Here is a 57,671-nt window from a genome sequence, read left to right on the forward strand (position 1 = left end):
CGAGGCCGCCTTCCTCGCCCTCACCGCGTCCACCGACGACCTGGCAGGAGCCATCCGATGACGACGACCACCACCGTGCCCCGGGCGGCCACCGGCGCGCGGACGGCACCGCGGCCGGACATGGTCACCTATGCCCGGCTCGACCTGCGCCGCCAGCTGCGCGACCGGATGGCCATGTTCTTCATCGTCGGCCTGCCGACCTTCATGTACCTGGTCTTCGGACTCGGCTCGGCCGACGCCGTCGGCAGCGGCAACGTCGCGATGTACATCATGATCTCGATGGCCTGCTACGGCGCGGTCACCGCCACGACCGGCATCGCGGGCAGCGCCGCGACCGAGCAGGTCATGGGGTGGGGCCGTCAGCTCGGGCTCACCCCGATGCGACCGCTGGCCTTCGTGGCCGCGAAGGCGGGGCTGGCGATGGTCGTCGCCGCCATGCCGGTCGCCCTCATCTTCGCCATCGGTGCCGCCACCGGCGCTCGAGGCACGTGGAGCGACTGGGTGCTCGGCGCCGTCATCGTGTGGCTGGGCTCGGCGCTGTTCGCGATCTACGGGCTCGCGGTCGCGCTGGTCTTCCGCGGCACCAACGCGCCCGGCATCGCATCGGGCTTCATCGTCATCATGGCGTTCCTCGGCGGGCTCTTCACGCCGATCAGCGGTGTCATGCTCGACATCGGCCGGCTCACGCCGCTCTACGGCTATGCCGCGCTGGCCCACTACCCCCTCACCGACGGGTGGCTCCCCGTCGACGGTCGGGACCCGCTGTGGCTGCCGGTCGCTAACGTGCTCGCGTGGACGGTCATCTTCTCCCTGCTGGCGATGTGGGGCGTACGCCGGAGCCGGGCGCGCACGTGACGGCGACGCCGCTCCCGCCGAACCCCTGGGAGAAGTGGGGGTGGTCGTTCGCGTCGATCTGGCTGGTCTTCCTGGTCTTCCCCATCTCCGCCGTCCTCGACTCCGACGTCCCCGTGGCCGCACAGGTGGGCGCGCTGGCCTGCATCGCCGGGTTCGCGGTGGCCAACGTGCTGGGCTACTCCCACCGCAGCAACACCTGGCTGTGCCTGGGCGTGATGGTGGCCCTGGCTCTCGCCACGCTGCCCGTGATCGGCATCGGCGTCATCTCGTACGCGCCCTACCTCGCGATCCTGTCGGCGCTCGAGCTCCCGAGCCCCGCCTGGAAGTGGGCGGTCGGCTTCTGGGCGGCCTTCCCGCTGCTGTCCCTGCTGCGCATCGACGGCTTCCCGACGTACTTCTTCCTGATGCTCTGGCCGATCATGGTCGGCGGCGTGATGCTGCGCATCTTCGGCGAGCGCGAGCAGCTCGCCTACGAGGCGCGGGGCGAGCACGCCATCGTCGCAGAGCGTGAGCGGGTGGCCCGTGACGTGCACGACGTGCTGGGCCACTCGCTCACGGCCCTGTCGGTCAAGGCGGAGCTCGCCGCCCGACTCATCGACATCGACCCCGCCCGCGCCAAGCAGGAGCTGGAGTCGATCCAGGCCACGGCGCGCCAGGCGCTGGCCGAGGTGCGCGCGACGGTCGGCGGGCTGCGCGCCGGCAACCTCGAGGCCGAGCTCGTCGCCGCACCCCTGGTGCTGGCCGACGCCGGCATCACCACGACCGTCGAGGGGACCGTGGCCGACACCGACCCGCGCCACCGGGCCCTGCTGGCCTGGGTGCTGCGCGAGGCGGTCACCAACGTCGTACGCCACGCGCAAGCGCGGTCGGTCGTCATCCAGCTCGGCTCCGGTGGCATCGCCGTGACCGACGACGGTGCCGGCTGCGACGGCGCCGAGGGCAACGGCCTGCGCGGGATGCGTGAGCGCGTCACCGGCGTCGGCGGCACCCTCAGCGTCGGCCCGGCCGCTCCCGGCACCCGGGTGGAGGTGGCGCTGCCGTGATCAGGCTGCTGCTCGCCGACGACCAGGCGCTCGTGCGGGGTGCACTGGCCGCCCTGCTCGACCTCGAGTCCGACCTCGAGGTCGTCGCCCAGGTAGGTCGCGGTGACGAGGTGGTCGAGGCCGCCCGCGCCTCGGGAGCCGAGGTGTGCCTGCTCGACATCGAGATGCCGGGTCTCAACGGCATCGACGCCGCCGCGGCCGTACGACGCGAGCTGCCCGGCGTGCGGTCCCTGGTCGTCACGACCTTCGGACGGCCGGGCTACGTCCGCCGGGCGATCGAGGCGGGGGCGTCCGGTTTCGTCGTCAAGGACACCCCGGCCCGCCAGCTCGCCGACGCCGTCCGTCGGGTCCACGCCGGCCTGCGGGTCATCGACCCGGACCTCGCCGCGGAGTCGTTGATCGACGGGCCGAGCCCCCTCACCGGACGCGAGCGCGAGCTGCTGACCCACGCCCTCGACGGGTCACCGGTGTCCACGATCGCCGCGCGCGTGCACCTCTCCGAGGGCACGGTCCGCAACCACCTGTCCGCGGCCATCGGCAAGACCGGCGCGACCACCCGCAGCGAGGCGGCGCGGATCGCGCAGGAGCGCGGCTGGCTCTGAGCCGCGCAGCCGGCGACGAGGAACGAGTCGCCGGCGTGGGCGCGGCCAGATCGAGTGAGCCCGCGTCCGAGGGACGGGGACGCGTCAGGCTCGTACCGAGATCAGAGGTCGCGACGCTCCTCGACGTGGGTCGTCCTCGAACGCTGCCTGTTCATCACGAGGCCGAGCACGAGCGCCAGGACGCCGGCGATCACCAGGATCCAGCCGACCGTGGTCGGGTCGACGACCTCCTGGATCGAGTCGGGGAACTCGTTGATCGCGAAGAGCAGGATCAGGCCGAGGACGAGCAGGAGGATGCCGAGTCCGATTCCCATGACGACTCCTTCGTGAGTGGTGCGCGGGCCGTCGGGGGCGGCTCCGCTCTCGCAGCGTAGGTCCGACACGGCTCGAACGCGGGGACCCCGCCGCGCCGTGGGACGTCGGACCGGTCGCCTACCCTCTCCCCATGACTGATCCCGCGGCCGGTGCCGCGACCAGCACGGAGGCCGGGACCGCGACGGACCGGGAGCGGCTCGCCGCCCTCATCGCGCTCTGGTGGGGCGCCGTCGACTCGTTCACCAAGGTGCTCGAGCACGTCGCCGACGACCAGTGGTCCACCCCGACCGACCTGCCCGGTTGGGACGTCCGGGCCGTGGCCGCCCACACCGCGCACCTCGAGGCGCTGCTGGCCGGGCGCCCGCACGAGGAGGTCGAGATAGGTGAGGTGCCGCACGTGCGCGGAACGATGGGCCGGTTCACCGAGCAGGGCGTGCTGGCCCGGCGCGACGAGACCCCCGACGACCTCATCACCGAGATCCGCGAGTCGACGACGGCCCGCCACACCCAGCTGCTGGCCGACCCGCCGACCGACGCCTCGGCGCCCGCACCCGGCGCCTTCGGCGCGATCGGCTGGACGACCGGGCTGCTGCTGCGCAACCGCCCGCTCGACGTGTGGATGCACGAGCAGGACGTGCGCCGCGCGCTCGCGATGCCGGGCAACCTCGACTCCGCGGCGGCCGTCCACACCGCCGACTACCTCATGGAGAGCCTCCCCTACGTCGTCGGCAAGCGGGCGCAGGCGCCGGTCGGGTCCGTCGTACGTCTGGAGGTGGCCGGCCACGCGCCGGTGACCGTTGCCGTCGGGGAGGACGGGCGCGGTCGCCGCGCCACGCCCGACGACGGCGAGCAGACCGTCACGCTGGCCATGGACCGCGGGACCTTCGTGGTGCTGGCCGGTGGTCGCCGCGCCGCTGCCGCCGACGACGTACGCATCACCGGCGACCCCGAGCTCGGCCGGCGTGTGGTCGCCTCGCTCGGCGTGACCCCGTGAGCGATGCCTGGACGACCGCAGACATCGGGGACCTGACCGGTCGCACCGCCGTCGTCACCGGGCCGACGCTCGGTGGGCTCGGCTTCCACACCGCGCTCGAGCTCGCCCGCCACGGCGCCCGGGTGGTGCTCGCGGGGCGTACGCCCGACAAGCTCGCCGCGGCAGCCGAGGCGATCGCGGCCGAGGTGCCCGCCGCCTCGACCGAGGCGCTGATCGTCGACCTCGCCGACCTGGGATCGGTGCGGGCGGCCGGGAAGGCGGCCGCCGGGATCGGCCCAGTGCACCTGCTGGTGAACAATGCCGGCGTGATGGCTCCGCCCCTCCGCCGCACGGGCGACGGGCTGGAGTCGCAGATGGCGACCAACCACTTCGGCCCGTTCCTGCTCACCGGGCTGCTGCTCGACCAGCTGGCCGCGTCCGGTGACGGCCGCGTCGTGACGCTGTCGTCGCAGATGCACCGCGTCGCCCGGTCCGCGCCGCTGGGCGACCCGCGGGGTCAGCACCGCTACAGCCGGTGGCACGTCTACGGCCAGACCAAGCTGGCCAACCTGCTCTTCACCTTCGAGCTCGAGCGGCGGCTGCGGCAGGCGGACGCGCCGGTCCGTGCGCTGGCCGCGCACCCGGGTCTCGCCGGCACACACCTCGCCGTCAACGGACAGCTCGGCACCACCCGCGGCCGGCGCGCGGCCGTCCTCGACGGCGCGGTCAAGCTGGTCTCGCAGTCCGCCGAGGCGGGCGCCCGGCCGACCCTGATGGCGGCCACCGCCGACCTCCCGGGGGCGACGTACGTCGGGCCGAGCGGCCCCGGCAAGCCGCCGGTCCGCCACGGATCGTCGGCACCGCACGGCTCGCCCGCGACGAGGTGGCGCAGCGGCGGCTGTGGGAGACCAGCGAGGAGACGGTCGAGCTCGCCTGGCCTCCTCGGCCGGCCGCCACCGCCTAGCGGCGGTCGCGCACCCGGACCAGCCCGGCCCTCGTGCCGAGGTAGGCCGAGCCGTCGCGGCCGAGCGTCACCGTCGAGCCGCCGCTGCCGGCGAGCAGCCCGGTGCCGGTGCGCACGCCCCATCGCCGGCGACCGGAGTCGGCGTCGATCGCCGTGAGGTACCACGCGCTGACGCCGGTCAGCGACGGACGCTTGGCCCACGCGTACAGCAGCCCGTTGGGGCGGCTGGCGACGACGCCCGAGGCGGGCGACACCGCCTCGGTCGTCCAGGTCACGGCGCACCCGTCGTCGACCAGGTCGACCCGAGCGACGCCCGCTCCCGCGGTGAAGCCGAGCAGCGCGCGGCGCGAGGACGCGTAGCCGGCGTCGTTGGCCACGACGACGCCCGCACCGAGGTCGGCGAGGGTGCTGCGCGTGGCGCCCTCGCCCTCGTCGAAGACGGACTGCCGGCAGACTGTGCGGCCGTCGTCGCGCGCGAGGAACCGCACGCCCAGACGGTCCTCGACCTCGTCGGTGATCGCGACCGTCCCGCGGTCGACCAGCACCGGCGCGGAGCCGCTCACGCCGTCGTACTCGCTGCGCCAGGTGGCCTGCGGGGTGCCGTCGCCGCCCACGACCAGTCGGTGCACGGCCTCGTCGGTGACGACGTACGCCGCCCCGGCGTCGACGGCGACGTCGTGCCGGACCTCCTCGCCGAGGTCGACGACGCCGACCTGGCCGGTCGTCGGGTCGAGCGTCCCCACGAGACCGGCGTGGGAGGCCCACCAGATGCGGCCCGACCAGTCGGGTGCGATGGAGACGAGGCAGTCGCCGTAGGCGATGTAGGGCTTGAGGTCCCAGGTGGCGTCGGTCTCGAGGTCGGGCTCGCCCTCGTGGGACGTCCGCACGGCGAGGACCTGGCGGTCACCGGTGCCGACCACCGCCCGGTCGGTGGCGTCGAGGTAGAACGACTCCCCGTCGCACGCCGAGTCCTCGGGCAGGTCGGGCAGCTCCTGGGACGCCACCGGCCGCAGGGTCTGGGGGTCGACGACGCGCAGGGTGCGGCCCTCGCCGGCGGCGCAGAGCGCGACCAGCAGATCGGTCGTCGTCACCTCGAGGCGGCCACACCGCTGGAGGCCGAACCACGCCGTGTCGACCTCGGGCTGGCGGCCGAGCGGTCCCGGACGGTCGGCCGGGTCGCCGGCGGAGCGGTGCGGGTTGGGGGGGACCTCCTCGGCCGGCACCTGGTGGGGCGACGCCGGGCGGCCGACGTACGACGGACCGGCCCAGGCGCCCGGGGCGGGCGGGATCGGCAGCCAGCCGTCCGGGACCACCACGGCCAGGAGGCCGACGGCCGCGGCGACCGCGGCGACCCAGGCCACGACCCGACGACTGACGTAGGCGTGGTCCTGGACCCACCAGCGGACCCGGGGGACCGCGAGCAGCGCGGCAGCGAGGACCAGGACCACGGGCCCCTGCGCGAGCCACAGCAGCAGGAGCGCGCCGACCAGCCAGACCACCGGGCGACTCTAGGTGAGTCCCACCCGTCACACCGGGAGGCGCATCGGGGAGCACCCCGACGCGTGCGTCACACGGTCAGTCGACGGCGGGGCGGGGCAGGGGCGCGGTCAGGGTGAGATCGGCGAACGCGCCGTGCCCGCCCCCGCTCCGCAGGAAGACGCGCGAGCTCCGTGGCGCCGGCACGCGGGAGCGCGGAGCCTCGTGGATCGGGATGACGTCCGCGTCGGGGCCGTCTGCCGTCTCGGGTCCGGGCCGGGCGACCAGCGCGCCGGTGAACTGCTCGAGCGACTTGATGCGGCCGGTGAGATCGATCCCCTGGGTGTCTCGGTCGTGCTTCATCACGGACTTCTCCTGTCCCCACCTGACGGCCCCCCACGGACCGTCTGCAGAGGACACTAGGAGCGGAGCCGCCGCGCTTCCTTTACTCGGGGAAGTCTGGGAGAAGCCTTCGGGAGACGGTCCAGACCGGACCCTCCCCGACCCGCGGAACCTTGACCGCCCCTCCGGCTCCGGGTGCGACGACGACGAACGTAGGCAGTTCGGCAGCCGGCGCGTGAAGCTCGCGCTCGTCCGACCCGCGGCGCGCGCGAACTGCCTACGTTGTGCGCGCCCACCCGCTCTCCGCCGGACGCACGAGAGCCGGAGACCGTGCGACTTCTCGTCGTACGACCTCCGGCTCTGACCGCCAGTCCCCTGTGCTGTCGGTCTTCCCCTGTCAGGCGACCTGCTGACGGACCGTGGACCCCCCGGCCACGGCCGTACGCGGCCGCGGAACCGACGGTCGCGCCTCAGCGCTGACGTCGGACCCGGGCGGCACGGAGCCGATGCGGATCATCGGGCCACGCCCGATGTGCCGATCACCTTGGTGGTGCTCGTGGTCATCTCGTTCTCCCCGTGTCGAGTGCTCACGACAAGAAGGATGCTCCTGCGGCCGTTCTGATACATCCGTGTTTCTACCGAGGTCCAGACCAGCTGGCCCCGGCACGTGACGCAGGGGTGGTCCCGCAACACCTTCGTCGCGGGACCACCCCTGTCTGCTGGTGTCAGCCGACCTTGCCGACCTTGAGCGTGACGACCTTCGTGGCACCGCTCGCCGAGAGGGTGACCTTCACCTTGAGGAGCTTGCCCTTCAGAGCCTTGGTGACCTTCAGCTTCGAGGTGGTCGCCTTCTTGATCTTCGCGCTGCCGGCGTACCACTGGAACCGGTAGGCGACCGTCGTCCGCATCTGGGCGATGAGGTTGGCGACCTTGATCGTCTTGCCGACCTTCGGCTTCCCCGTGACCTTGAGGTCCTCCGCCACCTGCGTCAGCTGCGCCGCCACGCTCGGTGTCGGGGCGGGTGTCGGGGCCGGCACCGGTGTGGGCGTCGGCGTCGGTGTGGGCGTCGGGGTCGGGGTGGGGGTGGGCGTCGGGGTGGGCGTCGGGGTGGGCGTCGGCGTCGGCGTCGGCGTCGGCGTCGGGGTCGGGGTCGCAGCGGCCGCCACCGGCGCGGTCGAGGCCGACACCTGGACTCCGTCAGCAGCGCCGGCACCGGATGCCGTCACCCGGACACTGATCCGCTTCCCGACCATCGCGTCAGTCAGCGTGAGCGTCTGCGACGTGGCACCCGCGATCACGGCACCGTCCGCCAACCACTGGTACGCGAACGACGCACCCGACGGAGACCACGTGCCCGCCTCCGCCCGCAGGTCCTTACCGACCTGCGGCGTCCCGGTGATGCTCGGCGCGATCGTGTTCTCGTAGACCGGCGCAGCCGCGACAGCGGCAGTCGAAGCCGATGTCGCCATGCCCGTCTTGGCTGCTGCACCAGATGCGGTCACCCGGACACTGATCCGCTTGCCCACCATCGCGTCGGTCAGCGTGAGCGTCTGCGACGTGGCACCCGCGATCACGGCACCGTCCGCCAACCACTGGTACGCGAACGACGCCCCGGAAGGGGTCCACGTGCCCGCCTCCGCGTGCAGGTCCTTACCGACCTGCGGCGTCCCAACGACGGTCGGCGCGACCGTGTGCTCGTAGACCGGCGCAGCAGCCACCGCAACCGTGGCAGCCGACGTGGCCACCCCGGGGACGCCCTCCGCACCGGACGCGGTCACCCGGACACTGATCCGCTTCCCGACCATCGCGTCGGTCAGCGTGAGCGTCTGCGACGTGGCACCCGCGATCACGGCACCGCCCGCCAACCACTGGTACGCGAACGACGCCCCGGAAGGGGTCCACGTGCCCGCCTCCGCGTGCAGCACCTCGCCGGCCTGCGGAGTCCCGGCGACGGTCGGCGCGACCGTGTGCTCGTACGCCGTCTCGGCTGGCTCTAGCGAGGCGCCCTTGCCGGACTCCGTCTCACCCTCGGACAGGACGATGTCGGTGGCACCTTCGAGGGACGCCGAGTCGTCCCAGAACTCGATCTCGTATCGCTCGTCCCAGGTCCGGAACTCGATGCGGTAGGTGCCAGCCGCCAGACCGGTCATGTCGTACGAACCGTCCTGCCCTGTGTACGCCCAGTCGACGGCCAACCACTGCTGCGCCGTCTCGGACCACGAGTACGCCTCTACCTGAGCGTCCGGAACAGGAGCCCCGTCGGGACCCGTGACGGTACCGGTGATCCGCCCTGCGACCGCCAGCTGGGCGTCCTTGCCCGCGATGGTCTCGGACTCACCGACCTCGATGTCCTGTGCTGTGTCGATCGACCGGGCGTCGTTCCAGTACTCGCCCACGTAGCGGCCCTCGTACTGCGAGAACCCGATGCGATAGGTGCCGGCTGGAAGGCCCCCGAGGTCGTAGGAGCCCGAGGAGTCCGCGTACGTGGAACGGATTGCCGACCACCAACCATCTTCGCCAGCGGTCTGCCGGTAGGCCGCCACGAGCACGTTGGCCACGCCGGCGCCGCTCGGTCCGGCGACCTTGCCCGTGATGCGCGATCCCGTTACCAGCTGGGCGTTCTTGCCCGTCACCGTCTCGGAGACCCCGACGGAGATGTCTGTCGCGGACTCCAGCGTCTCCGCGTCGTTCCAGTACTCGGTGACGAAGCCACCCTCGTACGTGTGGAACGACAGCCGGTAGATGCCTGGCTTCAGGCCGCCCAGGTCGTACGTGCCGTCCGGCCTGGTCTGGGCTCCCATCCACGTGGGGCTCCAATAGTCCTGCCCCGCGCTCTTCTGATAGGCCTGAACACTCACCCCGCCAAGTCCAGCGCCGGTCGAGTCGGTGACCTTTCCGGTGATGTGCGAGCCCGCCGAGAGCTGGGCGTCCTTGCCATCGACAGCCTGGCCGTCCGCAAGGACGATGTCCTGCGCTGCCTCGACGGTCGTCGCGTCGTTCCAGAACTCGTCGACGTGTCCGTTCTGCCAGTCGCGGAAGCCGATCCGGTAGGTCCCGGCCTTCAGCCCACCGAGGTCGTACGTGCCGTCGTACCGAGTCGAGACCGACGAGCCCGTCGTGGTCCAGGACTCCTGCCCCGCAGCCTTGGTGTAGGCGGAGACGCCGACGTTGGCCAGGGGAGCGCCGTTGGGACCAGTCACCGTGCCGCTGACCTTGGACGCGACGGCCAGCTGCGCGTTCTTTCCGGTCACGGCCGCGGACGTACGGACCTCGATGTCAGTCGCCAGCTCCACGGTCGCAGCGTCGTCCCAGAACTCAGCCAGGTGGTTGCCGCTCATGTAGCTGCTGAAGCCGATGCGGTAGGTCCCGGCCTTCAACCCACCGATGTCATACGAGCCGTCCGGCGTGGTGGATGACCCGGCTCCAGCCGGCATCCACTGGCCCGTCCCAGTCTTCGTGTAGGCCGACACCGAGATGCCGGAAAGCCCTGCGTCGTCGGGACCGGTGACTTTGCCGGTGATGTGCGAGGCCTCGGCGAGCTGCGCGTCCTTGCCGCCGACGACGTCCGACTCGGCCACCACGATGTCGGTAGCCCCGTCGACCGTGGGTGCGTCGTTCCAGTACTCGGCGATGTGACCGCCACCGAACATTGTGGAGAAGCCGACGCGGTAGGCGCCGGCCGTGAGGCCGCCGAGGGAGTACGTCCCATCTGGGTTGGTCTGCGTCATCGCAACCGAGCTCCACCACTGCTGGCCGGGCGCCCTGCGGTAGGCCTGGACGGAGACCCCGGCCAGACCCCCGTCAGCTCCCGTGACGGTGCCCGTGATGCGGGATGAGCGCGTCAGCTGCGCATCCGTCCCGGTGGCCAGCTCCGAGCCGGAGAGCACGATGTCCTGCGCTTGCTGGACGGACGACGCGTCGTCCCAATACTCACTGACGTACTCACCGGAGTAGTTGCCGAAACCCACTCGATACGTGCCGGCCGCCAGGCCCCGGAGCCGGTAGGTGCCATCAGCGTTGGTCGACGTCGACACGACCGGCGCCCAGTACGCCATGTCCGGCACAAACCGGTAGGCCTGGACGCTGACGTTGGCGAGCTCGGCGCCGCCGGGGCCGGTCACCGTGCCGGCGACACCTGCCCCCGTCGCCAGCTGCGCGTCCTTGCCGGCGACGGTCGCCGACTCACCCACGACGATGTCCTGTGCCGACTGCACGGTCGAGGCGTTGTCCCAGAACTCGGTGACGAACTCTCCCTGCATCGGGGCGAAGCCGATGCGGTAGGTGCCCGCACGAAGGCCCCGCGCGTCGTAGTGGCCGCTCGCGTCCGTCGAGGTCCACTGCACCGAGCTCCAGGCGCCGCCCATCGGGGAGAGCTGGTAGACCTGCACGCTCACGTTGGGCAGCCCTGCCCCGTCAGGACCGGTCACCAGGCCGGTGATGTGCGACTCGGCGGCGAGCACCGCGTCGCGGTCGGCGACGGTCGTCGACTCGCCGACCTCGATGTCGGTGGCCGTCTCGACCGTCCGGGCGTTGTCCCAGTACTCGTTGACGTAGCCGCCCTGGAGGGTGGAGAAGCCGACGCGGTAGATGCCTGCGCGCAGGCCACCGAGGTCGTACTGCCCGTCCTGATCTGTCTGGACGGACGCGGACGCCGTGCCCCAGTAGTTCTGGCCGGGGATCTTCTTGAAGACCTGGACGTTCACCTGTGGGATCGCGCTGCCGTCCGCGGCGGTGACCCGGCCGGAGATGTGCGAGGCACGGTCCAGTTGCGCGTCACGGTCCACAATCCTGCTCGAGGCACCGAGGACGATGTCAGAGGCCGCTCCCACCGTGGCCACGTCGTCGAAGAACTCTTCGGCGTGCTCGCCCGAGGGATCCCTGAAGCCCAGCCGGTAGGTGCCCGCGAGAATGCCATCGAGCTTGTAGGTCCCGTCCGCACGGGTGGTACCCCAGTAACGCTCGCTCCACGGACCGTTCGCGTAGTACTGCGACAAGGCGACGACCGACACACCCTCGACGCCGGTGCCGTCAGCGCCGGTCACGGTGCCCGCGACGCTCGCGCCCGTGTCGACGTCCTGGTCGACGTCGGGCGTGGTCTGGCCCTCCACCACTGCGACCGGCGTGGCCTCGGCCCGGGTTGCGGCATCACGGTAGAACACCGCATTGAGGTCGCCCGCTCGGAAGGTCGCGAACCCCACGTGGAAGCTGCCGGCGGGCATGCCGGTCAGCTCGTAGTTTCCGTAGGCGTCGGTGACGGCGGACGGGCCGTACCCGTTGCCCACGAGACTCGCCTGCACGGACACGCCGGCCACAGGGTCACCGTGACGGTCGGTGACGGTGCCGCTGATGCCTCCGGTGTTCGCCGCGTGGGCTGAAACTCCCAACACGACCGACACCCCGAGCGCCACTGTCGAAGCGACGAAGAACACGGTGAAGCGATGAATGCGACCCAAGGCGCGCAAGGACAACCCCCGTTTTGGCAGCCCCCCTGGCTGCGTCCGACGGAACGCTAGTGCGCCGGCCTCACCCGCCGGGACGGAATGGTTGAAACCCCTACCAAGGGGTGTGCTCGGGCTGGATCGCACGCCGCCGCCACATGCGGAAATGGCCGAGAACCCCTCCTGGGAGGGGTTCTCGGGTTTGTCCGGGTCGAGCGAACGCAGGCGTCAGGCGGCTGCCCGAGCCTCGCTCTCGAGCTTGCGGCCGAGGAGACGACGGGTGCGGCGGTCACCGGTGGCCATCTTGTAGAGGATGGCGAGCTGCTGCGGGGCGTTCTTCTTGTTGGTCATCGCGAGCCAGCCGTTGGGCAGCGAGAGACGGATGACCTTGTGCCAGGCCGACGCGACCTGCTGCGGCATGGGCCGGGCGCAGTAGGTGAGGTCGTACTTCTCGAACAGGGCCTGCACCTTGGGCGCGATCTCGCCGTAGCGGTTGGACGGCAGGTCGGGGAACAGGTGGTGCTCGATCTGGTGCGACAGGTTGCCGGTCATCAGGTGGAGGAACTTCGAGCCGGAGATGTTGGCGCTGCCGAGCATCTGCCGGACGTACCACTCGCCCTTGGTCTCGCCCTCGATCGAGCGCTTCTCGAAGGTCTCGACGCCCTCGGGGAAGTGGCCGCAGAGGATGACGGAGTTCGACCAGAGGTTGCGCACGACGTTGGCGGTGAAGTTGGCCGCGAGGGTCGGCAGGAAGGAACCGGTCGGGATCGACAGGGCCGGGTGGACGACGTAGTCCTTGGTCGCCTGCTTGCGGATCTTGCCGACGACGGCCTTCACGCGGCGGCGGAACTCGGGGTCCTTGGTCTGCTTCTTCTTGATCACCGCGCCGAGCTCGAGGTCGTAGGCGGCGATGCCGTACTCGAAGAAGACGGCGTTGATGAAGCAGAAGAGCGGCTGCGCGAGCGAGGCCGGCGTCCAGGTCTGGTCCTCGTCGACGCGCATGATGCCGTAGCCGAGGTCGTTGTCCTTGCCGATGACGTTGGTGTAGGTGTGGTGGAGCTCGTTGTGGCTGTGCTTCCACTGCTCGGCGGGCGAGGCCATGTCCCACTCCCAGGTCGAGGAGTGGATCTTGGGGTCGCGCATCCAGTCCCACTGGCCGTGGAGGATGTTGTGGCCGATCTCCATGTTGTCGAGGATCTTGGAGATGCTCAGGCCGGCGGTGCCGAGCACCCAGGCAGGCGGGAATGCGCTGAAGAGCAGCACCGCGCGGGAGCCGAGCTCGATCTTGCGCTGGGTGTCGATCACACGTCGGATGTACGCCGCGTCGCTGGCGCCGCGGCTGTCGAGGACGTCCTGCCGGATGGCGTCGAGCTCGAAGCCGATCTGCTCGATGTCGGCCTCGGTGAGGTGCGCGATCGGGTTGGTCTGGCCGAGGACGGCCTTCTTCTGGATCGTGGTCATGTCGATCTCCTCAGGGGTGTCTGGAGGTCAGGCGTCAGTGGTCGATGTGGCACGGGCCGGCGGCGGCGTTGATGCAGGTCTGCACCTTGATGTCGCCGGTCTCGCCGGGGACGGCGGTGGTGATGGCGCCGTTGCGCAGGTCGCGCACGCTGCCCTCGCGCAGCGGGATGACGCAGCCCATGCAGATGCCCATCCGGCAGCCGCTCGGCATCAGCATCCCGGCGTCCTCGGCGGCGTCGAGGATGGGTGTCGCCCCGTCGAGGTCGAGCGTCGTGCCTGAGCTGAAGGTGACGGTGCCGCCCTCACCGGGCTCGACGCGGGCGGTGCGGAACTGCTCGGTGGTCAGGCTCAGACCGGCTGCGTCGTGGTGCGCGGCGAGGGCGTCGAGGAGTCCCGCCGGCCCGCACGCGAGGGTCTGGCGCTCGGCGAGGTCGGGGACCAGGTCGGCGAGCCGGTCGACGTCGAGGACGCCGTGCTCGTCGTCGTACCGCGCCACGAGGCGGATCGCGCCTGCGGCGTCGAGCGCCTCGAGGTCGCGGATGAAGATCGAGTGGGGGTGGCTGGGCGCCACGTGGACGACCACGATGTCGTGGTCGGCGCTGCGGGCGGGGCGCAGGACCCCTTCGTCGGTGCTCGGGAAGAGGTTGCGCAGCATGCCGATCACCGGCGTGATGCCCGACCCGGCCGTGACCATGAGGAACTTGCCGCCCTCGGGCGGGAGCACGAACTCGCCGGCCGCCTGCTCGAGGTGGACCAGGGTGCCGGGTCGCGCCTCGTGGACGAGGTGGTTGCTGACCAGGCCGTCGGGGACGGCCTTGACCGTGATCGAGATCTTGCCGTCGCGGCGCGGACCGTGGGTCAGCGAGTAGGCCCGCCACTGGCGTACGCCGTCGACGTCGATGCCGATGCGGAGGTACTGGCCGGGCACGTGGCCGGCCCAGTCGGCACCCGGGCGGATCACGATGGTGGCGGCGTCCGCGGTCTCAGGGTGCACCGACTCGATGCGTCCGCGCAGGTCGGCGCCCGAACGCAGGGGCGCGAAGAGGTCCATGAAGTCGGCCGGGAGGTAGGGCGTGGTGGCAGCCTCGGCGACGCGGACGAGCTGGTCGGCCAGTCGACGGCTCCGGGCGCCACCGCGTGCGGGCGGCTCGAGAGTCGTGGTCATGACATCCAATGTCCCGGATCAGCGGCACATCTTCCTGCTCCTCGCACGTGAATCGCGGCTAGACTCTTGTTCGTCGCGAACAAAACCGACCTCAGGAGTCCCGATGGTCACTCGCCCTGTGCGCCCGGCCACACAAATACAGACCATCGTCGGGCTCGACCCCCAGGTGGCCGCCGCGCTGCGCTCGCACCTCGCCGAGGTCGCCGACAGTGCCGTGCTCACCATCATCGACGAGGTGCCCAGCTATGCCGGCGCCTGGAGCGGCCGGATGGGCGAGGTGATCCGCAACGCGGTGCAGCTCGCCCTGGGCGGGTTCCTCACCCTCGCCACCCGTCAGGACGTCGACGCCCCGAAGGCCCCGGCGATCGAGGGCGCCTACCAGCTCGGGCGCGGCGAGGCCCGCAGCGGACGTACGGTCGAGGCGCTCCTCGCGGCCTACCGGATCGGGGCCCGCGCCTCGTGGCGCGACATGTCGGGCGTGGCGGTGGAGGCGGGGGTCGACTCCGGTCAGCTTGCGAAGTTCGCCGAGCTGGTCTTCGCCTACATCGACGAGCTGTCGGCGGCCTCGGTCGCCGGGCACACCGACGAGCTCGAGAGCAGCGGGCGGGTCCGCCAGCGCAACCTCGAGCGGCTCGCCCGGGCGCTGCTCACCGGCGCGACCACCGACGCGGTGACCACCGCGGCGGAGCGCGCCGACTGGGAGCCGCCCGGTGTGCTGACCGCGCTCGTGCTGCCCGAGTCGCAGGTCTCGCACGCCCTCACCGCGCTCGACCCGGGCACGCTGCAGCCCAGCGACGACGTCCCGGGGCTGCCGGAGGGCCACGCTTCGCTCCTCGTGCCCGGCGCGGGCTCGGCCGGCTCACGTGCCACGTTGCTCCGCGCGCTGCGCGGCACCGACGCGGTCGTCGGCCCCGGTGTGCCGTGGCTCGAGGCGGCTGCGTCGTACCGCCGGGCCCTGCGGTGCGCGGCCCTCGACATCGACGGCCTCGTCGACTCCGACGAGCACCTCGCCTCGCTGGTGCTGGCCGCCGACGCGTCCGCCCGGGACGACCTGCGGGCGCGGGTGCTCGCCCCTCTCGCCGACCTGCGCCCCTCGACGGCCGAGAAGCTGACCGACACGCTCCGCAGCTGGTTGCTCAACCACGGCCGCCGGGACGCGGTGGCCGAGGAGCTGTTCGTCCACGCCCAGACCGTGCGCTACCGCGTCGGCCAGCTCCGGGAGATCTACGGCGACCGGCTCGAGGATCCGGCCTTCGTCCTCGACGCGACGCTCGCGCTGGCCTGAACGCGCGTCAGGCCCCGCCGCGCGACAGCTCGGCGAGCCAGTCGGCCAGCGTCTCCGCGAGCACCTCGCCGTCGGTGAGGGGCACCATGTGGGCTCCGCGCGGCAGCGTCACGGCGTGCGAACCGGGGGGTGCGACGGCGGCCAGGCCGCGGGACCACCGCTCGGGGCAGATGCGGTCGTGCCGGCCACGGACGACGAGGACCGGGCACTGCACCGCACGCAGGTCCACGCGGATGTCCTGGTGTCGCGCCGCCTCCATTGCGCGGCCCATCCCTGCCAGTCCGACGTGCGGGTAGCTGTGTGCCAGGAAGGGCACCTGCGCCGGGCGCTCGCGCGCGGCCGTACGCAGCCAGCGTGCCACCAGTCGCGGCCACGACCGGGCTCGCGGATCGGTCGTCGGACCGACCAGGACCAGCCCGGTGACCCGGCCCGGCGCGAGCGCGGCGGCTCGCCCCACGACCTGGCACGACGCCGAGTGGCCCACGAGGACCGTTGCTCCCGGAAGTCCCGCGGCCAACCGCGCACCCAGGGTCGACGGCCGGAGGTCGTCACTGCTGCTCGGGCGCTCGCCGTAGGCGGGCAGCGAGCGCACCACCACCTCGTCGACGACTCCGCTCCGCTGCAACGCGTCGGACGTCGTACGCCACTCCGCCGCCTCGAGGCCCAGCCCCGGGACGCAGACCAGGGTGGGCCGCGGCGTGCCCTCCGGCCGGGTGGTGTTCAAGGTGGGGCCGTACCCGATGGGCCCCGGCGTCATTCCCCGGCGTGTCGTGCGCGACATGCCGGTGGCGGAGCACCAGCGCGCGAGATTGCGGCCCTGGGTCCCGCCAAGCGGGGCGCCGGACCGGTGTCACACGGACCGGACGTACGCCGTCTCGCCGGCGACCCAGGTCTCGACCACGTGGTCGGCGAACGAGCGCAGCCGACGGGCGTGCTCGCGGTCCGACGCCCCGTCGAGGGGGTCGGCGTCGAGGAGCACCAGGTCGGCGGGGTGCCCGACCGCGACCGTGCCCCAGCCGTCGGTCGAGGCGGCGAGCGCCTCGCGGGCGGTGATCGACTGCTCGGGGTGCCACGGCTCGCGGTCGTCGCCGGAGCGGTGGACCGCGCTGGCGATCGCGAGCCACGGGTCGAGCGGGGAGACCGGTGCGTCGGAGCCGAGGACGACGTCGACGCCGTCGTCGAGCATCCACCGCAGCGGGAAGCAGCGCTCCGCACGACCCGGCCAGAGCCGCTCGGTGACGTCGCGGTCGTCGAGGAGGTGGGCGGGCTGCACGCTGGCGCGCACGCCGAGGCGCGCCATGCGGCGTACGTCGTCGCGCGTGGTGAGCTGCACGTGCTCGATGCCGCCGCGGGCGCCGGTCTCCTCGAAGGCGGCGAGCGCCTCGGTGACCGCGCGGTCGCCGATGGCGTGCACGGCGACCTCGAGCCCGCCGGCCACCGCGCGGGCGAGCAGCCCACGGAGCTCCTCGGCGCTCTGGTTGGGCTGCCCCTCCTCGAACCCGGGCACGGCCTTCTCGGCGTAGGGCTCGCAGCACCAGGCGGTGCGGGTGTTGAGCGAGCCGTCGCTGATGATCTTGAGCGGTCCCATCGTCAGGCGCGGGTCGTCGGCGAGCGGGTCACCGGAGCGCAGACCGCGGGCGAGCACGTCGTCGAGCCCGTCGGCGTAGCAGGCGTGGCGGATCCGCAGCAGGTCGGCGCCGCCGGCCCACCGCTCGGCCCAGTCGGCGACGCCGCCGCTGAACTCGAGGTCGACGAGCCCCACCACGCCCTGCGCCGCCGCGGCCTCCATGGAGCGCCGGTAGGCGTCGGGCCCGGTGCCGTCCTGGCCCAGGACGGACGCCAGCCGGCCGTAGGCCATGAACCACTCGGCCTCGCTGACCACGCTGTCGCGGATCGGCAGGGCGAGCGCGTGGAGCGCGATCGTGTTGAGCCAGCCGTGGTGGCCGTCGCCGGCGATCAGCACGATCGGCTGGTCGGTCCCGATGGCGTCGAGGTCGGTGACCGTGGGGTTGTCGGGCCACGCGGTCGGCCGGTGCCCCCACCCGATGACGGGCAGGTCGGGCCGCTCCTCCAGCCGCGCACGCACGAGCGCGACGGCCTCGGCGCTGGACCGGGCGGTACCGAGGTCGAGCCGCGCGGACGCGAGCGTCCACTGGCCAAGGTGCACGTGCTGGTCCCAGAGCCCGGGCATCAGCCAGCGCCCCGCCGCGTCGTACGACGTCTCGTCACCGGTCAGCGACGGTCCGAGCGCGACCACCCGACCCTGGTGGAGGCGTACGTCGACGGGTCCCGGGACGGCTTCGGTGACGGCGACGAGGCGGGCGTTGCGGATCAGCACGGGTCCACGCTAGGAGGTGCGGCTCACCGCTCGACCGCCACCCCGCCCACCCACACCGCGAGCGGGCGGGACAGCATCGTGACGTCGGCCGCGAGGTCGCCGTCGACGACGAGGAGGTCGGCGAGCCGGCCGGTCGCGAGACGTCCGGCGTCGATGCCGCAGTCGTCGGCGGCCACCGAGGTCGCGGTCGCGAGCGCCTCGTCGACCGGCCACCCGCCCCCCACCAGCTCGGCGACCGAGCGCCACAGGTGGCCGTGCGGCTTCGCGGGCATCGCGCCGGCGTCGAGGCCGGAGACGACGCGGATGCCGTGCTCGCGCAGGCGGACGGAGTTCGCGGCGACCCGCGCGAAGTGCTCGTCGCGGTCGGTGATCCCGACCCGCTGGAGCATCTCGAGGACGTGCGGCGGCATGGCCGACACCGGCGGGAACCGCGACGGGTCGTTGCCCAGCGTCGGGCACACGGTGAGACCCGCGTCCGCGACGCGGGCGAGCAGGGCGGGGGGCGGGTCGGCCCCGCCCTCGCTCATGCAGGTGAAGTGCTCGAGCCCGTCCACCCCGGCGTCGGTCGCGACCTCCGCCCCGGCGACCGAGTGGGCGTGGGCGACGACCCGGAGGCCGGCAGCGTGGGCGGCGCCGACCAGGCGACGCAGCGGCGCGACGTCGAACTGGGCGCCGAGCATGTCGCTGCCGGGCGTCAGGAACCCGCCGCTCGCCATCACCTTGACGACGTCGACGCCGCGCTCCACCCGCTCCGCCACTGCGCGGTCCATTGTGGCGGGGTCGTCCGGGTCGACGTCACCCCCGAGGAACCAGCAGTGCCCCAGCGGGATCGTGATTGGTGGACCGGCAGCCACCACCCGCGGCAGCCCCTCGCCCTCGCGTCCGCGGTGCTCCAGGACGCGGTAGCCAGCGTCGCCGAGGTCGCGGACGCTGGTCACACCGGCCGCCACCTGCGCCCGCAGGCCGGCCGTCACCACCTCGTCCGCCGCCGCCGCGGCGGCCGTGCCGGCCCACTCCAGGCTTCCGGGAGTGCCCGGGAACGCTCCCGACGCGACGAGGTGGACATGGCAGTCGACCAACCCGGGCAGGAGGGTGCCACCCCCGACGTCGGTGACGGGTACGTCGTCCGGCGTCCGGAAGGCGGCGGCCTCGACGCCGACGATCCGCTCACCCTCGACGAGGACCGTCGCGCCGTCCGGGAGGAACCGCGCCCCGTCGAAGGCACGGCCCGCTCGCAACGCCCACCGGGAGCCCATCTCCCGATGGTGCTCCCGGCAGCCGTCGACCGCACCGGCGCGGCTCGATGGACCAGACCACCCGGCCGGCCTGACATGATGGCGCCGTGGAGTGGCGGGGGCCTGTAGCACTGGTCGCGCTCCTGGCGATCGGTGCCGGGAGCGGCTACGCCCTGTCCGCACAGAGCCGCGACGGCTCGATCGGCTCCGGCGTGCCCACCCCCGTCCCCGCGGAGGCACCGGAGATGCCGGTCGAGGCGCCCCAGCCCCCCGTGCCCGATCCGACCGACCCTCCGCTCGACCCCGGCATCGCGCTGGCCCCGCAGAAGGTCGGCACCGGCAAGTTCGAGATCACCTTTCCCGCGCCCGTCGGCTGGAGCACCAACGCCAACGCCAGCAACGAGTGGAAGTGGAAGAAGCCCGGCACGTCCAACAACACCTACGTGATGCGGATCGAGCAGATCAACAGCCAGGACATCACGATCGAGGACGCCATCAACATCCGGATCGAGCGCCTGCGTGCCGAGCAGGACGACGTGGTCATCGTCGACCGCGGCGCCGAGACGCTCGAGTACACCTACCGCAGCAACGAGGGCAACGCCCGGCACAGCTTCATGCGGTGGCTCGACCTCGACGCCAGCGGCCAGGCCGACGTGGAGATCGTGGTCCACGGCCGGGAGGCCGACGTCCCAGGCACGCGTGACCTCATCCGGCGGGTGGCCGAGGGCATGGAGGGGGCGGGCGGCGGGCCTGTCGGCTGAGCACACCCCCACGGACTAGGTTGGCGGCCGTGAACTGGCGGGGGACGGCAGTGCTCGCGCTGCTGCTCGCCATCGGGGTCGCGGCGGGGTTTGGCGTGTCCTGGGCGCTGGGCGAGAACCCGTCGGGTGGCGGGACGGCCGCCCCGGTCCCCGCCTCACCCAGCCTGCCGATCGACCCGGTCCCCGAGCTGCTGCCCGATCCCGGCACCCCGCCGCTCGCGGAGGGGATCCCGCTGATGCCCCAGTCGGTCGGGGCAGGCGACTTCCGGATGACGCTGCCGGTCCCGAAGGGCTGGACGTTCTCCGAGAACTCGCTCAACGAGTGGCAGTGGCGACCGCCCGCCCAGCCGGACTTCGGCTACGTCCTGCGGGTCGAGCAGGTGCTGAGCAACCGCCGGTCGATCGGGTGGACGCTCGACCGACGGCTCGACGAGCTCCGCGAGGACGAGAGCAACGTCCAGGTGCTCGGACAGACCGAGGACAGCCTGCACTTCTCCTTCGTGACGTCCAACCACCTGCGCCACGGCTACCTGCGGTGGCTCGACCTGACCGGCTCCGACAACGCCCAGGTGGAGATCGCCGTCACCGGCCGCGAGGTCGACGACCCGGGCATGGCCGATCTGATCTCCCGGGTCGGGTCGGGCATCCGGCTCGGCTGAGCGGGCGATCAGAACCCGAGAGCCTCCACCGACTCCATGACTCGGGTGGCGACGCGGCGCTCGTGGCTGCGGATCTGCACCCAGAGCAGCTGGTTGTGGTTGACGCGGATGATGCGCTCGACCATCCAGTCGACGCCCGGGCACCCGCTGAAGAAGACCGTCATCATCTCGTCGCCCTCGCTGTTCTCGTCGAAGTAGGGCCCGCGCTGGACCGGGCACGCTGCGTGGCCGGGCACCCGGGAGGGCAGCTTGTCGCCGGGCAGGATGCCGACGAAGACACCCTCGTCCGGGTCGTCGTCGGAGTTCCAGCCCGACCTCGTGCCCGCGGCGAGCGACGGCTGCTCGGGCCGCCCCTCGACCGGCGACCAGTGCTCGGGGTCGACCTGGGCGGTCCAGGCATCGGGGACCGTCACCTCGATCAGGCCCTCGACGTCCTCGACCGTGGACTCGGAGGTCCCGGTCCGCTCCAGCGCCCAACCGGCACCCGTCCCCAAGAGCAGGGCCAGGACTGCGGCCGCCACCCACGACCACCGACGCAGACGCCGGCCACGCGAGGCGGTCGACGGCGGGTCGCTCGCCTGCCCGGTCGCCTCGGTGCCGGCAGCGGGGCGGGTCAGGTCGGGGTCGGCGGGGATCCAGGCCGCAGGCGCGGCGTCGACCTCGTCGCCGAGCGCCTCGGCGAGCGCTGCCGTGAACGAGGCGACGTCGGGGAACCGGTCCTCCCGGTCCTTGGCCAGGCCGCGGAGGACCACCTCCTCCGCGGCCGGGTTGTCGATCTCCATCGGCGCGGGCGGAGCGGGATTCTCGGCGGCCGCGAGGCTCGCGTGGGCGTAGGGCTGGCGACCGGTCAGCAGGTGGTAGCTCAGGGCGGCGAGCGAGAACTGGTCGGCCCGCGCGTCGAGCCCCTCGCCGAGCGCCTGCTCCGGGGCGACGTACGACGGGGTGCCACCCGCCATCGTGAGGCGCGAGGACATGTCCATCGCCTTGCCGAGGCCGAGGTCGCCGAGCATCGCCACGATGTGCGCGCCGCGGCCGTTCTCCACGGTGCGGAACAGCACGTTGGCGGGCTTCACGTCGCGGTGCAGCACGCCGCGGTCGTGGAGGGCGGTGAGCCCGCGACCGACCTGCAAGATCACCGACACCGCCTGCGACCGCGACAGGGGCGAGAGCTCGATCAGGTCGGCCAGCGTGCCCTGGTCGGCGTACGCCATCACGAGGTAGGGGCGCTCGTCCTCCAGCTCGCCGGCGTCGTAGACCGTCACGACGTGGGGCGACTCCACCTTGCGGAGGAAGCGGCCCTCCTCGAGGAAGCGCTGGCGGATGTGGTGGTCGCCGGCCCAGTTGTCCGCGAGGACCTTGATCGCGACCGCGCTGTCGAGGTGCTCGTCGTAGGCGAGCCAGACGGTCGCGAACGCTCCCGACCCGATGCGACGACGCACCGGGTAACGACCGAGACGAGAGGGAGCGGACACCCGGGCATTATCGTGCAGGGGTGGACTATTCGGGGGACCCGGGCGACGCGTTGGCGCCGGACGACATCGACGACCTCGCGCGACGCGCCCAGGACGGCGACCGTGACGCGCTCGAGCAGCTGCTCGGCGCGGTGCGTCCGCGGGTGCTGAACATCTGCCGCGGGGTGCTCCCCTACTCGGGCGACGCCGAGGACGCCTGCCAGGAGGCGATGCTCAACGTCGCCACCAAGATCGCCTCGTGGGGCGGCCGCGGCCGGTTCACCACCTGGCTGCACATCGTGTCGGTCAACAGCGCGCGCACGACGTACCGCCGGCTGAAGAACCTCGCCACGCCGACCGACTTCGAGGACGGCTCCCACGACCGTCCCGACCCGCGCACCACCAGCGTCATCGCGGGCACCCGCCTCGACCTGCTCGAGGCGATGGAGACCATCGAGAAGGAGCACCCGCAGTTCGTCGAGCCGCTCCTGCTGCGCGACGTCTACGGCCTGCCGTACGACGAGATCGCCACGCTCGTGAACGCCCCCCTCGGCACCGTCAAGGCGCAGATCCACCACGGTCGCAAGCTCGCCCGCCCGCTGCTGCGCGGTGAGCGGTGAGGTCCCACCGCCTGCGCGGTGTGGCGGCGGGGGTGTCCCTCGCCGTCCTGGCCGGATGCTCCGGCTCCGGCGGGTCCACCGCGCCCGACCGGCAGCGGGAGGACCCCGCCGCCGCAGCGCCGTCCGAGGAGGAGCCGCCCAGCGACGAGGCGTCGACCCGGTCCGCGTCCCGGCCGGTGGTGAGCGACCCTGAGGAGCAGGACCTCGAGCTGGCCGTGTCGACCCCGCGCGAGGACAGCGTCTACCCCGCCGTCGGAGACCCCAGGGTCGACGCGCTCCACTACGACCTCGACCTGAAGTGGCAACCGCGGGCCGAGCGACTCACCGGGCGGGCGGTCATCACCTTCCGCGCGGCCCGCACCGCCCCGCGCTTCCAGCTCGACCTCGGGGCGCCGCTCGCCGTCCGTGCCGCCACGCTCGACGGCGCGCCGGTCCGCGTCCTGCGTCGCGGCAAGGACCTCGTGCTCCGCGCGCCGATCGAGGAGGACCAGCGCTACGAGCTCAGCCTCGACTACGTCGGCACGCCCGAGCCCGCCCCTGCCCCGACCACGCGCGGCGACTTCAGCGAGACCGGTTTCACGGTGACCCGCGCCGGCGAGGTGTGGACGATGCAGGAGCCCTACGGCGCCTACACCTGGTATCCCGTCAACGACCACCCGTCCGACAAGGCGCTCTACGACATCACCGTCCACGCCCCGCCGAGGTGGACGGGCATCGCCAACGGCGAGCTCACCGAGCTCACCAGGGACGCGGAGGGCACGACCACGTCGTGGCAGCTCGATGAGCCGGCGTCCTCCTACCTCATCACCCTCGCGATCGGTCCCTACGCCCACAGCAGCAACACCTCGGACGGCGGTCTGCGGGTGGACTACTGGACGCCGCGCGGCATGAAGCGGCCGCTCCGCTCCGTGAAGACGGCGGCCGCGACGGTCGACTGGGTCGAGACCAGGCTCGGCGACTACCCCTTCGACTCGCTGGGCCTCGTGGTCACCGACTCGCAGAGCGCGATGGAGACCCAGACGATGGTCACCCTCGGCACCAACGACTACGTGCTGTCGTCCCCGGTGGTCGCGCACGAGATCGTCCACCAGTGGTACGGCGATCAGGTCTCGCCGTCGGACTGGCGCGACGTCTGGCTCAACGAGGGCATGACGATGCTCCTGCAGTGGGTCTACGAGGACGAGCACGGGATCCGGCCGCTGCGCGAGAGCCTGCGCGGCGCCCGCTCCGTCGACCAGCAGCTGCGCGACGAGTACGGCCCGCCGGGTGCCTACGACCGGCGCCAGTTCGGCAGCTCCAACATCTACTACCCACCCGCGCTCATGTGGAACGAGCTGCGCAGGGACCTCGGCGACGACGAGTTCTGGGCCGTCGCCCGGTCCTGGCTGGCCGACAACGACAACACGTCCGCGTCCCGCACGGAGGTCTACGACCACTGGGAGGCCGAGACCGGGCGGGAGCTCTCGGCCTTCTTCCGCCGCTGGATCTCCGGCGACCGGACACCGCGACCCGGGGTGCCCTCCGCCGGTTGAGGAGGGACGACGTCCCCGTCACGACACCTGCGAGGCATACCCTCCCCGCATGGCTCGACTCTCCGCCCACGACCTGATCGACCTGGTCCTCGACGAGGGCTCCTGGTCCTCCTGGGACACCGCTCCGTCGCGGGACGGCGTCGGCGAGGCGTACGCCGCCGAGCTGGCCGCCGCGGCCGAGAAGTCGGGCGTCGACGAGTCGGTGCTGACCGGCGAGGCGCGGATGCACGGACGGCGCATCGCCGTGCTGGTGGGCGAGTTCGGCTTCCTGGCCGGGTCGATCGGACGGGCCGCGGCCGACCGGATCGTCGCCGGCATCGAGCGGGCGACCCGCGAGGGCCTGCCGCTCGTGGCGGCACCCGTGAGCGGCGGCACCCGCATGCAGGAGGGCACCCCGGCCTTCGTGCAGATGGTCCGGATCTCGGCCGCTGTGGCCGCGCACCGCACGGCTGGCCTGCCCTACCTCGTCTATCTGCGCCACCCCACCACCGGCGGCGTGATGGCGTCGTGGGGCTCGCTCGGGCACGTCACCGTCGCCGAGCCGGGCGCGCTCGTCGGCTTCCTCGGCCCCCGGGTCTACGAGGCGCTCTACGACCGGCCCTTCCCCGAGGGCGTGCAGACCTCGGAGAACCTCTACGCCCGCGGCATCATCGACGCGGTCCTGCCGCCCGAGGAGATCAAGGAGATCCTCGACCGCGCGCTCAGCATCCTCATGGCCGCCCGGGAGGGCGTCGCCCCGGTCGCCGACCCCGGGCACGAGGACGTGCCGGACGTCGACGCGTGGGACTGTGTGACCCGGTCACGGCGCCCGGACCGGCCGGGCGTACGACGGCTGCTGCGCTACGCCGCCAGCGACGTCGTACCCCTCAACGGGACCGGGCAGGGCGAGCGCGACGCGGGGCTGCTGATCGCGCTCACGCGCTTCGGCGAGGCGCCGTGCGTCTTCCTCGGCCAGGACCGACGCGGCCAGACCACCGACCACCCGCTGGGACCCGAGGCGCTGCGCGAGGCCCGGCGCGGGATGCGGCTGGCGTCCGAGCTCGGGCTGCCGCTCGTGACGGTCATCGACACCCAGGGGGCCGCCCTCTCGGCCGACGCCGAGAACGGCGGCCTGGCCGGCGAGATCGCCCGCTCGTTGGCCGACCTCGTCACCCTCGACGCGCCCACGCTGTGCCTGATGCTCGGCGAGGGCAACGGTGGTGGCGCGCTCGCCCTGCTGCCCGCCGACCGGGTCGTCGCGGCGCAGCACGCGTGGCTGTCACCGCTGCCACCCGAGGGCGCCTCCGCGATCGTGCACCGCGACCTCGACCACGCGGCCGAGATGGCGCGGGCCCAGCAGGTGCGGGCCATCGACCTCCACCGCCGCGGCGTCGTCGACCGGATCGTCACCGAGAAGCCCGATGCGGCCGACGAGCCCGAGGAGTTCTGCCGCCGCGTCGGCGCGGTGCTGGAGCACGAGCTCAGCGCGCTCCTGGCCTCCGGGCCAGGGTCGGCCGACGAGCGGGCGCGGCGCTACCTCTGACGGCTCCTACCCGCCCGAGCGGTGCGTGAGGCGGGTTTTCGAGCGGCGATACCCGCCTGGCTCACCGCTCCTCGGAGTCGTCCGGCGTGTCGTCGCGTGTCGCCGCCCGAGCGGTGCGTGAGGCGGGTTTCCGAGCGGCATAACCCGCCTGGCTCACCGCTCCTCGGAGCCGTCCGGCGTGTCGAGGCGTGTCGCCACCCGAGCGGTGCGTGAGGCGGGTTTCCGAGCGGCGAAACCCGCCTGGCTCACCGCTCCTCGGAGCCGTCCGGCGTGTCGTCCGGCGTGTCGTCCGGCGTGTCGTCCGGCGTGTCGTCCTGCTCGTCGACGCCGTCCGCGGTCTCAGGCGCGTCCGACTCCTCGCGAGCCGCGTCGGCGACGGGGTCGCCGTGCGGGGAGGTGGTCGAGGGGGCAGGCGCGTCGGACAGGCCGACGACCCCGGGCACCGTGCCGGTGAGGGTGGCGAGCATCTGCCGGACGTTGGAGAGCTGCGCGTTGATGCTGTCGCGGCGCTGGGCCGCGGCGGCGAGCTCACGCTCGGACTCGGCGCGTACGCGGTCGGCGGAGGTGCGGGCCTCCGACACCATGGTCGTCGACCTCTCCTCGGCGTCGGCCAGCATGCGAGCGATGCGTTCCTCGGCCTCGACCCGGTTGCGCTCGAGGGTGGCCTCGGTGTCCTTGTTGCGCGCGGCCATCGCGTCGAGCTCGGCCTGGATCGCGGCCTGCTGGGCCTGGAACTCGGCCGTGGCCTTCTGGCGACGCTCGGCCAGCGTGGTCTCGAAGTCGGCGGCTGCCTGGGCGGCCTTGGCGCGCTGGTCCTCGTAGAGGGCCTCCGCCTCGGCACGGCGCGCGGAGGCGTCGCGCTCGGCAGCGTCCCGCTCCCCGTCGGCGGCCTTGCGCGCGTCGGCGAGGACGCGGGCGCCCTCGGCGTCGGCGTCGCGGCGCGTGTCCTCGGCGTACCGGTCGGCGTCGGCGCGCAGGGCACCGACCTCCTGCTCGGCCTCCTTGCGCATGGTCTCGACCTCACCGAGGACCCGGTCGCGGACCTCGGCGGCCTCGGCCTCGGCGAGCGAGAGGATCTGCCCGATGCGCTCACCGAGGTGCTCGTACGACGGCGCCTCGGGCTGCTGCGACTCCCGCGCGACGAGCGCCTCGCGGGATGCCGAGGCCTCGGACTTCGCCGTCTCGGCGGCCGCCTCGGCCGCCTCGAGCCGGCGGCGCAGGTCGGCGACCTCCGCCTGTGCCTGCCCCACGGCGCGCTCGACCTCGCCCGGGTCGTAGCCGCGGCGCACGGTCGTGAACATCTCTTCAGGCATCGGGGGTCTCCTGGCTTGACGGGGGTGTGGGAGGTAGCGGGTCGTGGGGGTCGCTGGGGGCAGCGTCGGTGGGTTCGGCGCCGCCCTGTGCGCGCTCGGGCACGGAGAGCGCGGCGATGACGCCGGAGAGCTGGCCGAGCTCGGCTGCGATGGTGTCGCGCTGCTCCTTGAGCTGCGCGATCTCGGCCCGGGCCCGCTCGAGTGCGCGGCGGGCGCTGTCGCGGAGCTGGTCGGCCTCGGCACGGCCCTCGGCGACGAGCGCGACGGACTCCTCGCGCGCACGGCGACGGTCCTCGGCTGCCTCGGCCCGGCTGCGGGTGACCTCCTCGGCGACGAGCGAGCGCAGGCTGGCCGCACCGGTCTCGGCCTCGGCCCGACGACGTTCGAGCCGCTCGACCGCCCGCTCGGACTCGTCGGTCGCGTCGGCGACGATCCGGGCGGCCTCGGTCTCGGCCTGCTCGAGGACGGCCTTGGCCTCGGCCTTCCGCTCGGCCGCCGTGTGGGAGGCGTCCTGGGTGATCTCCTCGGCCCGCTGCCTGGCCTCGGCGAGCTCGAGCGCCATCCGGCCGTTGACCGCCGCGATGACACCGTGGGCGCGCTGGCGGGCGAGCCGGGCGTGGTCACCGGCGTCGGCGTGGGCGGACCTGCGGATGGACTCGGCCTCGGTCGCCGCGCCTGCGAGCACCGACTCCACGGTCTGGGTGGCCCATGCGGTCTGCTCGGCTGCGTGGCGGAGCTTCTCGTCGCTCTCGGTGCGCGCGGCCGCCAGCATCTCCTCGGCGGCCCGGCGCATCCGATCGACCTCCGCCCCGGTCGTACGGCGCAGCTCCTCCACGTGGAGCGAGGCCTCGTCGCGCATCCGGGCGGACTCGGTGGAGGCGCTGGCCCGCAGCGACTCCGCCTCGGCGGTCGCGGAGTCGAGGAGCTGCTGCCCGGCGGTGCGCGCCTCCTCGACGAGGCGGGCCGCGGTCTCCTGGGCGCCGGCGAGCGTGGCCTCCGCCTCGGCCCGCGCGCCCTCGAGCAGCTCGGCCTTCTCGCCGGCCGCGGTGTCGCGGAGCTCCTGCGACTCGGCGCGGAGGGAAGCCGCGTCGTCCTGCGCCTGGGCACGGAGCTTGTCGCTCTCGGTCCTGGCGGCCTCGACCTGCTGGTCCCTGGCGCTCTCGGCGGACCTCATCAGGAGGCCGGCCTGCTCGTTGGCGTCCATGACGATCATGGCGGCCTCCTGGGAGGCGCCGGCCAGCACCTCCTCGGCCTGCCTGCGGGCCCGGCCGGCCTCGGCGCGGTCGCGCTCGGTCTCCACCGTGAGCAGGCGGGCCTGCTCACGGAGGGTGGCGAGGTCGCCCGTGAGGCGCTCGGCCTCCTCGCGTGCCTCCCTGACCAGCTGGTCGGCCACCTGCTGGGCACGTGCCAGCAGGGCCGCAGTGGTGGGCGGCTCGCCGGAAGCAGCCGTGGCGGCGTCCTGAGCCATCCGCACACTCCTCTACTCACCCTTACGGAGGGTCCAGTGTCGCAGTCCGACGCCCGTCGTGACAAAAGGAGCGGCCGGTTGCGCCCACAGCGAACCGCCCTTGCCGGGCGCTGGGCGAGGCGGTGGAGTGGCTCACATGTTGCTCCTCGTGCTCGGCGGCACCCGGTTCCTGTCCCGCGAGGTCGCGCTGCAGGCGGTGGCACGCGGCTGGGACGTCACCTGCGCCTGTCGCGGCGCGTCAGGACCCGTGCCGGAGGGCGCCACCCACCTGCCGTGGGACCGCGCCGACGCGCCGCGTCCCGCGGTGGCTGACGGCGCGTGGGACGCCGTCATCGACGTGACGCGGCTGCCGTCGCAGGCGCGCAGTGCCGTGGCGGCGACGTCGTACGCCCACTGGGTCTTCGTGTCCACCATCAGCGTCTACGCCGACAACTCGTCGCCCGCGATGGAGCCGCTGCTCGAGCCGATCACCACGGACGTGGACCTGGCGGTGGACCCGGAGGCCTACGGCGGGATGAAGGTGGCGTGCGAGCAGGCCGTGCAGTCAGGTGCGACGTCGTCGGTCGTCGCCCGTCCCGGCCTGATCGTCGGCCCCGGCGACCCGACCGGGCGCTTCTCCTACTGGCCGCAGCGGCTGGCTCGGGGCGGCGAGGTGCTGGCGCCGGGGCGGCCCGACGACGTCGTGCAGGTGATCGACGTGCGCGACCTCGCCGCGTGGCTGCTCGTGCTGGCCGAGGCGCGGACGACGGGGACGTACGACGCCGTGGGCGAGCCCGTGCCGTTCGGCGACCTGCTGGCGCAGGTCGCGGCCGGGGTAGGCGCCATCGACCCGCGGCTCACGTGGGTCGACAGCGCCTTCCTCGAGAGCCAGCAGGTCGCACCCTGGGCCGGCGAGGGCTCGCTCCCGCTGTGGCTGCCGCGGCCTGAGTACGACGGCATGCTGGCGCACGACCCGGGCCCGGCCGTCGCGGCCGGGCTGCGGCTCCGGTCGCTGGCCGACACCGCTCCGGGCTGCCTCGACTCCCCCGTCACCGCGCTCACCCCCGAGCGCGAGGCAGAGGTGCTGGCGGCCTGGCACGCCCGCTGAGCGGGCGCTTCGTGCCCGTCCGAGACGCCGAGCGGGCGCTTCGTGCCCGTGTTGCGGCACGAAGCGCCCGGTCGATGGGCCTGACGGGCACGAAGCGCCCGGTCGGTCAGAAGAGCAGGGCCGTGCCCGGGTCCTGCAGCATCCCGGCGACGTCGGCCAGGAAGCGCGAGCCCTTCTCGCCGTCGATGTGGCGGTGGTCGAACGACAGCGCCAGCGTGGTGACGTCGCGGACCACGATCTCGCCGGTCTCCTCGTCGACCCACGGACGCTTGTTGATCGCGCCGAAGCAGAGGATCGCGGACTCGCCCGGGTTGATGATCGGCGTACCGGCGTCGACCCCGAAGACGCCGACGTTGGTGATCGTGAAGGTGCCGCCTGCCATCTCGGCGGGCTGCGTCTTCCCGTCGCGGGCGGTGGCGGTGAGCTCGCCGAGCGCCTGGGCCAGCTCGGTCATCGAGAGGACGTCGGCGTCCTTGACGTTGGGCACCACCAGACCGCGCGGCGTGGCGGCCGCGATGCCGAGGTTGACGTAGTGCTTGTAGACGACCTCCTGTGCCGCCTCGTCCCAGAAGGAGTTGATCTCCGGGGTGCGCTTCATCGCGAGGATGACCGCGCGGGCGAGGAGGAGCAGCGGGCTGACCCGGGTGTCGCGGAACTCCGGGCGCTTCTTCAGCCGCGCGACGAGCTGCATCGCTGCGGTGACGTCGACGGTGATCCACTCGGTGACGTGCGGGCTGGTGAACGCCGACTGGCTCATCGCCGTCGCCATCATCTTGCGCACGCCCTTGATCGGCTCGCGGGTCTCGCGCTCGCCGGGCCGTGCGTCATGCGAAGGCGTACGGATGGGTGCGGGTCCGGATGACGCAGCGGCGGCAGACGCACCGCCGTGCGACGCAGCGGCCTGGACGTCGTCACGGGTGATCGAGCCCGACGGGCCCGAGCCGGTGAGGACGCCCAGGTCGACGCCCAGGTCCTTGGCGAGCTTGCGCACCGGCGGCTTCGCCAACGCGCGTACGGCGCCGGGCTCGGCCTGCGCGGCCGCCGGGACGAGCGCCTCGGCGGGGGCAGCGGCGGGCGCGGGACGCTGGTCGGTGGCCGGCACCGGGGACTCGTCGGCGGGCATGACCTCGTCGGACTGGGCGCCGCCGGGGGCGAACGCACCCTGCACCTGCATCTGCGTCTGGGCGCCGGCCTCGGTGCTCGGGGACGCCGAACCGCGACGGGCCCGGCGCATCGGGCCACGCTCGGCCTTGATCCGGCCGACCAGGGACGCGCCCTCCATGGAGCCGGACGCGGCCGGGTTGGACAGGTCGATGTCGGCAGGGTCGACCTGGGCCGCACCCGCCTTCTCGGCCATCCCGAGGTACGGGTCGGACTCGGTCTGCTCGGCCGGGGTCGAGGCGGGGGCCACCGGAGCGGCCTCACCCTCGGCGCCGATCGAGATGATCGGGGTGCCGACCGGCACGGTCTCGCCCTCGGCGACGAGCAGCGCCAGGACGGTGCCCTCGAACGGCGAGGGCAGCTCGACGAGCGACTTGGCGGTCTCGATCTCGACGATCACGTCGTTGATCTCGATCGTGTCGCCGACCTTGACCTTCCACGCGACGATCTCGGCCTCGGTCAGGCCCTCGCCGACGTCGGGGAGGAGGAACTCAGACATCACAGAACCTTTCGGGCAAGGACGCGACCTCGGGAGCCGTCCGCGTCGCGGCGGCGCCTGCAGGAGGAGGACTGCGCCCGGAGGAGCGAAGCGGGGGAGGGCGCGGCAACGACGACGAAGGCGCCGCCCTGCGGCGACGCGGACACGGCGAAGCGGAGCGAGCCCATCAGTACGAGAAGCTTCGGTCGACGGCGTCGAGCACGCGGTCGAGGTCGGGGAGGTACTCCTCCTCGATGCGCGAGGGCGGGTAGGGCGTGTCGAACGCGCCGACGCGCAGGACCGGGGCCTCGAGGGAGTAGAAGCACTCCTCGGTGACCCTGGCCGCGAGCTCCGCGCCCATGCCGAGGTTGACGTGCGCCTCGTGGGTGACCACGCAGCGGCCGGTGCGGCGTACGGACTCGTAGACCGGGGCCATGTCGAGCGGCGAGAGGGTGCGCAGGTCGATGACCTCGAGGCTGCGGCCCTCGGACTCGGCGGCCTCGGCGCACTTGAGCGCGGTCTTCACGGTCGGGCCGTAGGCCAGCACCGTCGCGTCGGAGCCCGGTCGGACCACGCGCGAGGTGAACAGCGGCTCGGGCGTCGCCGTCTCGTCGAGCTCGGCCTTGTCGGCGTGGTACTGCCGCTTGGGCTCGAGGAAGATGACCGGGTCGTCGTGGGCGATCGCCTGCTGGATCATCCAGTAGCCGTCGACCGGGTTGGAGCAGGCCACCACCTTGAGGCCGGGGGTGTGCGCGAACTGCGCCTCGGGGCTCTCCGAGTGGTGCTCGACCGCGCCGATGCCACCGCCGAACGGGATGCGGATGACGATCGGCATCTTCACCTTGCCCTGCGAGCGGTAGGTGTACTTCGCGACCTGGCAGACGATCTGGTCGTACGCCGGGTAGACGAAGCCGTCGAACTGGATCTCCACGACCGGGCGGTAGCCGCGGAGCGCCATGCCGACCGCGGTGCCGACGATGCCGGACTCCGCGAGCGGGCTGTCGATGACGCGGTCCTCGCCGAAGTCCTTCTGCAGGCCGTCGGTGATGCGGAAGACGCCGCCGAGCTTGCCGACGTCCTCACCCATGAGCAGGACCTTGTCGTCGTCCTCCATGGCCTTGCGCAGGCCCATGTTGAGGCCCTTGGCGAGGGTGATCTTCTGGGTGGCGCTCATCTCAGTGGGCTCCTTCGAACGACTCGAGGTAGGCGGCGAAGCCGTCGCGCTGGGCGGCGATCTCGTCGGTCATCTCGCTGAAGACGTAGCCGAACTGGTCGAGCGGCTTGGGGTCGGGCAGCGCCTTGCAGCCCTCGCGGAGGTGGTGGCCCAGCTCCTTGGCCTCGGCGTCGAGGTCGTCGAAGAACTGCTGGTCCACCAGGCCGTTGCGGCGCAGGTAGACCTTGAGCCGCTCGATCGGGTCCTTGAGCTTCCAGTGCTCGAGCTCGTCGTTGAGGCGGTAGCGCGTCGGGTCGTCGGTCGTGGTGTGCGCGCCCATCCGGTACGTGTAGGCCTCGACGAACGACGGGCCGTTGCCCTCGCGCGCCCGCTGGAGCGCGGCCTTCGTGACGGCGTACGTCGCCAGCACGTCGTTGCCGTCGACGCGGATGCCCGGGAAGCCGAAGCCCAGCGCGCGCTGGTAGAGCGGGATCCGGGTCTGGCGCTCGATCGGCTCCGAGATGGCCCACTGGTTGTTCTGGCAGAAGAACACGACCGGCGCGTTGTAGGAGGCGGCGAAGATGAACGCCTCGTTGACGTCGCCCTGGGACGACGCGCCGTCGCCGAAGTGGGCGATCACGGCGGCGTCGCGCTCCGGGTCGCCGGTGCCGACGACGCCGTCGCGCTGCATGCCCATGGCGTAGCCCGTGGCGTGCAGGGTCTGGGCGCCGATGACGATCGTGTAGAGCCCGAAGTTGTTCTCGTTGGGGTCCCAGCCACCCTGGTCGACGCCGCGGAACAGGCCGAGCAGCCGCAGCGGGTCGACGCCCTTGCAGTAGGCGACGCCGTGCTCGCGGTAGGTCGGGAAGACGTAGTCCTGGGGACGCAGCGCGCGGCCGGCGCCGATCTGCGCGGCCTCCTGGCCGAGCAGCTGCGCCCAGATGCCGAGCTCGCCGTGGCGCTGGAGGGCCGTGGCCTCGACGTCGATGCGCCGGGTGAGGACCATGTCGCGGTAGAGCCCGCGGAGCTCCTCGGCCGAGAAGTCGTGGTCGAACTCGGGGTGGTGGACGCGCTCGCCCTCGGGCGTGAGCAGCTGGACGAGGTCGGGTCCACCGTCGGACTGGGACGGTCCGAAGACGTCCGCAAGGTCGGGGCCGAAACTCACAGGATCGGACAACGCACTCTCCTCACAATCAGGCAGCGGCAGTCACGGGATCGCCGGACGCCGACGCTTGCACACGTGGTCGCCGGCGTGTGTGACCCCGACCACAGGATGAGGCTCAACGTATCGGCCGGAGCCTGCCAGCACCAATCTGGGTGGGCCTCCTCACCCCCCCGTCGTACGACGTGCGCCGCACGCAGATGGGCCGGCGCCGACGGGCCCGTGGGTGACCTGTCGACGCCGGCCCGCCTCCATGGGGGCTGGAGGCGCGGGCAGCAGCTGCTACCCGGTGATGAAGGCGGCCATCACCGGCTCGTGGCCCGCAGGCCGGTGTCGGGCAGGACCTCGGGGGCCGCGCACAACGCCGGGATGCGGAGCTTGTCGAGCCGGGTGGAGCCGACCTTCAACGTGACCTTCGCCCGAGGACGTCCGTGGGTGACGAACTTCCTCGCGGTCTGCGACGTCACGGAGATCCGGTGGACCTTCGTGCCCACGCGGAGCGTGTAGACGACCTTCTCGCCGGTGCGGTTGGCGAGCCTGGCGCGCACCGTGCCCTGGCAGCTGGCCCTCACCGAGCCGACGGCCTTCCCGAACGCCTGCTCGGGCAGGACCTCGGGCGGGACGACCGGCGGGACCACGGGCGGCGGGACCACGACGGGCGGCGGCGGGGTGGCGGGGGTGCAGACCAGGACGGCAGCGCTCGCCGTCGGGTCCGTCCCCACGGGCTGGTCGACCGTCGCCGTGTTGGTCCAGCTGCGACAGGCGCCGGGGGCGCCACCGGCCAGGGTGAGCGAGTAGGTGTAGCTCCTCACCAGTCCGGCCGCCCAGGTCAGCGCCGGGTCGAGGACGACCCGCTGTCCGGCGACCGTCTTGTCGTCGACGACCTGGACCGTCCTGTTGGTCTCCGAGCGGACGCCGAAGGTGAGGGGCTGCGTCGTGGCGGTCACCGACGTCGAGGTCGCCGCACCGGGCGGGTCCCACGTCGCGGTCACGCTGAGCGTGCCCGAGCCGGCAGGCTGGGTGGCGAAGGTGCAGGCCACCGGCAGGGTCGTCGAGCTGTCCTCGGCCACCGTGACGTCCGAGCCGCCCGTCACGGTGCACACCGCGCCGCCACCGAGGTCCGTCGAGGCCGTCACGTCGGCGACGACGTCACCCGCGGCGTACTGGTTGGGGTTGGTGATCGCCACCTCGCCCTGCAGCCGCCAACCGGACTCCGTCCTCGCGCCGGCCCGGGCCGTCACCGTGTAGGTGAAGGTCGCGTTGCCGTTGGCGTCGGCCGTGCGCTGGGTGGCGTCGGCCACCTTGGTGATCGACCAGGCGTGGTCGACGGCGAGGTCGGCCTTGGCCGTGGCCGCCAGCCGCAGCGGCTGCTGCACGCAGACCTCGACCGTCGCGTCGTCGGTGTCGGACTCCTTCGAGTCCGTCGCCACGACCTTGGCGGTGTTGTCGTACGTCGTGCACGTGCCCGGGACCCCGTCGAACGCCTTCGTGTAGGTGAAGGTCCGCGGCCCGTCGGACGCCTTGACGACCGCCCCGCCGGGCACGTCGCCCAGCTGGACCTGCGTGTCGGTCACGGTCGCCGTGGCATCGGTGACGACCACCGTCGCCTGCGCGAAGTCGACGCCTGCCGTGCCGGAGGCCGAGCCGCTCGTGCCGTGGTAGGCGGCCTTGTCCCACGACGCCGTCGCGGTGTTCGTGCCGGTCGTGGTCGGCGTCGCGCCGGGCAGCACGCACGAGTAGTCGAACGTCGACGTGCCCTTCTGGATCGACAGCGGCCCGGCGGGCTTGTCGATCGTGCACTGGCCGCCTGGCAGCGAGTCGGTCAGCTGCACCCCGGAGATCGTCGTCTGGTTGGGGTTGTGGACCGAGATCGCACCGGCGACCACGAACGCCGTGTCCTTCGCGGCGGACGGGGTCACGACCACGTCGTAGGCGAACGACGCGGGCGTGCCCTGCGGCACCGTCTGCGACGAGGCGCCCTTCACCGACTTCTCGATCGTCCAGTCGTAGTCACGCGCGAACGCCGGCTTCGCGGTCTTCGTCACCACCAGGTCGTCGAGGTCGACGCAGACCTTCACGGTCTCGGTGTCGCTGTCCGACGTCTTCGAGTCGACGGCCACCACCTTCGCGGTGTTGTCGTACGTCGTGCACTCACCCGGCACGCCGTCGAACGCCTTCGTGTAGGTGAAGGTCCTCGGCCCGTCGACCGCCTCCACCACCACGCCGTCCGGCGAGGTGCCGTCGAGGTCGACCTGGGTGTCGGTCACCGTCGCGGTCGCGTCGGTCACCGTCGGCTTCGCGTCGGCGAAGTCGAAGCCGGCCTGCCCGGACGCCGACCCGCTGGTCCCGTAGTAGGCGGCCTTGTCCCACGACGCCGTCGCCGTGTTGGTGCCGGTCGTGCTCGCTGTCGCGCCGGGCAGCACGCAGGAGTAGTCGAACGTCGACGTCCCCTTCGGGACCGACACCGACCCCGCGGGCTTGTCGATCGTGCAGCTCGCAGCCGGCAGCGAGTCGGTCAGCTGCACCCCGGAGATCGTCGTCTGGTTGGGGTTCTGGACCGAGATCACGCCGGTCACCACGAACTGACCGTCGCCGCTGATCGACGGCGTCACCACGACGTCGTACCCGAACGACGCCGGCGTGCCCTCGTCGACCGTCTGGGACGACGAGCCCTTCACCGACTTCTCGATCGTCCAGTCGTAGTCACGCGCGAACGCCGGCTTCGCGGTCTTCGTCACCACCAGGTCGTCGAGGTCCACGCAGACCTCGACCGTCGAGCCGGACGTGTCGAAGTCGTCGGTGTCGCTCTCGTCGACCCGTGCGACGTTGCCGTAGCTGCGGCACGCGCCGGCCGTCCCGCCCACCGCGGGGCTGGAGTAGGTGGCGACGACCACGCGGTGGTCGGCGGCGTTCCAGACGTCGGTCCAGGCGTACGTGGGCAGGCCGATCGGGACCGGGACGCCACCGTCGAACGAGTCCGTCACCATGGCGTGCTCGTCGACCTTCGGCTGCACCGTGATGGCGTACGTCGCCGCTGCCGCCGCGTTTCCGGGGTGGACGTCCTTCTGCGGGTACGTCGCCTTGTCCCAGCTGACCGTCGCGGTCGTCGTGCCAGCGACGAGTGCACCGGCGCCGGGGTCGCACGCGTAGTCGTACGACGTGGCGCCGGCTGCGGCGTCGACCTGGACGCCCGTGGTGCCCGGGTCGACGTCGACGGCGGCGTTGCTCGGCAGGAAGTGGCACGCGAGGTCGCCGGCGATGCCGATCGTGGCGCGCATGCTCGGGTGCGTGGCGGCCGGGTTGAGGTTGGTCACCGTCACCGTGCCGTGCACCTCCTTGCCCGTGGCCGGCCCCTCGGGCAGGGCCTCGAGCTCCACGCGGTACTGGAACGTGGTGATGGCGCCCTCCTCGATCGTCTTCGTCGCGTCCCCGACGACGGTCTTGTGGACCCGCCAGTCATAGGCGACGCCGTAGGAGCCGGACGCCTGGTTGGCCACCGCGAGGGGCTTGAAGAACAGCTTGTTGGTGAACTTCACCGTGGCCACGCTCGTGCCGCTGCTCCCGACGACCACGCCCGTGTGGACGGTCGTGTCGGGCGCGTAGCCGGCGGGCGTGGCGATCTCCTCGACCGTGTAGGTGCCGGGCTTCGCGGGGTCGATGGTCACGACACCGTCGGCGACGGTGTCCACGCCGGGCGTGCCGCCGTCCGTGACGACGAGCTCAGCCGCTGCCGCGCCGGTCGCACCGGGGATCGGATTCTTCGTGACCCGGAAGGTCGCGCCGGGGACGAGCCGCTGGAACTGGTCGCGCTTCTCGATGACGAGCTTGCCGCAGGTGGGCGGCACCGAGATGCCGATGCCGCCGACGAAGTCGAGAAGCGACGAGGACTCGGAGTCGCCGGCGAAGGAGCGGACGTTCATCACGCCGTAGGCACCGCGGCAGTCGCCGACGGTGTCGAAGGAGCTCAGGTTGACCGCGGCCTCTGCGAAGAGCTTGTTCTCACCGGTCGCCCCGTCGAAGCTGGCGCCGGCGGTCGGGGTGGGGCACCACGCGGACGCGGTCGCGTAGCCGGGGACCAGGAAGCACCCGGAGACGAAGGTCCCGCTCGCGGACTGGGTCCACTTGTAGGCAGCGGTGAGGGCGAAGTTCCCGTTCCCGTCCTGCTCGAAGCGCAGGAGGAGGTCGTTGACGCTGCGGTCCGGCCGGAACAGGACGGAGTCCCCGGCCTCCTTGGGGAGGTTGGCCTTCTGGTTGAGCTCGGCCATGAACGTCATCGTCCCGCTCTGGGCGACGCGCCTGAACCCGAGGAACGCCCACGTCGAGGACCCGGTGACGAAGTGCGAGTAGACGTCGGAGATGTCGCCCTGGTCGGTGGAGGTGCCGGTGCCCTCCTTCCAGTCGCTCGGGTTCTGGAACTCCTTCGAGCCACCGGTGAAGTTGCTGTCGTCGGCCGTCTTCACGGGGTCCGTCGTCGGCGGCGCGATCCCCGGGCTGGTCCAGTCCGTGCCCGCGCCCTCGACGGACGCGTTGCCGTCGATCTCGAACCCCGCGGTGACGCCCGCCCCCGCGGACGTCGTCGCCGCAGTCTGCACGGCGACGGTCGGGACGAGCAGGAGCAGCGCGATCGTGCGCCTCAGCCGCCCCGGGCCTCCGTGCCGATCGGCTGCATGGGCCCCCCTGGCCCGTCGTCCCCACTGTGTCGTCGTCGTTCGTGCACGTCGCATTGCCCGCCCCTTGTGCGAGTAGTCCCCACTGAAACCTGTCCGGTGACCGACGCCCCCAGCGCTGTCGACCGTGATCGCCGTGCACCCCCAAGTGGCACGGCACGTGTGTTCAGGCAGAAGACTGACCTGAGGTCACCACCACCGGAATCCACCGAGGGCAGGCAGCGGGCTACCTGAGGATGTGCTTGACCCAACGTTGGTAAAGCGGCCCGGATAACGCCCCTGCCGGACCAGACCACGTACCCACCGTGGGAGAGGTTCCCGGACGACGAACCGGCGCCGACGGACCACGTGGGATCCGTCGACGCCGGTTCGGTGTCGTACGACGCTCAGCTGCTGGTGGCGCGCAACCCCGTGTCGGGAAGGACCTCGGGCGCCTGGCACAGCCCCGGGATCCGGACCCGGTCGAGGCGGTTCGGGCCGACCGTGAGGGTGACCAGAGCACGCGCCCTGCCGTGGGTGACGAACCGGCGGTCGGCCTGCGACTTCACCGCGATGCGGTGGACCTTCGTGCCGACGCGGAGCTTGTAGACGACCTTGTCACCGGAGCGGTTGACGAGACGTGCGCGCACCGTGCCCTGGCAGGTGACCTTCACCGAGCCGACGGCCTTGCCGAAGGCCTCCTCGGGCAGCACCTCGGGCGGCGCCACGACGGGCGGTGTCACGACCGGAGGGACGACCGGCGGGGGTGTCACGACCGGCGGCGTCACCGGCGGCGTCACCGGCGGCGTGACCGGCGGCGGCGGAGGCGGCGGAGGCGGCGGAGGCGTGGTCACGCACGCCAGCTTGGTGAACGTGAACGTCCACTTCGTCGTGGCACCGTCCTTGACGACAACACCGGCCTTCGCAACGGCCATCACGACGTGCGTCGTGCCCGTGGCGACGACCTGACCGGCCGCAACAGGCGCGCCGTCCAGCGTGTAGGTGAAGTTCGCGTCCGTCGGGATCGTGATCCGGTCATTCGTCGGACCCGTGGCGGGCTCGCACACGTCCGACGCCGTCACCACGGTCGGAGTCGCGGGCGTCGGAGGCGGAGGCGGCGGCGGAGGCGTCACACACAGCTCCTTGGTGAACGTGAACGTCCACTTCGTCTGGGCACCGTCCTTGACGACCACTCCCGCCTTCGGGACAGCCATCACGACGTGAGTCGTCAGGGTGGCGACGACCTCACCGGCCGCGACCGGCGCGCCGTCCAAGGTGTAGGTGAAGTTGGCGTCAGTCGGGATCGTGACCCGGTCGTTCGTCGGACCCGTGGCGGGCTCGCACACGTCCGATGACGTGGGAGCAGCAGGTGCCACCGGGGTCGGCGGCGTGACGCACTTGTCCTTGGTGAAGGTGAACGTCCACTTCGTCGTGGCACCGTCCTTGACCATCACCCCGGGCTTCGGGACGGCCACCACGACGTGAGTCGTACCCGTGGCGACGACCGAACCGGCCGCGACGGGCGCGCCGTCCAAGGTGTAGGTGAAGTTCGCGTCCGTCGGGATCGTGATCCGGTCATTCGTCGGACCCGTGGCGGGCTCGCACACGTCCTTCGCCGCGGGAGCGGTCGGCATCTTCGGTTCAGGAGCCTTGACGAGCACCACCGAGTAGTGGCTGACCCCCTTGCCGGAGGAGTGCGTGATGGTCACCGTCGTGGCTGGAGGGTCGACTTGGTGGACCTCGATCGTCGTGCCGGCCTTCACGCACCAGCTGCTGACGAGGTAGCCCGCCGGCGCGGTGTAGGTGACCGTCTTGGTCTCGCCCGTGAGCTCGACCTTGTCACCCTGACAGACCTCGGTGGCGCCGGCGGCGGACGTGGCGCCCTGCGCCCCCATCAGCGCCAGCGTGGGGAGCAGGAGGAGCAGCGCGACCGCCGACCTCCACCGTCCTGTCGTGGTCGTTCGGTGCCGGCCTCCGGCCGGCGTCTTCGTGGTTGGGCGTGCATGCATGTCCGTGCCCCCTGCTGATGGCCCCATGACCCGGTAGCCGCAGGCCGGGCGGGCCTGCGAACCGGGGGGTCCGACCCCCCCGGCCGGCTCCTCCAGGACCACCATCCACGCGCGCTACACCGTGGAGAAGGGGACGCGGGCAAGAAGCGAACAACCTCCGGGAGGTCTAGCCGAACTCTCGGAGATTTCGCCGGGCAACCGAGCGCATGAATTCGGCCGGACCAGACCGGCCCGTCCTCAGCCCCGACCGTGAGGGGTGTGCCAGCCCGCCTCGTCGGGGCCGACCGGGACGATCTGCGTCGGGTTGATGTCGGTGTGGACGACGTAGTAGTGCTTCTTGATCTGGTCGAAGTCCACCTCGTCGCCGAAGCCCGGCGTCTGGAAGAGGTCGCGGGCGTAGCCCCACAGGTTCGGCATCTCGGTCAGCTTGTTGCGGTTGCACTTGAAGTGCCCGTGGTAGACCGCGTCGAAGCGCACCAGCGTGGTGAATAGCCGGACGTCGGCCTCGGTGATCGCGTCGCCCATCAGGTAGCGCCGGTCGCCGAGCCGGTCCTCGAGCCAGTCCAGCGTCGTGAACAGGCGGTCGTACGCGTCCTCGTACGCCTCCTGCGACCCGGCGAAGCCGCAGCGGTAGACCCCGTTGTTGACCTCGGTGAAGACCCGCTTCATCACCGACTCCATCTCCTCGCGGACGTCGGCCGGCCACAGGTCGGGGGCGTCCGGGCGCTGGTGGTCGCGCCACTCGAACGAGAGGTCGTGGGTGATCTGGGGGAAGTCGTTGGTCACGACCTTGCCGGACGAGACCTCGACGATCGCCGGCACCGTGATGCCGCGCGGGTAGTCGGGCTGGCGGGCGAGGTAGGACTCCTGCAGGCGCTCGATGCCGAGGACCGGGTCACGGCCGCCCTCGTCGAGGTCGAAGGTCCAGCTGCGCGCGTCGTGGGTCGGGCCGGGTGCGCCCCAGGAGATGACGTCCTCGATCCCGAGCAGCGAGCGGACGATGATCGAGCGGTGCGCCCACGGGCAGGCACGGGCCGCGATCAGCCGGTAGCGGCCGGGCTCGGCCTCCCAGACCGGCACGTCTCGCGGGCTGTCCTTCGACCCGCTCGGGAACTGGTCGTCGAGCGGGTCCGCCGACCGCTCGCCGGCCAGCACGCGGTCGGGGAGGTAGGACATGTCGCGCTCGAAGGGCTTGCCCTTGGTCGTGTACGTCGCCGTGTCGTTCACACTTCAACCATACCCGGGTGGGGCAGAGGCCATACCTTCGTGACGTGAGTGCCACCTTCGCCACCAGCGACGCCCACGGCCACCTGACCGAGCTGACCGCCGCCCTGCAGCGGGCCGGCCTCCTCGACGGGGAGTCCCACTGGGCCGGCGGCAGCTCGACGCTGTGGGTCCTCGGCGACCTCCTCGACCGGGGTCCGGACGGGCTCGGCGTCATCGCGCTCGTACGCCGACTCGTCGACGAGGCCGCGGCGGCGGGCGGCTCGGTGCACCCGCTGCTCGGCAACCACGAGGTGATCGCCCTGGGCACCCGGCTGTTCGGCCGCACCGAGGTGGTCCACCGCGGGGTGGTGCGGACCTTCGAGTCGATCTGGGCCCGCAACGGCGGGCTCGAGTCCGACCAGGACGGCATCGACGCCGAGCTCTTCGCCTGGCTGGCCGGGCTCCCGGCGGTCGGTCTCGACGGCGACCACCTGCTCATGCACTCCGACACGCTGGCCTACCTCGAGTGGGGCGACACCGTCGACGACGTCAACCGGGCCGTGCGCCAGATCCTCGCCGGTGACGACCCGGTGGCGTGGTTCGACGTGCTGGTCGGCCTCGGCCGGCGCCACGAGTACGCCGGGCCGTCCGGCCCCGCGGCCGCGCGGACCCTCCTCGGCGCGCTCGGCGGGCAGCGCATCGTCCACGGCCACAGCATCATCGGCGACCTCTTCGACGAGCCCGTCGAGTCCTACTCGGAGCCGCGGCTCTACGCCGACGGCCTCGCGCTCGACATCGACGGCGGGATCTACGACGGCGGCCCGTGCCTGGTCGCCCGGCTCTCGGAGTAGGCCACCGGTCAGGGGGCGAAGCGCGTGGCCACCTCGACGACACGGTCGAAGGCCTCGGCCTCGCCGATGCTGACGCGTACGCCGTCCCCGGCGAACGGGCGGACCGAGATCCCCACCTCGCCGCAGGCGGCGGCGAAGTCGAGGGCGCGGTCACCCAGCGGGAACCACACGAAGTTGCCCTGCGCGTCGGGCAGGTCCCAGCCGGCCTCCCGCAGCCGCGCGACCAGGTCCGCGCGGCGTGCGACGAGGTCCTCGACCCGGACGAACAGCTCGGCCTGCGCCTCGAGGGAGGCGATCGCCGCGGCCTGGGCGACGTGGCTCACGCCGAACGGCAGCGAGACGGCGCGGAGGGCGGCCGCGAGCGGTGCGGGAGCGACGGCGTACCCGACCCGGAAGCCGGCGAGGCCGTAGGCCTTGGAGAAGGTGCGCGTCAGCACGACGTTGCCGTGGCGGCGGTAGGTGGCGATCCCGTCGATGGCTTCGTCCATCCGCACGAACTCGAGGTAGGCCTCGTCGACCACGACCACCACGTGCGAGGGCACCTTCGCGATGAAGGCGTCGAGCTCGGACTGCGTGACGGCCGGGCCGGTCGGGTTGTTGGGCGTGCAGACGATGACGACCTTGGTGCGGTCGGTCACCGCCGCGGCCATGGCGTCGAGGTCGTGGCGCCCGTCGGCCGTGACCGGCACCTGCACGCTGCGCGCCCCTCCGGCGGTCACCGCGATCGGGTAGGCCTCGAAGGAGCGCCAGGCGTAGACGACCTCGTCGCCGGGCTCGCAGAAGGCGTTGACGAGCTGGTAGATCAGCGCGACCGAGCCCGTCGCGGCGGCGAGGTCGTCGGTCGGCACGCCCATCGTGTCGGCCAGCGCGGCGTAGAGCGCGGCGCTGCCCATGTCGGGGTAGCGGTTCATCTCCGCCGCCGCCTCGCGGGCGGCCTCGAGCACGCCCGGCAGCGGGAGGTAGGGGTTCTCGTTGGAGGACAGCTTGTACGACGTCAGCCCGGGCCGGGCGACGGGCGGCTTGCCGGCGACGTACGCAGGGATGGCGAGCACGTTGGGCCGGGGCTGCGGGGACGTAGGGGTGGGAGCCATGACCCGCACCCTAGTGAGCGACGGGCTGCTCGGGTCGCTGCCGGCTGCGCCAGGGACGCAGGACCGGGAGCAGGAACAGGCCGATCGCGAAGCCGATGCCGGCGCCGAGGACGTTGTCGACCAGGTCGGTGACGTCGCACGCACGGTCGAGACGGGCGAGCTGCAGCTGGGTGAGCTCGATCGCGAGGCTGTACGCCGCCAGCGCGAGGAGGCCGACGGGCGCGAGCACGAGCCCTGACCACCACCGTCCGACCGCCAGCACGAGGAAGATGCCCGCCGGCACGAAGAGCAGCACGTTGAGGGTCCGCTGGTCGAGGCCGAGGACCTCGAACGCCGCGCCCGACGGGCCGCCGTAGTCCCACGAGCACGCCTCGCTGCGTCCCTCGGCGGGGACGATCCCGACGTCCGCGCGCGTGGGCACGAGGGTCACCAGCGCGATCGCGACGAGCGACCAGAGCAGCCCGGCCACCGAGACCGCGGACACGGTGCCGAGCCGGGGGCGCAGCGCCGTCGCGAGGAGGGCCGCGACGACGGCCGCCGCGAGGGCGCCGAGCACCATCACGCCCGTGCCTCCGATCGTCACCACGTCGGCGAGGGTAACGGCCGGCCCCGCTGATCCCGATGGTCGAGGAGGGACGAAGTCCCGTCACGAGACCACCCAGCCCGCGACGGGTCTCGTGACGGGCGCCGGAGCGCCCTCCTCGACCAGCGGCCGGCCGCTAGTGTCGCGACATGAGGTTCCTGATGTGGCTGCTCACGTACGCAGCGGGCCTGGCCGTCGCGGCCTGGCTGCTGGACGGCATCTGGTTCGAGGGCGCGACCACCGGAAGCGACGAGTTCCGGGACAAGTGGCTCCAGGTGCTGGCCGTGGCCCTCATCCTCGGCCTGGTGTCGACCTTCGTCGAGCCCGTGGTCAAGCTGCTGTCGCTGCCGTTCATCATCCTGACCCTGGGCTTCCTGCTGCTGGTGATCAACGCGGCGATGCTGCTGTTCACCGCGTGGCTCGCCGGCATCTTCGACCTCGGCTTCCACGTCGACGGCTTCTGGAGCGCGCTCGTCGGCTCGATCATCATCACGATCGTCGGCTGGGGCGTCCGCGTCGCGATCCCCTACCGCGGCTGATGCCGGCCGTCCCCCCGCAGCATGCCGAGGGTCCCTACCGGATCGCCCTCGTCTGCCTGGGCAACATCTGCCGCTCACCCATGGCCCACGTCGTGCTCGAGGGCCGGCTGGCCGACGCCGGACTCGCCGAGCGCGTCGAGGTCGCCTCGTCCGGCACCGGCGGCTGGCACGTCGGCAACCCGATGGACCCGCGCGCCGCGGCCACGCTGACCGCCGCCGGCTTCGACGCGAGCCGGCACCGGGCCCGGCAGTACGACGCGACGTGGCCCGAGGCGTACGACCTCGTCCTCGTGATGGACGAGGCCAACCTGGCCGACGTCGGCGGTCGCACGGACCGAGTCGGCATGTTCCGCGACTTCGATCCGGTGGATCCGGGTGGCGCGGTCCCGGACCCGTACTACGGTGGTGACGACGGGTTCGAGGAGGTGCTGGCGATGGTCGAGCGCACGAGCGACGAGATCGTGACGGCCCTGGGGGCGGCCCTCGAGAACCGCACGAGCGACGGGGCGGACGGGGGCCGAGCCTGATGGCTCGCCAGCCGCTGGTCGCCAGGCGTGCCGAGGAGCTCCTCGGCACGGCCGTGGTCGCCACCTCCCCGGTGGCGGGCGGCGACATCGCCACGGCCACGCGGCTGCGGCTGTCCAGCGGGCAGACCGCCCTCATGAAGACGCTGCCCCACGCGCCGGAGGGCTTCTTCGAGGCGGAGGCCGCCGGGCTGCGGTGGCTCGCCGAGGTCGAGGGCGGCGTCCCGGTGCCCGAGGTGCTCGCCGCCGCCAGCGACTGCGTCCTGATCGCCTGGGTCGAGCAGAGCTCGAAGACGCCGGTCGAGGCCGCTGTCACCTTCGGACAGCAGCTGGCCACCACCCACGCCGCCGGGGCGGACGGGTGGGGGCTCGACCACGACGGCTTCATCGGGCGGCTGCCGCTCCCCAACAAGACCGCCGACTCGTGGCCGGAGTTCTACGCCGTGCGCCGCGTCCTGCCCTATCTCAAGCTGGCCCGCGACCGCGGGTCGATCTCGGAGACCGACGCGGCCGCCGTCGAGGCGGTGGTCGGCAGGCTGACCAGCCTGCTCCCCGACGAGGCCCCCGCCCGGCTCCACGGCGACCTCTGGAACGGCAACTGCCTCTGGGGCCAGGACCTCGCCATCCACGTCATCGACCCCGCGGCCCACGGCGGCCACCGTGAGCTCGACCTGGCGATGCTGCACCTGTTCGGCCTCACGCACCTGCCGCGGGTGATGGCGGCGTACGACGAGGCGCAGCCGCTCGCCGAGGGCTGGGAGGACCGGCTCGGGATCCATCAGCTCTTCCCGCTGCTCGTGCACGCCTGCATGTTCGGCGGCGGCTACGGCGCCCGCGCCGGGGCGGTCGCGGCCCGCTACGCCTGACCCACCCGTCCGGCTGGTCCGTCGCCCTTGGGGGTCGGGCACGCTGGAGGGGTGACCGACGCAGCCGACGCGACGCCCTGGGTCCCCGACTCGCGCGACCTCGGCGACCTGGAGTCCGCGGCGCACGAGTGCCGTGGGTGCGAGCTGTGGGAGCCGGCGACGCAGGTCGTGTTCGGCTCGGGCGGGACGTCGGCCGCGGTGGTCCTCGTCGGCGAGCAGCCCGGCGACCAGGAGGACCGGCAGGGTGCGCCGTTCGTGGGTCCGGCGGGCCGCGTGCTCGACGAGGCCCTCGCCGAGGCGGGCATCGACCGCTCGGCGGCCTACCTCACCAACGCGGTCAAGCACTTCCGCTTCACGGCGCGGGGGAAGCGGCGCATCCACCAGAAGCCCGACGTCCGCCACGTGACCGCGTGCCACCCGTGGCTCGGCGCCGAGCTGGAGGCGGTCGGACCGCGCGTGGTGGTCGCCCTCGGCGCGACGGCGGCCCGAGCCGTGCTCGGCCGGACGGCGAAGATCGGCGAGCTGCGCGGGCAGGTCCTCGAGGAGCCCGACCGACCGGTCGTCGTCACCACCCACCCGTCGGCCGTGCTCCGGCTGCGCGGTCGCGACGGCTACGACGAGGCCTTCGCCGGTCTCGTCGCGGACCTCCGGCTTGCGGCGCCGTACGCCTGAGCGGCTCCGAGCGATCCTCAGCGTCGCCTCAGGCGCCGGTGGCATCCTTGGCCTGTGACTGAGTCCCGGCCCCGCGTCCTGGTCGTCGACGACGACCGCGCCGTCCGCGACTCGTTGCGCCGGTCGCTCGAGTTCAACGGCTACGACGTCGTGCTGGCCGCCGACGGCGCCGAGGGTCTGGTGGCGGTCGGCTCCCAGCACCCCGACGTCGTGGTGGTCGACGTGATGATGCCGCGGCTCGACGGGATCGAGACGACCCGCGCGCTGCGCGCGGCGGGCAACGACGTACCCATCCTGGTCCTGACCGCTCGCGACGCGGTGGGCGACCGGGTCGAGGGGCTCGACGCCGGGGCGGACGACTACCTCACCAAGCCCTTCGCGCTGGAGGAGCTGCTGGCCCGGCTGCGTGCGCTGCTGCGCCGCATCGTCCCCGACGGCGACGGGGAGAACGAGGTGCTCACCTTCTCCGACCTCACGATGGACGTCGCGAGCCGTGACGTGGCGCGCGGCGGCCGCCCGATCGAGCTCACCCGCACCGAGTTCACCCTGCTGGAGATGTTCCTGCGCCGCCCGCGCCGGGTGCTCGACCGCTCGTTCATCCTCGAGGAGGTCTGGGGCTACGACTTCCCGACCAGCGCCAACTCCCTCGAGGTCTACGTCGGCTACCTGCGCCGCAAGACCGAGGCCGAGGGCGAGCCGCGACTGATCCAGACCGTGCGTGGCGTGGGCTACGTGCTGAAGGAATCATGAGCACTGCGTGGCCTGACGGGCGCTGGCACTACCGCAGGTCGCTCGCGTCACGCGTCGCCGTGCTCACCACGCTCGCCGTCGGCATCTCGATCGCGATCATGGCGTTCACCGCCTTCGTGGTGATGCGCCAACAGCTGATGAGCTCGCTCGACCAGTCGCTGCTCAACCGCGCGCACAAGGCGACGGCCAACACCACGCTGTCACGGGTCACCGCGGACGGCGTCCCGTCGTGGATGCTGGGCGCCGCCGACGTCCGCATCATCTTCGTCACCGCCGACGGCAAGGGCATGTCGGGCTCCGGCATCCCCAACTTCTCGCTCGGCCAGCAGGAGTACGACGTCGTCACCGGTCAGCGCGAGTCGGTCGTGCGCACCCTCGTGACGAAGGAGGGCGAGCGGTTCCGGGTCGCCACCGTGCGCGCCGGCAGGGGCGAGGCGCTGGTCCTCGCCCAGCCGCTGGCCGCCAACGACCGGACGCTGGAGAAGCTCGGCGGGGTGCTGTTCGTCTTCGGGGCGCTCGGCTTGCTGGCCGCGTTGCTCGTCGGCTGGATGGTCGCCCGCAACGGGCTGCGGCCCCTGCGACGCCTCGCCTCCAGGGTCGAGCACATCGCGATGACCGAGGACCTCCGACCACTGCGGGTGGAGGGTGACGACGAGGTGGCCCGGCTCGCCACCGCGTTCAACCAGATGCTGCTCGCCCTCGGCGCCTCCCGCGACCGCCAGCGCCGGCTCGTCGCCGACGCCAGCCACGAGCTCCGTACGCCGCTGACGTCGCTGCGCACCAACCTCGACCTGCTCCGCCAGGCCGAGGGCAACACGGCGCTGCCGGCCGACGCCCGGCTCGAGCTGCTCGACGACGTCCGCGGCCAGATCGAGGAGCTCAGCGCGCTCGTCGGCGACCTGGTCGAGCTGGCGCGCGACGAGCCCACCACCCGGGTGGTCGCCGAGGTGGACCTCGCCGACGTCGTCGAGCGGGCGGTGACGCGCGTACGCCGTCGCGCGCAGGGCGTGTCCTTCGACGTCGCGCTCGACCCGTGGCGGGTCGTCGGCGACGCCAACAGCCTCGAGCGGGCGGTCACCAACCTGCTCGACAACGCCGCCAAGTGGAGCCCGCCCGAGGGCACCGTCACCGTGCGGCTCTCCGACGGCGTGCTCACCGTCGACGACCAGGGCACTGGCGTCGCCGAGACCGACCGGCCGCACGTCTTCGAGCGCTTCTACCGCGCCGAGGAGTCGCGGGCCATGCCCGGCTCCGGCCTCGGTCTGGCCATCGTGCGCCAGGTGATCGACCGCCACGGCGGCCAGCTCCAGGTGAGCGAGGCCCCCGGCGGCGGGGCACGCTTCGCGCTCTGGCTGCCCGGCGTCGCCGCTGTGACGCCGGGTTAGGGCCACTACCCACCCCCGAGCACCCCCGTGGGTAGTCGCAGCAACCCGGCGTTAGAGCGCGTCCGGCGGCTCGCCGGGGCGGTCGAAGACGCGCAGCAGCCGCTCGGCCTTCCACTCCGACTCGGCCCACTCGTCGGCGACGTCGGACTTCACGGTGATGCCGCCGCCGGTGCCGAGGGTCCAGGTGCCGCTGCCGTCGGTCATCAGCGACCGGATCACGACGCCGAGGTCGGCCGGTCCGTCGCCGCTGATCCACCCGAACGCGCCGGCGTACGCCCCGCGCGGGCTCGACTCGACCTCCTCGATGATCTCCATGGTGCGCAGCTTGGGCGCGCCCGTCATGGAGCCGGCCGGGAAGAGCGCGCGCAGCGCGGCGACCGTCGACACGTCGTCGCGCAGCCGCCCGCGGACCGTCGACACGAGCTGGTGGACCGACTCGTAGGACTCGACCTCCATCAGGACCGGCACCTCGACCGACCCGACCTCGCACACCACCGACAGGTCGTTGCGGAGCAGGTCGACGATCATCAGGTTCTCCGCGCGGGTCTTCGGGTCGCGCGCGAGCCGCTCGCGGTGGTGCTCGTCCTCCTCGGCGGTCGCGCCGCGCGGGGTGGTGCCCTTGATCGGCTTGGTCTCCAGGTGCCGGTCGGCGGTGACGAGGGCGTACCTCTCCGGCGAGCTCGAGAGCAGCCACGCGCGAGCACCGTCGACGTCGTGCTGCAGGAAGCCGCTGTACGGCGCCGGGTTGAGCTCGCGCAGCCGGAGGTACGCCGTCACCGGGTCGAGGTCGGACGGGCGGGACAGCCGGTGGGTCAGGTTGACCTCGTAGGAGTTGCCGGCGTGGAGGTGCTCCTGGACGCGCGTGAAGGCTCCGGCGTACGAGCTGGGAGGGGAGTTCTGACTCCTGGAGGCCGTTGCAACCCCCTCCGAGTGCCGGTTTCCCCGCTCGAGCGGGGAAACCGACAGCGGCGACAGCGGCGACGACGACCCGACCTCGTGCTCGAACACCCGCACCGCGCGGGGCCGCATCCACACGGCATCGGGAAGGGTCGGGTCGGGGGTGGCGGGGAGGTCGGTGCGCGAGGCGTAGCCGAGGTAGCCGAACCACTGCTCCCCCGCGGCGATGCGCTGCTCGAGCACGGCGAAGACGTCGTCACCGACGACGGTCGCGACCCCGCCTGCGTGCAGGGTGACCTCGCGCCGGGCGGCCGACCACGACAGGGACGGGTCGTCCTCGTCGAGCCAGCCGATGATCGAGCGCCGGCCCGACCACTCCCGCGCGCCGCCGCCGTCGAGCCAGAAGCAGCGGGCGTGCCGCGCTGCCACGGAGCGGAAGAACGGGACGGGATCGGTCACGAGAGGAAGTTCCGGACGAGGTCCTGACCGTGCTCGGACAGGACCGACTCGGGATGGAACTGCACGCCCTCGAGCGGCAGCGAGCGGTGGCGTACCCCCATCACGACGCCGTCCTCGCTCCACGCGGTCGCGACGAGCTCGTCGGGCAGCGACACGGCGCCGAGCGAGTGGTAGCGGACGGCGGCGAAGTCCTGCGGCAGCCCGGAGAAGACGCCCGCGCCGTCGTGCCGGACCGCCGCGACGTCACCGTGCGCCGGTGGCAGCCGTCGCACCGTGCCGCCGTACGCCGTCACCAGTCCCTGCATGCCCAGGCAGACTCCGAGCACCGGGCGGGTGCCGGCCCGCAGCACCTCCGGTCCCACCGCGAAGTCCGTCGGCGACGACGGGTGGCCGGGGCCAGGCGACAGGACGACGTGCGAGTGGGCGAGCACCTCCTCGGCGGTGACCTCGTCGTGCTGCACCACGCGCGGCAGCACACCGGTCACCCGGGCCACCAGGTGCACCAGGTTCCACGTGTAGGAGTCGTGGTGGTCGACCACGATCACGTCCGGCTGCACGCAGCGACAGTAGTGCCAGCGGCGGCTACTGCCGCACGACGCGGCACGCCTCCGACACCGGCTGGTCGCCGACCTCCTGGCAGCCGTCGAAGGCGGTGAGCTTCGCCATCAGCGCCGCGACCTCGGGGGCCTGCTTCCTGGTCGCGAAGGTGTTGCGCCTCTCGAACCTGTCGCGCTTGTAGCTGTAGTACTCGTAGCCCCACGTGACCCTGCCTGGCCGCGGGTCGAGGTCGAACCTCGCGAGCAGCGCCGTCCGGCTCCGCACCGCAGTGAAGGACGGGATCCGGTCGAGCTCCGCGCCGCTGAACGCCGCGTCCGGGTCGTTGCCCGTCAGCGTCTGCTGGGTGTGCTCGAGGAAGGCGTGGGACTGCCGCACCAGCCTCGGGTCCGCGAAGGTCGGGACGAGCGAGAGGCCGCTGCGGTAGGGCGCGGGCGCGAGCCCGGCGAGCTCCTCGAAGGTCGGGGCGAGGTCGATGTTGCTGGTGACCTCCTGGCGCGCGCCCGGCACGACGCCCGGCCCGGTGACGAGCAGCGGCACGCGCACGTCGGTGTCGTACGGCGTCCCCTTGCCGCGTCCCATGCCGTTCTGGCCGAGGTGGAACCCGTTGTCGGAGGTGAGCACGACGTAGGTGTTCGGACCGACGGAGGCGAGGATCCGCTTCACGAGGCGGTCGGCCGACTGCGCCATCCGCGCGCGGTCGCGGAGGTCGCGGACGGCTGCCGCGGCGGGCAGGGTGCGGGTGGTGTTCCACGCCCGGGCCCGCTTGCCGTTGGGCAGGCGAGGGCGGTTGTCCTTGCGCGGATCGGCGAAGCCGGGCAGGTCGTCGACGCTCAGCTTGCGGCAGGCCACGCGGCCGCAGCTGCGCTTGCCGGTGCGGTCGCGGAACATCGGCGGGAAGAGCGGGTCGCCCGCGTAGTGGCCCTCGGGGTTGGTGCGGTTGTGCGGCGCGTAGAGCGCCACCTCGAGGAAGTACGGCGCTCCCGCGGCCTCGTTGGCGGCGACGAAGTCCATCGCCTTGTCGCCGATCACCGCGCCGGCGTACGCCTTGTCCTTGACCCCGTTGCTCGCGCTCGCCGGGGGTGCCGGGTGCTGCACGAGGCGCAGCCGCTGGTCGACGAGGGTCGTGCTGGCGAAGTCCCATCCGTCGTAGGCGGACCCGAAGACGGTGCTGAACGTCGTCCAGCCCGGCACTACCGGGGGAAGCGCGCGGCCCGGCGACCACTCGTACTCGTTGAGGAACTTGCCGACGAAGCCGGTGCTGTAGCCGGCCTCCTGGAGCCGCACGTTGAACGCGCGCTCGGGGTTGCCGTGCGTGTCGTAGGCGAGCCAGCCGCCGAGCGTCGACGTTCCCTTGTTGGACGTGTTGGTCCGCACGCCCGTCTGGTGCGGGTACTGACCGGTGAAGAAGCTCGACCGCGACACGCAGCACAGCGAGTCGGTGACGAACGAGTGCGGATAGCTGGCCCCGGCCTTCCGCATCTGCTGGACTGAGCGCATCGTCTGCACGAGGTCCATCGAGAAGTCGTCGAGCATCACGACGACGATGTTGGGCTGCGCGGCGCGTGACGCCGCGGGCGCGGCGCCGTCAGGCGTGGATGTGCCCGTGCCCCCGGTCGCCCCGCACGCCATCAGTGCGAGCAGGCACACGCCTGCCCACGCTCCCTTGAAGTACCCCACTGCTCCCCCGTCGTGTCCCGAGCCGGCTACCAGCCGGCCACAAGGGTGACGTCGGTCGTCCCCGATTCGTTGCCTGCCACGCCGGCTTAATGTCTACTGGTTCGCTCGACTTTAGCCCACGTCGTCAGACGAGGAGGTCGCGCACCGCCGAGTGGAGCAGGTCGTAGCCGTTCTCGGTGAGGATCGACTCGGCGTGGAACTGGATGCCGCGGTAGTGCGGCCCGACGACCGCGTGGATGTCTCCCGTCGCCTCGTCCGCCTCGACACGTACGCCGTCGGGCAGCGCCGTGCCGTCAGGGACCCGGCCGACGAAGGTGTTGTAGAAGCCCACGCGCTCGGTGCGGCCGTCGAGCCGGACCGGCGACTGGGTGCCCTGGAAGACCACGTCCTTGTAGCCGAGGTCGAGGCCGAGGCGCTGGCAGAGCGTCTGGTGGCCCAGGCACACGGCGAGGAACGGCTGCTCCGAGGCGAGCAGGTCGTCGACGGCACGGCGGAACGACGCGATCTTGGGATGGTCGCCCTCGCGCGGGTCACCCGGCCCGGGGCCGACGATGACGAGGTCGGCGCCGTCGAAGGCCCCGGCCGCGTAGTCCTCGTGCCGGACGACGCGGGCGGTCATGCCGAAGACACCGAGCACGTGGACGAGCATGTTCACGAAGTCGTCCTCGCCGTGGAGGATCACCACCGACTTCCCGGCCAGCCCCGGGTCGGCCGGCTCGCCGGCCTGGTCGGTGAGCCAGAAGCGGGAGAGCCGCTGGTTGCGGGTGCCGAGCGCCAGCACGACGTCCTCGTCGCGCGCCAGCTCGGCGATGTCGGTGCCGTCGGAGGTCGCCGCCGGCGCCAGGCCGAAGGCGCTGAGGATGCCGCCGGCCTTGGCCCGCGTCTCGGCCACCTCGTAGGCGGCGTCGGAGTCACGCACCAGCGTCGCACCGGCCGTCACCTTGAGCTCGCCTGCCGGCGAGACGTCGGCCGTGCGGATCAGGATCGGACTGTCCATCGTCGGGGTGCCGTCGGGCGAGCGACCGAACAGGGCGAGCGCGGCGCCGTAGTAGCCGCGGCCCTCGGGCTCGTAGTCGGCGATCAGCCGGCAGGCGTTCTCGACGGGCGCGCCCGTCACCGTCGCCGCGTACATCGTGTCGCGCAGGATCTCGCGGTGGTCGCGGTCGGAGCGGCCGGCGAGGAGGTACTCCGTGTGGATCAGGTGCGTCATCGGCTTGAGGAACGGCCCGAGCACCTGGCCGCCCTCGTGGCAGATGTCGCACATCATCTTGAGCTCCTCGTCGACCACCATGAAGAGCTCGAAAACCTCCTTCTCGTCGGCGAGGAAGTCGAGCAGCCGCTCCTTGAGGCGCACAGTCCGCGCGTCGAGGACCGCGTCACCCGTCGCTGGTCGAGGAAGGCGCTCCGCGCCTGTCACGAGACCCGGATCCTCTGGCTCCTTCACCCGGAACGTCCCGGAGATGGGGTTCATCCGTACGTCGCCCTGGCGCACCGAGACGTGGCGCTCCGGGCTGGCGCCGATGAGGAACCGCTCGCCGGTGAAGAAGCAGAAGGTCCAGTAGGCGCCGCGCTCGCGCTCCATCAGCCGCCGCAGCACCGTCAGCGCCTTCGCGGCGTCCCAGTCGGCGACGACGGCGCGGTAGTGACGGCCGATGACGAGGTTGGCCCCCTCGCCCTGGCCGATCTCGTCGCGGATGATCGCCTCGACGACCTTGCCGTAGTCCTCGTCGCTGGTGGTGAAGCCACCGCGATCGGCGAACTCGACCGGCACGTCGGGCAGCGCCTCGAGCAGGTCGGCGACCGACACCTCGTGCTCGGCCTCGATGTCGACGACCGTCAGCGGGGTGCCGTCGTCGATGGCGGCGAAACCGCGCTCACGCACCTGCCGGAAGGGCACCGCGACCAACCGGTCCGCGCTCCGGCCCGGCTCGGGCGCCCCGCTCTCGAGCGGGATGTCGAGCAGGCTCGCGACCTCGTGCGGCGTGCCGCCGACCAGGCCCGCCGTCGGGGATGCCTTGCGCCGGATGACCGCCCACGCGCCGTGCCCCTGGATCTGCTCCAGGAGGTCTCGGACGGCGGGGTTCTGGGTCATGGTGGAAACCCTACGGGCGCACGGCTCCCAGAGGAGCCACGTCTCAGCGGCTCGGGTCGTCCACCAATTCTCTATTTGTTGACGCCAACGTCATGCGAGCGGCGCCAATATCCTCCGATACGGCAAGTATGTCGCCGACCTTGGTGGCCTCGTTGAAGAAGGTGGTCGAGCTGTTGCTCACGTTCGACGCGCGGTCTCCAATGGGGACCGTAACGCACGCCGCTGGTAGCGAGATCCTGGACAAAACTGCCTCTAGGCCGCCCCGACCGCCTCAGCTTGAGACGATCATTCTGTCCAGTGAGCGCCGGCATGAACTGCAGCAAGAGGACGGTCGTCAACGAGGTCAAAGTACGGTGCGATGGGATGACCGGATTCATTTGTACGGCTTCTTTTGGGTACGCGGAAGCGACGTTCATCCGCTCCCGAGTTTGTCGCAACTTTCAGTACAGCGGTGAGGCATTACGAGTCAGCCCGCGCCTGCGTTGTTCATTGAACGTTGAAAACGCGAGCAGGGCGCATCGGAACACCGAGCGAGGAAAAGGTTGGACAGATGGACAGCACAACGAGTGACGTTTCACTACGGCGTCGGCGCGACCGACGTCAAGGCTTGTGAGGGCATGAAGTAGGAAGACCCCACCCGCGCTCAGCGGCAGGACCACGTAAGGTCGATTGACGCGAACCCACCTGTCAAGGGTCCAACGATCCGAATGAAGACGCCGACGACTGCAGGAACTAGCACGCGAGCAGAAGCCCAAGACGTACCCACATGCGGCCTGCATAGCGCCCTGTAACGAGAGGCCGACGCAGCCGGTCGCGAGCAGTGTGACGCGTGAAGTTCAGTTAAGCTTGTGAGCGTTCCCGCCGCCCCAACTCCTGGGCGAGTAGATCCCGACTTTTTGGCGCCGCGGCGAAACACTTCAACCAAAGTGGCTTCGGGGACAGGTCGAAATTGCCGGCGCTGCACCTCGGCGACGGGCCAACGTGCCGGGGCATCACACCTGGGACCGCGGGGCAGGACTCGTGGGAGATTGTCGTCGCCGTCACTGGCACGACCAGCGCGACGGCGCACGAAACCGCACAGGTGTCGTGCGTGTCGTGTCGATCTGCTGACCACTGCAAGCAGGTCACGAGCGCGCGGAACAGGGTCGTGATCGTGACGAGGAAGAGTACCGCTACGCGAACCTAGGCGACTAGGTGGAACAGGAGCCCGCAGCCACCTTGGACTACCTCCACACGGTACACAGATTGAGCCTGCGGTTTCTGGTCGAAACAGTCCTCGAACTGTCGGCCTAGTTCCGGGTTTGGCTCCGCAATTTCGATCAAACGCACGTTGTTGTCCAGCACGTAGCGTAGAAAAGCGTCTCGCGCGTGTTGGACGTCGGCCGCGTAGGTCGGACTTGAACGTGACGTCAAGGTCGCGGGCAGGTACATGCCGATCCTTGCGCCAGTGTCAAGCAACTCATAATAGACGCTGTGATGGTGACCAACTTTGTTAAGCCAGTCATCTCGGAAGATAACGGTGGCCGTCGGATGTTCCTCGGAGAAGTCGCTTTCGGAGAAGGCGGAGCGCAGCTTCAGTGCGTCCACATGGGCTCGTGCCTCCCAGCCCCACGCCAAGTTGACTGGCTTGCGTAGCGGGAAGCAAAGAACCAGAAGGATCAAGCAAGCCGACATGAGGACGGATGCGAATTTGGCGGCCACCGTGCGGCTTCGCAAGGGCTTCGTCGCCAAGAGCAGAGCGAGGACTACCGACGCAGCAGTCAGCATCGTCGCCGTGTAGCGCGGGAACGACTGGAACTCGCCGGCGAATGGACCAACGACCAGCATATAGATACCGCCGAGGAACAGTATCTGGATAACAATGAGGGTTGCGAGCGCCGTTGCTACGAGCTTCCGCTCGCGGCCGCTCAGCATGACAACCAGACACCCGATCGACATAAGCAGAGCTACGTCGAGGTACACAAACGAGGTTCGGCTCGAGAACATGCCGATGCCAGGAGTGAATTCAGGACGACCAAGGAGCATCTTCGCGTACTGATTGAGCAGATCAAGGTCGAAGTGATGGCCGAGGCTATCGAACTTCGAACCCGGACCGAGACGGGACTGGACCAGCGTCCATGTTCCCGCTGCCAACAGTAGGGGAGCGACTAGTAGGCAGAGTCCGATTAGCCGCCGGCGCCAGGGGCTCTGCCGGTTTGACAGCATCCAGCGCACGGCCGCGACAATGAGAACAACGGCACTGAGTCCGAGGGTCGAGGTCTTGACGAGGTAAAGCCCGCCTGCGGTCAGCCCTAGTTGTCCAACCCACATCCATCGGCCCGCCTGAGCCGATGCGAGCTGCCATACCAAGTAGCCGAGGCCAATGCCGACGATCGGGTCCACAAAGAGCGACCCGTAGAAGTCGCCACCGGGATCCGCCAAGTAGTTGGCGTAGGCCAAGGGAAGCAGCGCAACTGCCACGCCTGCTGGCACAATCCACACGGGGCGGCTCCAAGTGACCCGAGCTGCAAGCGGCATGAGGAGGGCCGCAGCAAACACGCCGTAGGCCAGAAAGAGGCGCTCGTCCACGAATGTCGGCCCAAACGCCTCAAAGAAGTACCCGAAGAGCGGCATACCCGGCGTGTAGGTCTGCATCTCGCCCATCAGCAGCGAGTCGGGACCAACCTGCAGGCCGCCGTCTACATAAAGAAGCTTTGGGTAGGCGCCCCACAACCGGAGCTCATCCCACTGGAGCACGGTTCGCCCGTAGGTGAAGAACACAACGACCACCAATGACACCAGGGAGCTCGCTACCTGGGCCGAAGGAACCAACTCCGTCGAGCGCGAGTCGGCTTTGCGCAAATCGAGCAGGCCATATATGCCTCCGGCGAGGCAGACTAAGACAATCAGCCACCATCCCGCATGGAGCACGCCGCAGATGTATGTCAGATAGAGAGCGAACATCACGCCCAGAGCGGTGATCGGCATCGCATTGACGAATTGTATTCTCAATAGCGCTCCAACGCCC

At 71.8% G+C, this 57,671-nt stretch carries 44 protein-coding genes (2 of these 44 running past the window's edge); 20 read left to right on the forward strand and 24 right to left on the reverse strand.

Annotated elements, in window-relative coordinates; genetic code table 11:
* The 4 genes in view from ACFQW6_RS12040 to ACFQW6_RS12055 are tightly spaced (each overlapping or abutting the next) and all read left to right on the forward strand, a layout consistent with a single transcriptional unit that may run on beyond the window.
* Positions 1-61, forward strand: the 3' portion of a protein-coding gene (locus ACFQW6_RS12040) for an ABC transporter ATP-binding protein (protein WP_378545112.1). 815 nt of this gene lie to the left of the window's left edge; the window shows 61 of its 876 coding nt (coding positions 816-876); the start codon falls outside the window, past its left edge; its stop codon occupies positions 59-61.
* Complete coding sequence (locus tag ACFQW6_RS12045) at positions 58-855, forward strand: ABC transporter permease (RefSeq protein ID WP_378545114.1); 798 nt, start codon at positions 58-60, stop codon at positions 853-855. Before ACFQW6_RS12040 ends, ACFQW6_RS12045 begins: the two co-directional genes overlap by 4 nt.
* The gene (locus ACFQW6_RS12050) at positions 792-1,898 is read left to right on the forward strand and encodes a sensor histidine kinase (RefSeq protein WP_378545117.1); all 1,107 of its coding nucleotides are present in this window, start codon (positions 792-794) and stop codon (positions 1,896-1,898) included. The genes ACFQW6_RS12045 and ACFQW6_RS12050 overlap by 64 nt, the downstream gene beginning before the upstream one ends.
* On the forward strand, positions 1,895-2,500 hold the full coding sequence (locus ACFQW6_RS12055; protein ID WP_378545120.1) for a response regulator: 606 nt from the start codon (positions 1,895-1,897) through the stop codon (positions 2,498-2,500). The genes ACFQW6_RS12050 and ACFQW6_RS12055 overlap by 4 nt, the downstream gene beginning before the upstream one ends.
* A gap of 101 nt (positions 2,501-2,601) precedes the next feature.
* Here the strand turns inward: ACFQW6_RS12055 and ACFQW6_RS12060 are convergent, their stop codons facing one another.
* Positions 2,602-2,814: a DUF6458 family protein gene (locus ACFQW6_RS12060; protein WP_378545123.1), complete on the reverse strand. Its 213-nt coding sequence runs from the start codon at positions 2,812-2,814 to the stop codon at positions 2,602-2,604.
* 131 nt (positions 2,815-2,945) lie between these two features.
* Here ACFQW6_RS12060 and ACFQW6_RS12065 point away from each other — a divergent pair, with 131 nt between their 5' ends.
* Positions 2,946-3,809 carry a maleylpyruvate isomerase family mycothiol-dependent enzyme gene (locus ACFQW6_RS12065; RefSeq protein ID WP_378545126.1) on the forward strand — a complete coding sequence of 288 codons (864 nt, stop codon included), beginning with the start codon at positions 2,946-2,948 and terminating at the stop codon, positions 3,807-3,809.
* Positions 3,806-4,909, forward strand: a complete 1,104-nt coding sequence (locus ACFQW6_RS12070) for an SDR family NAD(P)-dependent oxidoreductase (RefSeq protein ID WP_378545129.1) — start codon at positions 3,806-3,808, stop codon at positions 4,907-4,909. Before ACFQW6_RS12065 ends, ACFQW6_RS12070 begins: the two co-directional genes overlap by 4 nt.
* Before the next feature lie 1,418 nt (positions 4,910-6,327).
* Here ACFQW6_RS12070 and ACFQW6_RS12075 read toward each other — a convergent pair.
* From ACFQW6_RS12075 to ACFQW6_RS12090, 4 genes are all read right to left on the reverse strand, one after another.
* The gene (locus tag ACFQW6_RS12075; RefSeq protein ID WP_378545132.1) at positions 6,328-6,591 is read right to left on the reverse strand and encodes a hypothetical protein; all 264 of its coding nucleotides are present in this window, start codon (positions 6,589-6,591) and stop codon (positions 6,328-6,330) included.
* A 704-nt stretch (positions 6,592-7,295) separates the two neighbouring features.
* Positions 7,296-12,155 (reverse strand): carboxypeptidase regulatory-like domain-containing protein, encoded by a 4,860-nt coding sequence (locus ACFQW6_RS12080; protein WP_378545135.1) that lies wholly within the window; start codon positions 12,153-12,155, stop codon positions 7,296-7,298.
* 81 nt (positions 12,156-12,236) lie between these two features.
* Positions 12,237-13,469 (reverse strand): fatty acid desaturase family protein, encoded by a 1,233-nt coding sequence (locus tag ACFQW6_RS12085; protein ID WP_378545138.1) that lies wholly within the window; start codon positions 13,467-13,469, stop codon positions 12,237-12,239.
* 34 nt (positions 13,470-13,503) lie between these two features.
* Positions 13,504-14,634, reverse strand: a complete 1,131-nt coding sequence (locus ACFQW6_RS12090) for a ferredoxin reductase (RefSeq protein WP_378545141.1) — start codon at positions 14,632-14,634, stop codon at positions 13,504-13,506.
* Between the two features lie 103 nt (positions 14,635-14,737).
* Between ACFQW6_RS12090 and ACFQW6_RS12095 the strand changes: the two genes are divergently transcribed.
* The gene (locus ACFQW6_RS12095) at positions 14,738-15,919 is read left to right on the forward strand and encodes a helix-turn-helix domain-containing protein (RefSeq protein ID WP_378545144.1); all 1,182 of its coding nucleotides are present in this window, start codon (positions 14,738-14,740) and stop codon (positions 15,917-15,919) included.
* Positions 15,920-15,926: 7 nt separating this feature from the next.
* On the opposite strand, the gene ACFQW6_RS12100 is transcribed toward ACFQW6_RS12095, so the two are convergent.
* From ACFQW6_RS12100 to ACFQW6_RS12110, 3 genes are all read right to left on the reverse strand, one after another.
* On the reverse strand, positions 15,927-16,643 hold the full coding sequence (locus ACFQW6_RS12100) for an alpha/beta fold hydrolase (protein WP_378545148.1): 717 nt from the start codon (positions 16,641-16,643) through the stop codon (positions 15,927-15,929).
* Positions 16,644-16,769: 126 nt separating this feature from the next.
* The gene (locus ACFQW6_RS12105) at positions 16,770-18,257 is read right to left on the reverse strand and encodes an amidohydrolase (protein WP_378545151.1); all 1,488 of its coding nucleotides are present in this window, start codon (positions 18,255-18,257) and stop codon (positions 16,770-16,772) included.
* A gap of 23 nt (positions 18,258-18,280) precedes the next feature.
* On the reverse strand, positions 18,281-19,513 hold the full coding sequence (locus ACFQW6_RS12110) for an amidohydrolase family protein (RefSeq protein WP_378545154.1): 1,233 nt from the start codon (positions 19,511-19,513) through the stop codon (positions 18,281-18,283).
* An 86-nt stretch (positions 19,514-19,599) separates the two neighbouring features.
* Here ACFQW6_RS12110 and ACFQW6_RS12115 point away from each other — a divergent pair, with 86 nt between their 5' ends.
* Both ACFQW6_RS12115 and ACFQW6_RS12120 read left to right on the forward strand, forming a co-directional pair.
* Entirely contained in the window at positions 19,600-20,253 is a 654-nt protein-coding gene (locus ACFQW6_RS12115; protein ID WP_378545157.1) for a hypothetical protein, read from the forward strand.
* 29 nt (positions 20,254-20,282) lie between these two features.
* Entirely contained in the window at positions 20,283-20,912 is a 630-nt protein-coding gene (locus ACFQW6_RS12120) for a hypothetical protein (RefSeq protein WP_378545160.1), read from the forward strand.
* An 8-nt stretch (positions 20,913-20,920) separates the two neighbouring features.
* Here ACFQW6_RS12120 and ACFQW6_RS12125 read toward each other — a convergent pair whose 3' ends face one another.
* Positions 20,921-22,384, reverse strand: coding sequence for a serine/threonine-protein kinase (locus tag ACFQW6_RS12125; RefSeq protein ID WP_378545163.1), 1,464 nt, complete (start codon positions 22,382-22,384; stop codon positions 20,921-20,923).
* A gap of 20 nt (positions 22,385-22,404) precedes the next feature.
* On the opposite strand from ACFQW6_RS12125, the gene ACFQW6_RS12130 reads away from it, so the two are divergent.
* Genes ACFQW6_RS12130 through ACFQW6_RS12140 form a run of 3 tightly spaced genes read left to right on the forward strand, consistent with a single transcriptional unit; the run spans position 22,405 to position 26,037 of the window.
* The gene (locus ACFQW6_RS12130) at positions 22,405-22,983 is read left to right on the forward strand and encodes an RNA polymerase sigma factor (protein ID WP_378545166.1); all 579 of its coding nucleotides are present in this window, start codon (positions 22,405-22,407) and stop codon (positions 22,981-22,983) included.
* Positions 22,980-24,515: a M1 family metallopeptidase gene (locus ACFQW6_RS12135; protein ID WP_378545169.1), complete on the forward strand. Its 1,536-nt coding sequence runs from the start codon at positions 22,980-22,982 to the stop codon at positions 24,513-24,515. The genes ACFQW6_RS12130 and ACFQW6_RS12135 overlap by 4 nt, the downstream gene beginning before the upstream one ends.
* Before the next feature lie 49 nt (positions 24,516-24,564).
* Entirely contained in the window at positions 24,565-26,037 is a 1,473-nt protein-coding gene (locus ACFQW6_RS12140; RefSeq protein ID WP_378545172.1) for a carboxyl transferase domain-containing protein, read from the forward strand.
* A 245-nt stretch (positions 26,038-26,282) separates the two neighbouring features.
* On the opposite strand, the gene ACFQW6_RS12145 is transcribed toward ACFQW6_RS12140, so the two are convergent.
* Together ACFQW6_RS12145 and ACFQW6_RS12150 are read right to left on the reverse strand one after the other, a co-directional pair.
* Complete coding sequence (locus ACFQW6_RS12145; RefSeq protein WP_378545175.1) at positions 26,283-27,350, reverse strand: hypothetical protein; 1,068 nt, start codon at positions 27,348-27,350, stop codon at positions 26,283-26,285.
* Positions 27,343-28,818: a hypothetical protein gene (locus ACFQW6_RS12150; protein ID WP_378545178.1), complete on the reverse strand. Its 1,476-nt coding sequence runs from the start codon at positions 28,816-28,818 to the stop codon at positions 27,343-27,345. The genes ACFQW6_RS12145 and ACFQW6_RS12150 overlap by 8 nt, the downstream gene beginning before the upstream one ends.
* Before the next feature lie 136 nt (positions 28,819-28,954).
* On the opposite strand from ACFQW6_RS12150, the gene ACFQW6_RS12155 reads away from it, so the two are divergent.
* Positions 28,955-29,905: an NAD-dependent epimerase/dehydratase family protein gene (locus tag ACFQW6_RS12155; RefSeq protein ID WP_378545181.1), complete on the forward strand. Its 951-nt coding sequence runs from the start codon at positions 28,955-28,957 to the stop codon at positions 29,903-29,905.
* A 106-nt stretch (positions 29,906-30,011) separates the two neighbouring features.
* Here the strand turns inward: ACFQW6_RS12155 and ACFQW6_RS12160 are convergent, their stop codons facing one another.
* From ACFQW6_RS12160 to ACFQW6_RS12185, 6 genes are all read right to left on the reverse strand, one after another.
* Positions 30,012-31,565, reverse strand: coding sequence for a 2-oxo acid dehydrogenase subunit E2 (locus ACFQW6_RS12160; protein WP_378545184.1), 1,554 nt, complete (start codon positions 31,563-31,565; stop codon positions 30,012-30,014).
* Positions 31,566-31,731: 166 nt separating this feature from the next.
* Positions 31,732-32,718: an alpha-ketoacid dehydrogenase subunit beta gene (locus ACFQW6_RS12165; protein ID WP_378545186.1), complete on the reverse strand. Its 987-nt coding sequence runs from the start codon at positions 32,716-32,718 to the stop codon at positions 31,732-31,734.
* A 1-nt stretch (position 32,719) separates the two neighbouring features.
* Positions 32,720-33,874, reverse strand: coding sequence for a pyruvate dehydrogenase (acetyl-transferring) E1 component subunit alpha (pdhA, locus tag ACFQW6_RS12170; RefSeq protein ID WP_378545188.1), 1,155 nt, complete (start codon positions 33,872-33,874; stop codon positions 32,720-32,722).
* Positions 33,875-34,164: 290 nt separating this feature from the next.
* On the reverse strand, positions 34,165-38,451 hold the full coding sequence (locus tag ACFQW6_RS12175) for a prealbumin-like fold domain-containing protein (RefSeq protein WP_378545191.1): 4,287 nt from the start codon (positions 38,449-38,451) through the stop codon (positions 34,165-34,167).
* Between the two features lie 461 nt (positions 38,452-38,912).
* Positions 38,913-40,514 (reverse strand): hypothetical protein, encoded by a 1,602-nt coding sequence (locus tag ACFQW6_RS12180; RefSeq protein WP_378545194.1) that lies wholly within the window; start codon positions 40,512-40,514, stop codon positions 38,913-38,915.
* A gap of 237 nt (positions 40,515-40,751) precedes the next feature.
* Positions 40,752-41,741 carry a glutathione S-transferase family protein gene (locus ACFQW6_RS12185; protein WP_378545197.1) on the reverse strand — a complete coding sequence of 330 codons (990 nt, stop codon included), beginning with the start codon at positions 41,739-41,741 and terminating at the stop codon, positions 40,752-40,754.
* Positions 41,742-41,785: 44 nt separating this feature from the next.
* Between ACFQW6_RS12185 and ACFQW6_RS12190 the strand changes: the two genes are divergently transcribed.
* Positions 41,786-42,571: a metallophosphoesterase gene (locus tag ACFQW6_RS12190; RefSeq protein WP_378545200.1), complete on the forward strand. Its 786-nt coding sequence runs from the start codon at positions 41,786-41,788 to the stop codon at positions 42,569-42,571.
* Positions 42,572-42,579: 8 nt separating this feature from the next.
* On the opposite strand, the gene ACFQW6_RS12195 is transcribed toward ACFQW6_RS12190, so the two are convergent.
* Together ACFQW6_RS12195 and ACFQW6_RS12200 are read right to left on the reverse strand one after the other, a co-directional pair.
* Complete coding sequence (locus ACFQW6_RS12195) at positions 42,580-43,662, reverse strand: histidinol-phosphate transaminase (protein WP_378545203.1); 1,083 nt, start codon at positions 43,660-43,662, stop codon at positions 42,580-42,582.
* 10 nt (positions 43,663-43,672) lie between these two features.
* Positions 43,673-44,248, reverse strand: coding sequence for a VanZ family protein (locus ACFQW6_RS12200; protein ID WP_378545206.1), 576 nt, complete (start codon positions 44,246-44,248; stop codon positions 43,673-43,675).
* A gap of 146 nt (positions 44,249-44,394) precedes the next feature.
* Here ACFQW6_RS12200 and ACFQW6_RS12205 point away from each other — a divergent pair, with 146 nt between their 5' ends.
* The 6 genes from ACFQW6_RS12205 to ACFQW6_RS12230 are packed head-to-tail and all read left to right on the forward strand — an operon-like array spanning position 44,395 to position 48,981.
* Complete coding sequence (locus ACFQW6_RS12205) at positions 44,395-44,784, forward strand: phage holin family protein (RefSeq protein ID WP_378545209.1); 390 nt, start codon at positions 44,395-44,397, stop codon at positions 44,782-44,784.
* On the forward strand, positions 44,784-45,311 hold the full coding sequence (locus tag ACFQW6_RS12210; protein ID WP_378545212.1) for a low molecular weight protein-tyrosine-phosphatase: 528 nt from the start codon (positions 44,784-44,786) through the stop codon (positions 45,309-45,311). The genes ACFQW6_RS12205 and ACFQW6_RS12210 overlap by 1 nt, the downstream gene beginning before the upstream one ends.
* The gene (locus tag ACFQW6_RS12215) at positions 45,311-46,174 is read left to right on the forward strand and encodes a fructosamine kinase family protein (RefSeq protein ID WP_378545215.1); all 864 of its coding nucleotides are present in this window, start codon (positions 45,311-45,313) and stop codon (positions 46,172-46,174) included. The genes ACFQW6_RS12210 and ACFQW6_RS12215 overlap by 1 nt, the downstream gene beginning before the upstream one ends.
* A 51-nt stretch (positions 46,175-46,225) precedes the next feature.
* Entirely contained in the window at positions 46,226-46,846 is a 621-nt protein-coding gene (locus ACFQW6_RS12220; protein ID WP_378545218.1) for a UdgX family uracil-DNA binding protein, read from the forward strand.
* 54 nt (positions 46,847-46,900) lie between these two features.
* On the forward strand, positions 46,901-47,596 hold the full coding sequence (locus ACFQW6_RS12225) for a response regulator transcription factor (protein ID WP_378545221.1): 696 nt from the start codon (positions 46,901-46,903) through the stop codon (positions 47,594-47,596).
* Positions 47,593-48,981: a sensor histidine kinase gene (locus ACFQW6_RS12230; RefSeq protein WP_378545224.1), complete on the forward strand. Its 1,389-nt coding sequence runs from the start codon at positions 47,593-47,595 to the stop codon at positions 48,979-48,981. Before ACFQW6_RS12225 ends, ACFQW6_RS12230 begins: the two co-directional genes overlap by 4 nt.
* 51 nt (positions 48,982-49,032) lie before the next feature.
* Here ACFQW6_RS12230 and ACFQW6_RS12235 read toward each other — a convergent pair whose 3' ends face one another.
* From ACFQW6_RS12235 to ACFQW6_RS12255, 5 genes are all read right to left on the reverse strand, one after another.
* Positions 49,033-50,337: an anthranilate synthase component I family protein gene (locus ACFQW6_RS12235; RefSeq protein WP_378545227.1), complete on the reverse strand. Its 1,305-nt coding sequence runs from the start codon at positions 50,335-50,337 to the stop codon at positions 49,033-49,035.
* Positions 50,334-50,894, reverse strand: coding sequence for an anthranilate synthase component II (locus ACFQW6_RS12240; protein WP_378545230.1), 561 nt, complete (start codon positions 50,892-50,894; stop codon positions 50,334-50,336). The genes ACFQW6_RS12235 and ACFQW6_RS12240 overlap by 4 nt, the downstream gene beginning before the upstream one ends.
* A gap of 25 nt (positions 50,895-50,919) precedes the next feature.
* Positions 50,920-52,572, reverse strand: coding sequence for a sulfatase-like hydrolase/transferase (locus ACFQW6_RS12245; RefSeq protein ID WP_378545233.1), 1,653 nt, complete (start codon positions 52,570-52,572; stop codon positions 50,920-50,922).
* Positions 52,573-52,696: 124 nt separating this feature from the next.
* Entirely contained in the window at positions 52,697-54,664 is a 1,968-nt protein-coding gene (locus ACFQW6_RS12250) for an anthranilate synthase family protein (protein WP_378545236.1), read from the reverse strand.
* A 1,182-nt stretch (positions 54,665-55,846) separates the two neighbouring features.
* On the reverse strand, positions 55,847-57,671 hold the 3' portion of the coding sequence (locus tag ACFQW6_RS12255) for a hypothetical protein (RefSeq protein ID WP_378545239.1). Its footprint extends 47 nt past the window's final position; 1,825 of the gene's 1,872 nt are visible here — the last part of the coding sequence; its start codon lies off the right edge, out of view; its stop codon occupies positions 55,847-55,849.

Origin of the sequence: Nocardioides sp. GCM10028917 (assembly GCF_042666175.1) — a bacterium.
Classification (GTDB): domain Bacteria; phylum Actinomycetota; class Actinomycetes; order Propionibacteriales; family Nocardioidaceae; genus Nocardioides.

Coding starts and splice junctions, on each gene's coding strand:
- ACFQW6_RS12065 (WP_378545126.1), top strand. CDS start 2,946: ATGACTGATCCCGCGGCCGGTGCCGCGACCAGCACGGAGGCCGGGACC.
- ACFQW6_RS12165 (WP_378545186.1), bottom strand. CDS start 32,718: ATGAGCGCCACCCAGAAGATCACCCTCGCCAAGGGCCTCAACATGGGC.
- ACFQW6_RS12090 (WP_378545141.1), bottom strand. CDS start 14,634: ATGACCACGACTCTCGAGCCGCCCGCACGCGGTGGCGCCCGGAGCCGT.
- ACFQW6_RS12205 (WP_378545209.1), top strand. CDS start 44,395: ATGAGGTTCCTGATGTGGCTGCTCACGTACGCAGCGGGCCTGGCCGTC.
- ACFQW6_RS12045 (WP_378545114.1), top strand. CDS start 58: ATGACGACGACCACCACCGTGCCCCGGGCGGCCACCGGCGCGCGGACG.
- ACFQW6_RS12215 (WP_378545215.1), top strand. CDS start 45,311: ATGGCTCGCCAGCCGCTGGTCGCCAGGCGTGCCGAGGAGCTCCTCGGC.
- ACFQW6_RS12085 (WP_378545138.1), bottom strand. CDS start 13,469: ATGACCACGATCCAGAAGAAGGCCGTCCTCGGCCAGACCAACCCGATC.
- ACFQW6_RS12150 (WP_378545178.1), bottom strand. CDS start 28,818: ATGGCTCAGGACGCCGCCACGGCTGCTTCCGGCGAGCCGCCCACCACT.
- ACFQW6_RS12075 (WP_378545132.1), bottom strand. CDS start 6,591: ATGAAGCACGACCGAGACACCCAGGGGATCGATCTCACCGGCCGCATC.
- ACFQW6_RS12210 (WP_378545212.1), top strand. CDS start 44,784: ATGCCGGCCGTCCCCCCGCAGCATGCCGAGGGTCCCTACCGGATCGCC.
- ACFQW6_RS12160 (WP_378545184.1), bottom strand. CDS start 31,565: ATGTCTGAGTTCCTCCTCCCCGACGTCGGCGAGGGCCTGACCGAGGCC.
- ACFQW6_RS12095 (WP_378545144.1), top strand. CDS start 14,738: ATGGTCACTCGCCCTGTGCGCCCGGCCACACAAATACAGACCATCGTC.
- ACFQW6_RS12250 (WP_378545236.1), bottom strand. CDS start 54,664: ATGACCCAGAACCCCGCCGTCCGAGACCTCCTGGAGCAGATCCAGGGG.
- ACFQW6_RS12155 (WP_378545181.1), top strand. CDS start 28,955: ATGTTGCTCCTCGTGCTCGGCGGCACCCGGTTCCTGTCCCGCGAGGTC.
- ACFQW6_RS12110 (WP_378545154.1), bottom strand. CDS start 19,513: ATGGGCTCCCGGTGGGCGTTGCGAGCGGGCCGTGCCTTCGACGGGGCG.
- ACFQW6_RS12195 (WP_378545203.1), bottom strand. CDS start 43,662: ATGGCTCCCACCCCTACGTCCCCGCAGCCCCGGCCCAACGTGCTCGCC.
- ACFQW6_RS12145 (WP_378545175.1), bottom strand. CDS start 27,350: ATGCCTGAAGAGATGTTCACGACCGTGCGCCGCGGCTACGACCCGGGC.
- ACFQW6_RS12060 (WP_378545123.1), bottom strand. CDS start 2,814: ATGGGAATCGGACTCGGCATCCTCCTGCTCGTCCTCGGCCTGATCCTG.
- ACFQW6_RS12230 (WP_378545224.1), top strand. CDS start 47,593: ATGAGCACTGCGTGGCCTGACGGGCGCTGGCACTACCGCAGGTCGCTC.
- ACFQW6_RS12140 (WP_378545172.1), top strand. CDS start 24,565: ATGGCTCGACTCTCCGCCCACGACCTGATCGACCTGGTCCTCGACGAG.
- ACFQW6_RS12180 (WP_378545194.1), bottom strand. CDS start 40,514: ATGCATGCACGCCCAACCACGAAGACGCCGGCCGGAGGCCGGCACCGA.